The following is a 57,081-nucleotide window of genomic DNA, read 5'->3' as shown; positions in this document are numbered from 1 at the left end:
GACGGCCAGGGTCAGGAAGCCCCACGGCAGGTAGGACGTCAGCAGCAGAATCAGCGTCCGGTTGTGCTTGACGAGGGCGACCGTCGACCTGATGTAGTCCTCACGCATCTTCACATCGCCCGCGAACGCCGTGACCCTGTCACGGCCCCCCAGGAGCGTGCCGCCGCGCAGTTCCTCCTTGTGGATCTCCTCGCCGTAGACGGGCGCGCCGGTCAGGGGCTCGACCCAGAACTTGCGGACCGTCGTGTACCAGCGGGTCGTGCCCGTCTTCGCGACCGACTCGGGCGTGATGCCCTGCACGGGCATGGCCTTGGGGAAGGGGACCTTGGTCCAGGGGATGGTCTGTTCGAAGTAGTAGACCTTCACGCCCCGGAAGGTCTGCGTGCCCTTGTAGTGGATGGGTGCCGTGGTGCGCGTCTGCGCGTCGAAGTACTCGTAGTCCCGCTTCTCCGTCAGGAACGGCCATTTGAACTCGATGCCGTCACGCCGGACGGAGTCGCCGTCGACCATCTCGCCGGTGGCGTGGACGGGTTCCTGGCTGTGCGCGTCGAAGATGTAGCGCTCGGGGATGCTGGAGACCATCTTGCCGTCGGGGCCCTGCACGTAGGAGAGACCGTCCCAGACGACCACGTCCCGGCCGGCCGTCTTCTCGATCTTCTTCGCGGCCTCCACGTTGCCCTTGAGGGTCTGCACGATGGTGACCTGGGGGACCGTGCGGGACTTCATCGTGCCGTAGTCGAGGAGGGTGGCGTTCTTCGCCACCAGGACCATGTCCTGGTACTGGTTCGCGGGGACCTTGGCCAGGCGCGGGAAGGCGTACCAGCGCAACAGCGGGGACAGTGCCGCGAAGAACACGGCGAAGGCGAGCAGGATCAGGCCGGCCTTGCGTCGCATCTCGATCTCCCTCCCGGACGGACGGCTCGTACGGTCACGGATGCGCGGGCACCGTCGTCAGCAGCGGCTTCGGGGACGTCTTGCCGGACGGCGCGCCCATGGCCGTCAGGGTGAACACCAGGGCGAGCGCCGCGGCAAGACCGATCGCGGCTGCGATGAGGGCGCGCATACGGGCCTCCCCAGGGCAGGAGCTGATACATCGTCAGGTCGGGCACCGTAGCAACGGGCGCGCGAGATGAGAACACGTTCAACGCACAACTGCGGCGCCCCTCCGCGAAGGAGGGGCGCCGCAGTCGTACGAGAATCCGGTGGGCCCTTACGCGGTGGGGCTCGGTGACGGACTGGGCGAGGTGGCCGCCGCGACCTTCAGCTCCACCGTCAGGGTCGCGCCGCCCGCGGTGGTGATGCGCAGCAGGAACGTGCCGGTGCTGTCGTCGGCGTACAGCTTCGGCAGCTTCAGCAGGCCGCCTGCGTCGGTCTTCAGGCCTGTGAGGGTGCGTACGGTCTTGCCGTCCGCGTCCTTGAAGTAGGGGCCCTTGTCGTTCTCGGTCGGGTCGTCGGCCGACTTGATGAGGGTTGCGGTGGCGGCGACACCGTCCGCGACGGCGCCCTTGTATGTGGCCTTCACCTCGACCTGGTCCGCGAACTCTCCGCCCGGGGTGCAGGTCAGTTCGGTGTCGCTGGTGCGGGCGAGGGTGTCGGCCTGGCGTTCGGTGACGGTGGCCGTGTAGTCGAGACCGGTGACCGTTCGGCCCACGACGAGGGCGCCGACCGTGAAGTCGCCGGTCTTCTGGCCGGCGACGAGCGCGGGCGCGGTGGCCTTGCCACTGCTGTCGGTGACGACGGTCGCCACGGTCTCGCCACCCATGAAGGTGGCGTCCGTGCCACCGCTGATCGTGAACCGCACGCGGACCTTCGGCACGGCCTTGCCCGCCTTGGTCACGGCCTGCACCACGACCCTCTGGTCGAACGTGTCGCCCGTCCTGGCGGAGAGCGTGCCGGTGTTGCCGTCCGCCAGGTGGTCCACCGTGTCGGTGGGCGTGGGCGGCGTCGGCGTGGTGGTGGGCGGCTTCGGCGTCGGCGGGGTGGGGCTGGGGCTGGTGGTGCCCCCGCCTCCGGGCTTGTGCGTGCCGGGCTTCTTGGTCGTCTTCGGGTTCGTGCTCGCGCCGGAGCTGTCGTCGCTGCGGTGCGTGGGCAGCGTGCCGGTGCCGTCCGGGATCGAGTGGCTGCCCTTGCGGTAGTACTCGTACCAGGACAGGACGGTGTTCAGATAGGCCTGCGAGTTGTTGTAGCCGAGGATCGCCGCGTTCATGTCGGACTGGACCGACAGGTCACGGTCGAAGCGACACAGGTAGTGGGCGGCAGCCAGCGCGGCGTCGTAGACGTTGTTGGGGTCCTTGACGCCGTCGCCGTTGCCGTCACGGCCCGCCCATGCCCAGGTGGAGGGGATGAACTGCATCGGGCCGACCGCACGGTCGTACGTGCTGTCGCCGTCGTACGCGCCGTTGTCGGTGTCCTTGATGCTCGCGAAGCCGTTGCCGTCGAGGACCGGGCCGAGGATCTTCGTGTACGTCGTGCCGTTGGCGTCGACCTGGCCACCGTTGGCCTGGCCTGACTCCACCTTGCCTATCGCGGCGAGGAGCTGCCAGGGCAGGTTGCAGCCCGGCTTGGACTGCCGGAGTTCGGCCTCGGCCTTCTTGTAGGCGTCGAGGACGGTGGCGGGAATGCCGGCCTCCGCGTCGCCGACCGGGACGGTGGTGGGGCCGGTGCTCGGGCTGGGCGACGCGGTCGGGCTGTTGAGCGGCGGGAGGTCGGTGTAGTAACCGCCGTTGCCGGTGGCGGTTTCGTCACTGGTGCCGCTGTTGTCGGCATCGGGCATGGACTGCGCACCGGTGGCCTGTCTGCCCGCGTCGTCCGGCGTCGCTCCCGGAGCCTGGGACGCGGCCAGAGCCGCGACCGCGGCCGCGGCCACAGCGCTGGTTGCCGCCCCCTTGCGCAGCCTCCTGCCGATATGCGCCGCCATTGAGCGAACCCTTCCCGTCGACGACCCTCTGTAGGTGCTGCTGTGGTACTACGCGTGTTCGACCGCGCGCCCGGCACGCGCCCAAGTGACCCTATGACAACTTCCTTCGCACGGGCACGGGTTGGCGCCCGATTTTCACCAGTTGGTCATGTGCGGTTGGGTTGGGAGCAGGAGCCAGGGCGGGTCGCCTCACCTTTTTCATGCGTCCCTCATACTGGACGTCTGTGATCGCCGGGCGGTTGTGCCCGGTCAATGTCTGCCGCGGGGAGCCGACTTGCCGTTCACCCTCAGCCATGCCGCGGCCGTCCTGCCCGCCGTCCGGAGAGACGGTTCCGGCCGCGGACGACTGGTGCCCGCGGTTCTCGTCACGGGATCGTTCGCGCCCGATATGACCTATTACGCGGCCAGTGCGGTTTCCGGGGCGATGGAGTTCGGCGATGTCACGCACTCCTTCGGAGGGGTGTTCACCATCGATGTGCTCATCGCATGGGCGCTGGTGGGGGCGTGGCTGGCGCTTCGGGATCCGCTGGTGGCGCTGCTGCCGCCACCGGTGCAGGGGCGGGTGGCGGCACTGGTGCGCTGTGGCACGCCACGGCGAAGCTTCTCGTTTCGTCTGGCTTTCTGGTGGTACGTCTCCGCCGCGCTGGGTGCGCTGACACATGTCGTCTGGGACGCGTTCACACATCTGGACCGGTGGGGGATGCGGCTGTTCCCCGTGCTGGGACGGCAGATCGCAGGTTGGCCGCTGTACTGGTACCTGCAGTACGGGGGTTCGGCGGTTGCGGCGGTCGTGATCGCGGTGTTCATTGCGGTCACGCTGCGGCGGGTGCCGGCCGGTCCGGACGTGGTTTCGGGAGTGCCCGCGCTGTCATGGGCCGACCGGTGGCTGGCGAGCGCGGTGATCGGCGGGTGTGCGGCGGCGGGAGCGGTGCAGCGGGCGTCGCGCTGGTGGGCCTACTGGGGGGCGACCGCGAGGCCGTGGGAACTGATCCCGACGGTGTGCTTCGGCGCGGGCGCTGGTCTCGTCGTGGGGCTGGCTCTGTACGCGACCGGGGTCAGGGCGTGGCGTCCGGCCGCTGGCGACCCGGCACACGTTCGTAGGGAACCGAGCCGTCCGGCGCCCCGCTGACCGCCTCCGCGTCGCGGGTGAGGAAACGGGGGCGGTGGGACGCGGCGAGTCTGCGCAGCAGTTCCTGGGCTCCGGTGAGGGCGGTCTGAAGCCATGCGGTGGCCCTGACGCCCACGGGGTCGTCCTGTCGGTGGCCGCCCCGGGCATCGGCCGCACGGGAGCCGCGCCGGAGGACCGTCGCCGACGGAAAGGCCCGCAGTCGCGGCAGGAACCGAGGCACGAACCGGGGGACGGACTGTGACACGAACCGGGGGACGCCCACGGCCCGGATGCCCCGGGCCGCCCGGACGGTGACCAGGGAGATACGGGCGGAGAGGGAAGGGGCGGGCAGACGGGCGGTGCTCGCGCCGCGCGCGTGGGCCGGGACGGGAGGCGGCAGAGCGGCGCACAGGACGGCCACGCGGATCGCCGTACGGCGAGAAAGCGGACGTATACCCATGGCCGCATCCTTGCCCCAACCACGACGCAGCGGCGTTTTCGCGGGGGCCGCCCGGGTGACGGTTCCCTCCGGGGGCCGGACCGTGCTCTGGGGTGCCGGAGGGCGCCCCGCCGCACACCGGAGGCCGGATCGCCGCACACCGGAGGGCGCCCCGCCGCTCACCGGAGGCCGGATCGCCGGAGCCCGGCACGCCGGAGGCCGTGCCCTGGTACCGCCGTGCGCCGGAGGCCGGTGCCCTGATACCGCCGTACGCCGGACGCCGGTGCCCCGACACCGCCGTGCGCCGGACGCCGGTGCCCCGGCACGTACGGCATGTTGGGCACCGCCCGACCGCCCCGCCTCGGCTGCCCGCCGCAGAGCTAGTGCGCCGCCGACTCCCAGTCGCCGCCGTCTCCCACCGATACGTCCAGCGGTGCCCGCAGGTTGACCGCGGCCGCCATCTCGCGGCGGACCAGTTCCTCCGTCTTCTCGCGCTCGCCCGGGGCGATTTCCAGGACGATTTCGTCGTGGACCTGCAGGAGCATGCGGGACTTGAGCTCGGCCTCGCGCAGGGCCCGGTCCACGTTCAGCATGGCGATCTTGACGATGTCCGCGGCCGTGCCCTGGATCGGGGCGTTCAGCGCCATGCGTTCCGCCATCTCCCGGCGCTGGCGGTTGTCGCTGTTCAGGTCGGGGAGGTAGCGGCGGCGGCCGAAAAGCGTCTCCGTGTAGCCCGTGGCCCGCGCTTCGTCCACCACGCGGCGCAGATAGTCCCGTACGCCACCGAAGCGCTCGAAGTACGTGTCCATCAGGGCACGGGCCTCCGCCGCCTCGATGTTCAGCTGCTGGGACAGGCCGAACGCCGACAGCCCGTACGCCAGGCCGTACGACATCGCCTTGATCTTGCGCCGCATCTCCGCGTCCACCGCGTCGCGCCCGACCCCGAACACCTGGGAGGCGACCGTGGTGTGCAGGTCCTCACCGGACGTGAACGCCTGGATCAGTCCCTCGTCCTCCGACAGGTGCGCCATCACCCGCAGCTCGATCTGGCTGTAGTCCGCCGTCATGAGCGATTCGAAGCCCTCGCCCACCACGAAGCCGCGGCGGATCGCCCTGCCCTCGTCCGTGCGCACCGGGATGTTCTGCAGGTTCGGGTCCGTGGACGACAGGCGGCCGGTCGCGGCGACCGTCTGGTTGAACGTGGTGTGGATCCGTCCGTCCGCGGCGATCGTCTTGATCAGGCCCTCGACCGTCACCCGGAGCTTCGCCTGCTCACGGTGACGCAGCATGATCACCGGCAGTTCGTTGTCCGTCTGGGTCGCCAGCCACGCCAGCGCGTCCGCGTCTGTCGTGTAGCCCGTCTTGGTCTTCTTGGTCCTGGGCAGGCCCAGCTCACCGAAGAGGACCTCCTGGAGCTGCTTGGGCGAGCCCAGATTGAACTCGTGCCCCGCCGCCGCGTACGCCTCCTTCACCGCCTGCTGGACGGCGCCCGCGAACATCTGCTCCATGGCCTCCAGATGCGTGCGGTCCGCGGCGATACCGTGCCGCTCCATACGGGCCAGCAGCGCGGAGACGGGCAGCTCCATGTCGCGCAGCAGGTCCGCAGCGCCGACCTCCCGCAGCTTCTCCTCGAACGCCTGGCCGAGGTCGAGGATCGCTCGGGCCTGGATCATCAGCGCCTCGGCCTCGGCACCCTCGTCCGTGCCGAACGCCAGCTGCCCGTCGGCCGTGGCCGCCGGCGCCAGCTCCCGTCCCAGGTACTCCAGCGACAGTGCGTCGAGCGCGAAGGAACGGCGGCCCGGCTTGACCAGGTACGCGGCGAGCGCCGTGTCCATGGTCACGCCCTGAAGGGACCAGCCGTGCTCGGGGAGGACGCGCATGGCGCCCTTGGCGTTGTGCAGCACCTTGGGCCTGGCCGGGTCGGCGAGCCACGTCGCGAGCGCCTGCTCGTCCGCCTCGTCCAGCTGCGTCGGGTCGAACCACGCCGCCGCACCGTCGGCCGCGGCGAGCGCGACCTCGGCCACCGCGCCCGCGCCCAGCGCCCACGAGTCGACCGTGGCCACGCCCAGGAGCTGGTCACCGTGCCCGGCGAGCCACGGCTTCAGCTCGCCCGCGCCCAGCACCGCGCCGTCCACCTCGACGCCGTCGGCCGCGACCGGTGTCGTATCGGCCTCCTCTGCGCCGGGGTCGACGGCGAAAAGCCGCTCGCGCAGCGAGGGGTTCCTGATCTCCAGGGTGTCCAGGACCATGGCGACGGCCTTGCGGTCGTACGGCGCCCGCTCCAGGTCGGCGACCGTCTTCGACAGCTCCACCCGCCGCTCCAGCTCCGTGAGCCGGCGGTTCAGCTTCACCGACTCCAGGTGGTCGCGCAGGTTCTGCCCGGCCTTGCCCTTGACCTCGTCGACGCGCTCGACGAGGTCCGCGAACGAACCGAACTGGTTGATCCACTTCGCGGCCGTCTTCTCACCGACGCCCGGGATGCCCGGGAGGTTGTCCGACGGGTCGCCGCGCAGCGCCGCGAAGTCCGGGTACTGCGCCGGCGTCAGCCCGTACTTCTCGACGACCTTCTCCGGAGTGAACCGGGTCAGCTCCGAGACACCCTTCGTCGGGTACAGCACCGTCGTGTGCTCGGTGACCAGCTGGAAGGAGTCACGGTCGCCGGTGACGATCAGCACCTCGAAGCCCTCGGCCTCGGCCTGGGTGGCGAGCGTGGCGATGACGTCGTCCGCCTCGAACCCCTCGACCGCGAAGCGCTGCGCGTGCATCGCGTCCAGCAGCTCGCCGATCAGCTCGACCTGGCCCTTGAACTCGTCCGGGGTCTTCGAACGGTTCGCCTTGTACTCCGTGAACTCCTCGGAGCGCCAGGTCTTGCGGGAGACGTCGAACGCCACCGCGAAGTGCGTGGGCGCCTCGTCGCGCAGCGTGTTCGCCAGCATCGACGCGAAGCCGTAGATCGCGTTCGTCGGCTGGCCCGTCGCGGTGGTGAAGTTCTCCGCGGGCAACGCGAAGAACGCGCGGTACGCCAGTGAGTGCCCGTCCATGAGCATCAGCCGCGGACGGCTGCCGCCGGGGGCGTTGTCGGTCTTCTTCGATGCTGTCTCTGCCACGTCCCCGATCCTGCCACGAGCCACTGACAGTCGGACCCCGCCGTGGGCGCCCCGGCGGACGGGCGGGGCGCTGCGCGAAGCCCCACACAGGGACCGGCGGCGCCCGGCCGTTGCCGGCACTCCCACAGTGTTGCCTATTCCGCAACCATTGCTTCTTCCGCAACCATGGCCTTTGTCCTCCGCAAACCCCGGCTGCCCTCGTTGTCGGCGGTGCGTGCGAGGATCGGAGACGTAGCTCACGGGTGCCGGTGAAGGAGAGCGCAGCGATGGCAACGAAGCCGCCCAAGGGTGACCCGGTTCAGGACGCGCCGCAGGTCGCCGAGCCGAAGCACGCGGCAGCGGGGCTGCCCGCCATCGGCCACACCCTGCGCATCGCACAGCAGCAGATGGGCGTGCGCCGCACCGCACTCACCCTGCTGCGCGTCAACCAGAAGGACGGCTTCGACTGCCCGGGCTGCGCCTGGCCGGAGCCCGACCACCGGCACACGGCGGAGTTCTGCGAGAACGGCGCGAAGGCGGTCGCCGAGGAGGCCACCCTGCGCCGGGTGACCCCGGAGTTCTTCGCCGCGCACTCCGTGGCCGACCTCGCCACCCGCAGCGGTTACTGGCTCGGCCAGCAGGGACGTCTGACGCACCCCGTGTACCTCCCCGAAGGGGGAGACCGCTACGAGCCCGTCACCTGGGAGCGGGCCTTCGACATCATCGCCGAGGAGATCACCGCGCTCGGCTCCCCCGACGAGGCCGTGTTCTACACCTCGGGCCGCACCAGCAACGAGGCCGCGTTCCTCTACCAGCTGTTCGCCCGGGAGCTGGGTACCAACAACCTGCCCGACTGCTCGAACATGTGCCACGAGTCGTCCGGCTCCGCCCTCTCCGAGACGATCGGCATCGGCAAGGGCAGCGTCCTGCTGGACGACCTCCACAAGGCCGACCTGATCATCGTCGCCGGGCAGAACCCCGGCACGAACCACCCGCGCATGCTCTCGGCCCTGGAGAAGGCCAAGACGAACGGCGCGAAGATCATCAGCGTCAACCCGCTGCCCGAGGCGGGCCTGGAGCGCTTCAAGAATCCGCAGACCCCCCAGGGCATGCTCAGGGGCGCGGCGCTGACCGATCTGTTCCTGCAGATCCGCATCGGCGGCGACCAAGCCCTCTTCCGCCTCCTCAACAAGATGGTCCTGGAGACGGAGGGCGCCGTCGACGAGGAGTTCGTCCGCGAACACACCCACGGCTTCGAGGAGTTCGCCGAGGCCGCCCGCGCCGCGGACTGGGACGAGACGCTCACCGCGACCGGTCTGACCCGTGAGGAGATCGAGAAGGCCCTGCGGATGGTCCTCGCCTCCGAGCGCACCATCGTGTGCTGGGCCATGGGCCTCACCCAGCACAAGCACGCCGTCCCCACCATCCGCGAGGTCGTCAACCTCCTCCTGCTGCGCGGCAACATCGGCCGCCCGGGCGCGGGCGTGTGCCCGGTGCGCGGTCACTCGAACGTGCAGGGCGACCGCACGATGGGCATCTTCGAGCGCCCCGCGCCCGCCTTCCTGGACGCCCTGGAGAAGGAGTTCGGCTTCGCGCCGCCGCGCGAGCACGGCTACGACGTCGTACGGGCCATCCGCGCCCTGCGCGACGGCGAGGCGAAGGTCTTCTTCGCCATGGGCGGCAACTTCGTGTCCGCCTCTCCCGACACCGACGTGACCGAGGCGGCCATGCGCCGCGCCCGCCTCACCGTGCACGTGTCGACCAAGCTGAACCGCTCGCACACCGTCACCGGCGCGCGCGCCCTGATCCTGCCCACCCTCGGCCGCACCGAGCGGGACCTCCAGGGCAGCGGCGAGCAGTTCGTGACCGTCGAGGACTCCATGGGCATGGTGCACGCCTCCCGCGGCCGTCTGGAGCCCGCGAGCCCCCACCTGCTGTCCGAGCCGGCGATCGTCTGCCGACTCGCCCGCCGGGTCCTCGGCGAGGACAGCAAGGTCCCCTGGGAGGAGTTCGAGAAGGACTACGCCACCATCCGCGACCGCATCGCGCGCGTGATCCCCGGCTTCGAGGACTTCAACGCGCGCGCGGCCCGCCCCGGCGGCTTCACGCTCCCCCACGCGCCGCGCGACGAGCGCCGCTTCCCCACCGCCACCGGCAAGGCCAACTTCACGGCGGCCCCGGTGGAGTACCCGGAGCTGCCCGAGGGCCGGCTCCTGCTGCAGACCCTGCGCTCGCACGACCAGTACAACACCACGATCTACGGCCTCGACGACCGCTACCGCGGCATCAAGAACGGCCGCCGCGTCGTCCTCGTCCACCCCGAGGACGCCCGCGCGCTGGGCGTGGCGGACGGCGCGTACGTCGACCTGGTCAGCGAGTGGAAGGACGGCGTCGAGCGGCGCGCCCCCGGCTTCCGCGTCGTGCACTACCCCACCGCCCGCGGCTGCGCGGCCGCCTATTACCCGGAGACCAACGTCCTGGTCCCGCTGGACGCCACCGCCGACACCAGCAACACCCCCGCCAGCAAGTCCGTCGTGGTCCGCCTGGAACAATCGGCAACCGACTGAGCGTTTGCTCAGTCACAGCCGAGTGACAGATCACCGACGAACGGAGCCGTACCCCATGGGCGAGCAGCACACCGTGAAGTTCCCGCAAGAGGTCGTCGACGAGTACGCCGCGCTCGGCGTCGACCTGCCCGCCCTCTTCTCCGCCGGCCACCTCGGCACCCGTATGGGCGTCGAGATCGTCGAGGCCTCCGCGGAGCGCGTCGTCGGCACCATGCCCGTGGAGGGCAACACCCAGCCCTACGGGCTCCTCCACGGCGGCGCCTCCGCCGTCCTCGCCGAGACCCTCGGCTCCGTCGGCTCCATGCTCCACGGCGGCAGCTCCAAGATCGCCGTCGGCGTCGACCTGAACTGCACCCACCATCGCGGAGTGCGCTCCGGCCTGGTCACCGGCGTCGCCACCCCTCTCCACCGCGGGCGCTCGACCGCGACGTACGAGATCGTGATCAGCGACGAGGACGGCAATCGCGTATGCACCGCCCGCCTCACCTGCCTGCTGCGCAACGTGCACCGTGGCGACGCGGGCCACATCCCGGCAGCCGGCTGACCCCCGGGGGGTGACCGAAGCCCACGGGCACCCCCTGCCGCACCCCCGCACCCGCCTCCTCAACTCCCCGCCCCGGCAAGGCACATCACCACACCTTCCCGGCCGCGCTCCGCACCCCTACCGTGGCTCCATGAGGCCCCGGCCATGAGCGGCATCGGACCGGTCGAACCCGTGGAACCGGTCGAACCCGAGCCCGTCCACGACGTCATCGGCAGTGACTCGCCTCGCCTGTCCGACCGGTGGACCGGGCTGCCGGCACGTACCCGCGGGGCCGCCCTGGCCGCAGCCGCGGCCCTCGCCGTCACCGGCACCCTCCTGCTCCTGCCCGAACCGCCCTCCGCCGCACCCCCCGAACCGGACCTGCCGCCCTGGCCCGTGAACGTAACGGAGTTCGCCTACGCGGGAGTTGACCACCGCGCCACCCCCGACCACCCCGTCGGCACCTTCCGGTTCGACGTCTCCGTCCGCAGCGGCACACCCGTCACCGTCTACGGCATCAAGGCAGGGTTCACCGGACTCCACGCCCGGACCACACCGAACGCATCCATTACCGTGCGCGCCGGGACAACACGCCGCATTGCACTCGAGATATCCGTATCCGACTGTTCCGGACTGGCACTGAATGCAGATCTACCTTTTCTTGACGTAACACTGCGTAACGCGCGCGCAATGCAGCACCACAGTTTCATCTTCAGCGGTGCCTTCTCCCGCGACCTTTCCGCGCTCCTCCACACGGCCTGCGGTCCCGCCCACAGGCAGGGCCCGCCCACGGCGTAGCGGAAGTGCACATTCTCAAAATGTGGACGATGCGGAAATTCCGCCAAACCGGCCGAGAGCCACCTTCGCCCATGCCCATCAACCAGCACGTCATAACAAGAAAGTCACAAGCCAGCCCACGACGATGCTCAACCTGTCAGACCGGGCTTAGAGTCACGGCCAGTCACCGCTCCATCGGGAGTGCGGTACCAGCGCAGCATTAGCGCCATCCCCACACAGGGCGGCGACGCCTGCGGAAAGGACTGATCGTGCGACAGCGTTCTCTGGTGATTCTCACCTCCGTTCTCACCACCGGAGCTCTGACGCTCACCGCGTGCGGCTCGCGTGACAACAAGGGCAGCGACAACAGCGGCGGCGGCACCACCCTCACCATCGGCGTGGACGCCCCGCTCTCCGGTGAGAACTCCACCACCGGCCTCGGCATCCAGTACGGCGTCCAGATCGCCGTCGACGACGCCAACAAGAAGAACCTCGTTCCCGGCGTGAAGTTCAAGGTCACCGCCCTGGACGACAAGGCCCAGCCCGCCACCGGCCAGCAGAACGCCACGGCCCTTGTCGGCGACAAGAGCGTCGTCGGCGCCGTCGGCCCGCTGAACTCCGGCGTCGCCCAGTCGATGCAGCAGGTCTTCGCCTCCGCCAACATGGTCGAGATCTCCCCCTCGAACACCAACCCGGCGCTCACCCAGGGCAAGGACTGGCAGACCACGAAGACGCGTCCCTACAAGACGTACTTCCGCACTGCCACCACCGACGCCCTCCAGGGTGGCTTCGCCGCCGACTACGCCTACAACGGCCTCAAGAAGAAGAAGGCCTTCGTCGTCGACGACAAGCAGACCTACGGCGCCGGCCTCGCCAAGATCTTCAACGACTCGTTCAAGAAGCTCGGCGGCACCGTGGTCGGCACCGACCACGTCAACACCGGCGACAAGGACTTCGGTTCCCTGGTCACCAAGATCAAGAACGCGAAGGCCGACCTCGTCTACTACGGCGGCCAGTACGACGAGTCCGAGCTGATCACCAAGCAGCTCAAGGACGGCGGCGTCAACATCCCGCTGTTCGGCGGCGACGGTATGTACGCCACCACCTACATCCAGACCGCCGGCAAGGACGCCGAGGGCGACCTCGCCACCGCGGTCGGCGTCCCCGTCGACACCCTGCCCGCCGCCAAGACCTTCGTCGAGACGTACAAGGCCAAGGGCTACAAGGGTGACTACGGCGCCTACGGTGCCTACGCCTACGACGCCGCCACGGCCATCATCAACGCGGTCAAGGCCGCCAAGGACGCCAACGGCGGCAAGCTGCCCACCGGTGACGACCTGCGCTCCAAGGTCGTCGACGGCGTCCAGAAGAGCGACTTCGAAGGCATCTCCGGCCACGTCTCCTTCGACGAGTACGGCGACACCACCAACAAGCAGCTCACCGTTTACCAGGTCGAAAAGGGTGCCTGGAAGGCCGTCAAGACCGGTACGTACAACCCCAGCTGAACCCGTACGTAACCCAAGCCGACCCACCCCAAGCACTGCACCGACGGGCCGCGCGGAAGGAGGACCCCGACCGCGCGGCCCGTTGTCACTCCCCACCCTGCACACGACAGTGCACAACACGACCACCAGCGACATGGAGGCCATGCGGTGAACACCCTGCCGCAGCAGCTGGCCAACGGGCTGCTCCTAGGCTCGATGTACGGGCTGATCGCCATCGGCTACACGATGGTGTACGGCATCGTCCAGCTCATCAACTTCGCACACGGCGAGATCTTCATGACCGGAGCCTTCGGCGCTCTCACGGTCTCCCTGATCCTCCCCTCCGGCACACCGATGTGGGCCCTCGTGCCCCTGATGCTGATCGGCGGCGCAATCGTCGCCGTCCTCATCGCCGTCGGAGCCGAACGGTTCGCCTACCGCCCACTGCGCGGAGCACCACGGCTGGCACCACTCATCACCGCGATCGGCCTCTCCCTGGCACTCCAGGAAGTCGTCCGCAACTTCTACCCCCAGGCCGACCGCGCCCGCGCCTTCCCCGGCCTCGACGCCAAGCACGACATCGGCTCCATCACCATCAAGGACGCCGACATCTTCCTGATCATCGCTGCCGCCGTCTGCATGGCAGCCCTCGCGTTCTTCGTCCGCCGCAGCCGCACCGGCCGCGCCATGCAGGCCACCGCGCAGGACCCCGACACCGCGCAGCTCATGGGCATCGACACCAACCGCATCATCGTCATCGCCTTCGCCATCGGCGGCTTCTTCGCCGCCGTCGCCGCGGTCGCCTACGGCCTCAAGTACGGCAGCATCGACTACCGCATGGGCTTCCTCATGGGCCTCAAGGCGTTCACCGCGGCCGTCCTCGGCGGCATCGGCAACATCTACGGCGCCATGCTCGGCGGCGTCGTCCTCGGCATCGCCGAGACCCTCGCCTCCGCCTACATCAACAACATCCCCGGCATGCAGCAGCTCGGCGGCGCCAGCTGGGCCAACGTCTGGGCCTTCTGCCTCCTCATCCTCGTACTGCTGTTCAGGCCGCAGGGCCTCCTCGGCGAACGCGTCGCGGACAGGGCGTGATCACCATGACCGACACGAAAACCCCCCAGACGCCCACGGCCACCGAGCGCGGTCTCATCCCGCTGCCGGCCGCCGCCGCCCGCGCCCTCACCCTCGTCGGCGGCATAGCCACCGCCGCCACCGCCTTCCTCGCCTGGACCTGGACCGCCGACTTCCCCGGCGACCTCACCGTCTACGGCTACCCCGGCGGCCTCCAGTGGCTCACCTTCGTCGGCGGCATCCTCGTCGCCGTCTTCGCCCTCGCCGGATACGGCATCAAGGGCCTCGGCTGGCTCACCCCGGCCCGCAACAACGCACCCACGGTCCTCGCCGCTCTCGGCGCCTTCGGCACCACCTGGTTCACCGTCATCGCCATCGCCGCCAAACTCGGCGGCCTGGTCAACCTCGAACCGGGCGGCTACATCGCGGCCGTCGCCTCCCTGCTCCCCGTCCTCGGCGCCCTCGCCCTCCCCCAGCCCGGAGCCGGCGAACAGCCCGCCAAGGAAACCCTGCGCGCCTACATCGCCAAGCCCGAGCACATCCCCCCGGCCGGCGCCACCTCCCCCTGGGTCCAGCGCGCCGTCATCACCGTCGTCACCGCCATCGGCCTCTTCGCCTTCGCCTACGGCATCGACACCGAGTACGGCGAACTCTTCATCGGCTACCTCATCGTCGTCGTCTTCGCCGTCTGGGCACTGCACACCGCCGGCCTGCTCGACCGCTTCTCGCACATCATCGCCGGCAACCGCAGCTTCGCCCTCGCCATGGGCTTCGTCGCCGCTATCGGCTTCCCCTTCACCCAGACCGACGACCACTACGCCAACATCGGCGTCAACATCCTCATCTTCGGAACCGTCGCCCTCGGCCTCAACATCGTCGTCGGCCTCGCCGGACTCCTCGACCTCGGATACGTCGCCTTCCTTGGCGTCGGCGCCTACACCGCCGCCCTCGTCTCCGGCTCCGAGTTCTCCAAGTTCTCCGGCGTCCAGTTCCCCTTCTGGGCCGCCGCCCTCACCGGCGCCGCCGCCTCCCTCGTGTTCGGCGTCCTCATCGGCGCCCCCACCCTGCGACTGCGCGGCGACTACCTCGCCATCGTCACCCTCGGCTTCGGAGAAATCTTCCGCATCGCCGTCAACAACATGGACGGCGTCTCCGGCCCCGACATCACCAACGGCCCCAACGGCATCCCGTCCATCCCCGACCTCAAGTTCTTCGGATTCAACTTCGGGGACGCCCACGACCTCGGCGGCTTCACCATCGGCCGCTTCGCCAACTACTACCTCCTGATGGTCCTCATCATGGCCATCGTCGTCACCGTCTACCGCCGCGCCGCCGACTCCCGCATCGGCCGCTCCTGGATCGCCATCCGCGAAGACGAAACCGCCGCCACCGCCATGGGCATCAACGGCTTCCGCGTCAAGCTCATCGCCTTCGCCCTCGGCGCCTCCCTCGCCGGCCTCGCCGGCACCGTCAGCGCCCACGTCACCTACAGCGTGGTCCCGAACCCCTACCAGTTCGCCGGCTCCACGCCCCCCAACTCGGCCTTCCTCCTGGCCGCCGTCGTCCTCGGCGGCATGGGCACGGTCTCAGGCCCCCTCCTCGGCGCGGCACTGCTGTACCTGCTCCCCGAGAAGCTCGTCTTCCTCCAGGACAAGTCGCTCCTCGCCTTCGGTATCGCCCTCATCCTGCTGATGCGCTTCCGCCCCGAGGGCATCATCGCCAACCGGCGCCGCCAGCTCGAATTCCACGAGACCGGCCAACTCGACGTACCACAACAAGCGACGCTGACCGACGAACCGGCCGTCACCAAGGCAGGGGCGTAAGAACCATGACGACACCTGTACTCGAAGCCCGCGACGTCACGATGCGCTTCGGCGGCCTCACCGCCGTCCGCGCCGTCGACTTCACGGTCAACAGCGGCGAAATCGTCGGCCTCATCGGCCCCAACGGCGCCGGCAAAACCACCTTCTTCAACTGCCTCACCGGCCTGTACGTCCCCACCGAGGGCACCGTCTCCTACAAGGGCACCGTCCTGCCGCCCAAACCGCACCTGGTGACACAGGCAGGCATCGCCCGCACCTTCCAGAACATCCGGCTCTTCGCCAACATGACCGTCCTGGAAAACGTCCTCGTCGGCCGCCACACCCGCACCAAGGAAGGCCTCTGGTCCGCCCTGCTGCGCGGCCCCGGCTTCAAGAAAGCCGAAAGGGAATCCGAGGAACGGGCCATGGAACTCCTCGAGTTCGTCGGCCTCGCCCGCAAACGCGACCACCTCGCGAGAAACCTCCCCTACGGCGAACAGCGCAAACTGGAAATCGCCCGAGCACTCGCGAGCGAACCCGGACTGCTGCTCCTCGACGAGCCCACGGCCGGCATGAACCCCCAGGAGACCAGGGCCACCGAAGAACTCGTCTTCGCCATCCGTGACAAGGGCGTCGCCGTCCTCCTCATCGAGCACGACATGCGCTTCGTCTTCAACCTCTGCGACCGCGTCGCCGTCCTCGTCCAGGGCGAAAAACTCGTCGAAGGCACCTCCGACGTCGTCCAGGCCGACGAACGCGTCATCGCCGCCTACCTCGGCACCCCCTTCGAGGGAGAGCCCGGCGAAGTGGAGGCGGCCGAGGTCGAAGCCGCGGAAGCCGACGCGGCAGCCGACGCCTCCGAAGCCGACGCGACCGCAGACAGCACCACCGGCAGCACCAAGGGAGAAACCCAGTGACCGCACTGCTCGAGGTCGAGGACCTCAGGGTCGCCTACGGCAAGATCGAAGCCGTCAAGGGCATCTCCTTCAGCGTCGAAGCCGGCCAGGTCGTCACCCTCATCGGCACCAACGGCGCCGGCAAGACGACCACCCTGCGCACACTGTCCGGACTGCTCAAGCCGACCAGCGGCAAGATCACCTTCGACGGAAAACCGCTCACCAACGTCCCCGCCCACAAGATCGTCTCCCTCGGACTCGCCCACTCCCCCGAGGGCCGGCACATCTTCCCCCGCCTGACGATCGCCGAGAACCTCCAGCTCGGCGCCTTCCTCCGCAAGGACAAAGAAGGCATCGAAAAGGACATCCAGCGCGCCTACGACCTCTTCCCGATCCTGGGCGAGCGCCGCAAGCAGGCCGCAGGCACCCTCTCCGGCGGCGAGCAGCAGATGCTCGCGATGGGCCGCGCCCTCATGTCCCAGCCCAAACTGCTCATGCTCGACGAACCCTCCATGGGCCTCTCGCCGATCATGATGCAGAAGATCATGGCCACCATCGCCGAGCTGAAGTCCGAGGGCACCACCATCCTGCTCGTCGAACAGAACGCCCAGGCGGCACTGTCACTCGCCGACCAGGGCCACGTCATGGAGGTCGGCAACATAGTCCTCTCCGGCACCGGACAGGACCTGCTGCACGACGAGTCCGTACGGAAGGCATACCTCGGCGAGGACTGAGCACGCATTCCAGGGCACACGAAGAGGCCCGCACCCCGTGAAGACGGGGTGCGGGCCTCTCCCGTACGCCGCTACGCCGCCGCAGACGTCAGCCCCTCGAGGCCTTCTTCTCCTCGGCGTCCTGGATCACGGCCTCCGCGACCTGCTGCATGGACATACGACGGTCCATCGACGTCTTCTGGATCCACCGGAACGCGGCAGGCTCCGTCAGCCCGTACTCCGTCTGAAGAATCGACTTCGCCCGGTCGACCAGCTTCCGGGTCTCCAGCCGCAGCGTGAGGTCCGCGACCTCCTTCTCCAGCGTCTTCAGCTCGTTGAACCGCGACACCGCCATCTCGATCGCCGGAACGACATCGCTCTTGCTGAACGGCTTCACCAGGTACGCCATCGCACCCGCGTCCCGCGCCCGCTCGACCAGGTCACGCTGCGAGAACGCGGTCAGCATCAGGACCGGGGCGATGCGCTCCTCCGCGATCTTCTCGGCCGCCGAGATGCCGTCGAGCTTCGGCATCTTCACATCCAGGATGACGAGGTCGGGCTGGTGCTCACGGGCGAGCTCGACGGCCTGCTCACCGTCGCCGGCCTCACCGACGACGCTGTAGCCCTCTTCCTCGAGCATCTCTTTGAGGTCGAGCCGGATGAGAGCCTCGTCCTCGGCGATGACGACACGGGTCGTCAGCGGAGGCACGTGCGACTTGTCGTCGTCGGCGACGGGCTGGGGCGACTCGGGGGCGGTCACTCGGGCTCCTTGTTCCAGGGCAGGCAGGGTACTGCTCCCAAGAGCGTACCTAGCTGCGGTAAGGTGGTCAGGCAGCGGGTCGAGGGTAACCTTCGATTCGTTGGGCCCCGGTAGCCCAATTGGCAGCAGGCAATGGATTCAAAACCCATACAGTGTCGGTTCGAGTCCGACCCGGGGCACTTTTCCTCAGATTCCAAGGTCAGCGACCAGAAGCGGATGTTCACGTTCTCGTGAACATCCGCATTTTGCTGCACTCAGTCACGATCAGTCGCGCAGAGTGTCCACATGTACGACATGGGCACACGCAAGCGAGCTCTGGCTCTCGTCGCTCAGGGGCGCAGCCTGAATTCGGTAAGCAAGGAGACCGGCATCTCTCGCGCGGCGATCCGCTCCTGGCAGACACGCCTCGAACCTCTCGACCGGAACCGCTCAACTCCGTGCCCCCGGTGCAGGGAGAGTCCCGGCGCACCCGACGAGCCCGCCTCCTACGCCTACTTGCTGGGCCTTTACCTTGGAGACGGCTGCGTAAGCCTCCTCCGGAGGCGCGTCTACTTCCTCCGCATAGCCTGCGCCGACGCCTGGCCCGGTCTTATCGACGCATGCGCCGAAGCAATGCAGGCGGTGCGCCCCGCCAACAAGGTTTTCCGTGTCCAGCGGAAGGGCTGTCAGTACGTCACCTGCTACAGCAAGCACTGGCCGTGCCTGTTCCCACAGCACGGCCCCGGCAAGAAGCACGAGCGCCTGATCGCCCTCGAACCCTGGCAGCAAGCCATCGTGGATGCCCACCCCTGGGAATTCATTCGCGGACTCATCCACTCCGACGGCTGTCGCATCACCAACTGGACGACCCGGCTCATCGGCGGTGAGCGCAAGCGCTACGAGTATCCGCGGTACTTCTTCACGAACCTGTCCAGGGACATCGTCCAGCTCTTCACGGACGCACTCGACCACGTCGGCGTCGAATGGAAACTGGCGAACCCTCGCAATGTCTCCATCGCCCGCAAAGCCTCCGTCGCCCTCCTCGACACCCACGTAGGCCCCAAATACTGACCGCATCGCACCAACAAAAAGGGCCCCTCCGAAGGGGCCCTTCATCACTCACCCGGCCTACTTGGGACTGTCGTCCTCCCCGATGTGGTGCACCCGCACCAGGTTCGTCGAGCCCGAAACCCCGGGCGGCGAACCCGCCGTGATCACCACGATGTCGCCCTTCTCGCAGCGGCCGTACTTCAGCAGCAGCTCGTCCACCTGGTCGACCATCGCGTCCGTGGAGTCGACGTGCGGGCCCAGGAACGTCTCCACGCCCCACGTCAGGTTCAGCTGCGAGCGCGTGGCCGGCACGGGGGTGAAGGCCAGCAGGGGGATCGGGGAGCGGTAGCGGGACAAGCGGCGGACGGTGTCTCCGGACTGGGTGAAGGCGACCAGGAACTTGGCGCCGAGGAAGTCGCCGATCTCCGCCGCCGCGCGGGCGACCGCGCCGCCCTGGGTGCGTGGCTTGTTGCTCTCGGTCAGGGGCGGGAGGCCCTTGGCGAGGATGTCCTCCTCCGCCGCCTCGACGATGCGGGCCATCGTCTTGACCGTCTCGACGGCGTACTTTCCGACGCTGGTCTCGCCGGAGAGCATCACGGCGTCCGTGCCGTCGATGACCGCGTTGGCCACGTCCGAGGCCTCTGCCCTCGTGGGGCGTGAGTTGTCGATCATCGAGTCGAGCATCTGGGTGGCGACGATGACGGGCTTGGCGTTGCGCTTGGCGAGTTTGATCGCGCGCTTCTGGACGATCGGGACCTGTTCCAGGGGCATTTCGACGCCCAGGTCGCCGCGGGCGACCATGATGCCGTCGAATGCCGCGACGATCTCGTCGATGTTGTCGACGGCCTGCGGTTTCTCCACCTTGGCGATCACGGGGAGGCGGCGGTTCTCCTCGTCCATGATGCGGTGGACGTCCTTGATGTCCTTGCCGCTGCGGACGAAGGAGAGGGCGATGACGTCGAAGCCGGTGCGCAGGGCCCAGCGGAGGTCGTCCTCGTCCTTCTTGGAGAGGGCGGGGACGGAGACGGCGACGCCGGGAAGGTTGAGGCCTTTGTGGTCGGAGATCATGCCGCCTTCGACGACGACGGTGTGCACGCGGGGGCCGTCGACGGAGGTGACTTCCAGGCAGACCTTTCCGTCGTCGACGAGGATGCGTTCACCGCGGGTCACGTCGGCGGCCAGGCCCGCGTAGGTCGTTCCGCAGGTGTGGCGGTCTCCTTCGGCGCCGTCCTCGACAGTGATGGTGAAGGTGTCTCCGCGTTCAAGGAGTACGGGGCCTTCGGTGAAGCGGCCGAGCCGGATCTTCGGTCCTTGAAGGTCGGCGAGGATTCCGACGCTGCGGCCCGTTTCGTCGGAGGCCTTTCGTACGCGGCGGTAGCGCTCCTCGTGTTCGGCGTAGGTGCCGTGGCTGAGGTTGAAGCGGGCGACGTCCATTCCGGCTTCGACCAGGGCTTTGATCTGGTCGTACGAGTCGGTGGCGGGGCCCAATGTGCAGACGATCTTTGCTCGGCGCATGTTTCGAGCGTAGGCCTTACCGGCGGGTAGAGAATTGGGACGGCGTGACTACTCAACAACCTTTAAGTGAAGCGTTATTTACGAGTGTTGAATTGTGCGGTGGCGCGCTCCGATGAGCATCCCGGATGGAATTTGCCCATTCTTTTGGAACACGCCTCGCATCGTCATGATTACAGACGACTACAGATGACTAAAGCCGCGGCGGCGCCATGGTGAATCGTGCGTTGATCTGGGCGTAGACGTGTTGCCGTTGGGGTTCGAGGTCGATGCGGGCGGCTTCGTCCCCGCCTGCCGTGCCCTCCAGGGAGGATCGGGCCGCGAAGCGGGCTCCGTAGGCGTGCCGTTCTGCGCTCTCGGCGCCGATGTCGGCGAGTTCGACGAGGGCCGTGAGGGTGGTGCCGAGGGCGTCGGCGTATTCGCGGGCGCGCTGTACCGCCTCGTGGACGGCCTGGCGGCGGGCTGTGCGGTGGGCGGGTGAGTCGGGGCGGAGGTTCCACCAGGGGCCGTGGACGCTGGTGAGTTCGAGGTCGGCGAGGCGGGTGGTGAGTTCGCCCAGTGCGGTGAAGTCGGAGAGTTCGGCGCTGATGTGGACGTGGCCGTGGTAGGCCTGGACGCGTTCGCCGTGGCCGTGGCGGGTCAGTTCAGGGCTGATGGAGAGGGTTCCGGTCTCCAGTCGTTCGACGGCTTGTCCGTAGGTTTTGATGAGGTCGAGGGCGGTGGCGTTGCGTCGGGCGAGGTCGTCGAGGGTGGTGCGGCGGTCGGCGCCGCGGGCTCTGACGGTGATGCCGATGCGGGCGATTTCGGGGTCGACTTCGAGGTGGGCCTCTCCGCGGACGGCGATGCGGGGGGCGTCGGGGGTGCCGTAGGGAACGGGGGCCGCTGGGGGGTCCGCTGGGCTGGAAGTCATACGTCCCACTCTGTCACCGATGGCCTGCCGGGCGGCACTTGGACGCGAACGGCCGCCCGGACTACAACTGCGACTATGTGTCGGGGCTGCGGTATGAGATCGACATCGCTCAGGCGGCGGGTTCGCGCATCAAGGACCTGACCTGCAACGGTGCCGCGCTGGATGACGCGCAGCAGTTCGTGTTCGCGGTGAACAATTACCGTGCCAGTGGTGGCGGGGCGTTCGCGTTCGTGGCGTCGGCCAAGGAGCTGTGGTCGGAGTCGGCGGAGATCCGGACCCGGATCGCGGAGTGGGTGACCGCGAAGGGGGTTCTGGATCCGAGGGACTTCGCGTCGGTGGACTGGAAGCTCATGCGGAACGGTACGTCTGTCTTCCAGGGGTCCGGTGTTCTGGTCACAGTTTCAGTAGGGACGTGTCGATGGCGTCGGCGATGGCTTTCGCGCCGGCGTCGTTGACGTGGAGGCCGTCACCGGAGTTGAAGTCGTCGCGGATCCGTTCGGGTTCGGCGGGGTCCGCGACGGCGGCGGCGACGTCGGCGATGCCGTCGAAGGGGTGTTCGTCGCCGAGGAGCCATGCGTTGACCTCGCGGCGTACGGCCTGCCCGGTCTCGGCGTCATAGCCCTCGTACACCGTGCCCCGGTACGGGCCGATGGTGGAGCCGATGACGGTGAGTCCGGCGGTGTGCAGGCGGTCGGCGAGTGCGGTGAGCCCTGCGATGAGGTCTTCGGCGGTGGCTCCTTCGGCGGGCTCGGGGTGGGCGCGGAATCCGGGCATGCCGAGGTCGTTGAGCCCGATGTGGATCAGGACGTGGCTGACGCCGGGCACTGCGAGGACGTCGCGTTCGACACGGGCGAGGAGGCGCTCGCCGATCTCGTCGGTGAGCAGGCGGTTGCCGGAGATGCCTTGGTTGACGATCCAGCCGTGGGTGAGGCGGCGGCTGAGCTGTGCGGGGAAGCTGTTGTCGGTGCCGGGGGTGGTGGCGGTGCCCTCGATCCAGGAGTCGCCGAAGGCGACGGCGATGCGGGTGTCGTCGGGGGCCAGTACGTCGACGCCCGTGAGGAAGTGGCCGCCGGTCAGCTCCTCGGCCTCCTGGAAGGTTTCGGCGTCGAGCTGGTTGCCGGGGACGGCATGTCCGATGTCGTACGGTACGGCGGAGTAGGTGGTCAGTCCTGTGTCGCCGGGCAGGTAGAGGGTGAGCGCGAGTTCCTCTCCCGCGCTCACGGGCCGTTCGACCGGGTCGCTGACGAGTTCTTCGCCGACGGGGATCGTGGCTGCCGGGGAGCCCGAGAAGAACAGCGGGGTGCGGGTGGCGGGGTCGATCCCGCTTCCGCGGGTGCGGGCGGCGACATGGGCGGCGCCGATCTCCAGGGGCTCCTTGCCGTACTTGTTGCTGAGCCTCACCCGCAGTGCTTCACCTCCCCCGGCCAGGCGTAGCGGCTGTCGTATGGTCCGGTCGGTGAAACCGCGGGGTTCGAAGAGCTGGAAGCTCTCGTACGGGCTGATGACGGCGGAGCGGTGGGCGGCGATCCATGTTGTGGTCATGGGGAGCCCAACCGGACTGCCACCCGGATTCTTCCTCTCCTTCCGGTCTTCTTACCGTCCGTCGACCAGCGGGGTGATGGTCCGGTGCTGCCGGGCCGGCGGGATCCGGTCCGGTGGCTGGAGTCCGAAGGTGGTGTAGGCCGTTCGCCGGGGCAGGGGGTAGGGCTCTTTGCCGGTGAGGGAGTTGAGGATGGTGGCGCTGCGCCAGGCGGCGAGTCCGAGGTCGGGGGTGCCGACGCCGTGGGTGTGGAGTTCGGCGTTCTGGACGTAGACGCTTCCGGTGACTGCGGGGTCGAGGACCATGCGGAACTGGTCGTCGATGCGGGGGCGGTCGTGGCTGTCGCGGCGCAGGTAGGGGGCGAGTCCGGCCAGGATGCGGCCCAGGGGACGTTCGCGGTAGCCGGTGGCGAGGACGACGGCGTCGGTGGTGAGCCGGGTGCGGGTGTCCTGCTGCTCGTGTTCGAGGTGGAGTTCGATCCTGGTGGTGGCGATGCGTCCGGCGGTGCGGACGTGGACGCCGGGGGTGAGGACGACGTCGGGCCAGTCGCCGTGGAGGGTGCGGCGGTAGAGCTCGTCGTGGATGGCGGCGATGGTGCCGGCGTCGATGCCTTTGTGGAGCTGCCATTGGGCGGCGACGAGGCGGTCTCGTACGGGTTCGGCGAGGGCGTGGAAGTAGTGGGTGTAGTCGGGGGTGAAGTGTTCCAGGCCGAGCTTGGAGTACTCCATGGGGGCGAAGGCCTCGGTGCGGGCGATCCAGTGGATCTTCTCCCGGCCGACGGGGCGGTGGCGTAGGAGGTCGAGGAAGACCTCGGCGCCCGATTGGCCGGCGCCGATGACGGTGATGTGGCCGACGGCGAGGAACTCCTCGCGGTGCTGGAGGTAGTCGGCGGCGTGGATGACGGGCACGCCGGCGGCGTCGGCGAGGGGTCGCAGTGGTTCGGGCACGTGTGGTTCGGTGCCGACGCCGAGGACGATGTTGCGTGTGTATGTGCGGCCGAGGGTTTCGGTCCCGTCGTCGGTGCCGAGGCGGGTGAAGTCGACTTCGAAGACGTCGCGCTCGGAGTTCCAGCGGACGGCGTCGACCTGGTGGCCGAAGTGGAGTCCGGGGAGGCCCTCGGCGACCCAGCGGCAGTAGGCGTCGTATTCGGCGCGCTGGAGGTGGAAGCGTTCGGCGAAGTAGAAGGGGAAGAGGCGGTCGCAGGTCTTGAGGTAGTTGAGGAAGGACCAGGCGTTGGTGGGGTCGGCGAGGGTCACCAGGTCGGCGAGGAAGGGGACTTGGAGGGTGGTGCCGTCGATGAGGAGGCCGGGGTGCCAGTCGAAGCCGGGGCGTTGTTCGTAGAAGGCGGTGTCGAGTTCGGCGAGGGGGTGGGCGAGGGCGGCGAGGGAGAGGTTGAACGGGCCGATGCCGATGCCGACCAGGTCGCGGTGCGCTTCGGTTTCGTGGTGCGGGAGGTTGGTCATCGGGGGGTGCTTCCTTCCACCAGGTTCAGGAGTGCGGCCAGGTCGGCGGGCCGGGTGTGGGGGTTGAGGAGGGTGGCCTTGAGCCAGAGGCGGCCGTCGAGCCGGGCTCGGCCGAGGACGGTGCGGCCGTCGTTCAGGAGGGTGCGGCGGAGGGCGGCGACGGTGTCGTCGGACGCTTCGGCGGGCCGGAAGAGGACCGTGCTGATCGTGGGCGGGGCGTGGAGCTCGAAGGCGGGGTGTGCGCGGACGAGGTCGGCGAACTCGTGTGCGCGGGCGCAGACGTGGTCGACGAGGGTGCCGAGTCCGGTGCGGCCGAGGGTCTTGAGGGTGACGGCGATCTTGAGCATGTCGGGGCGCCGGGTGGTGCGCAGGGAGCGTCCGAGGAGGTCGGGGAGACCGGCTTCGGTGTCGTCGTCGGCGTTGAGGTAGTCGGCCTGGTGCTGGAGGGCGTCGAGGTCGTGGGGGTCGCGGACGGTGAGGAGGCCGGCTGCGATGGGCTGCCAGCCGAGTTTGTGCAGGTCGAGGGTGACCGTGTGGGCGCGGTCGAGGCCGGTGAGCCTGGGGCGGTGGCGGTCGCTGAAGAGGAGTCCGCCTCCGTAGGCGGCGTCGATGTGGAGGCGGGCGCCGTGGGCGGCGCACAGGTCGGCGATCTCGGGCAGGGGGTCGATGAGGCCGGCGTCGGTGGTGCCGGCGGTGGCGGCGACGAGCAGGGCGCCGGGCCTGTGGTTCTGCCGCCGGGCGCCGGTGAGGGCTTCGTCGAGGGCGGTGGGGTCGAGGGTGCCGTGGGGGGCGGGGACGGCGACGGGTTCGGGCAGGCCGAGGAGCCAGGCTGCGCGCGGGAGGGAGTGGTGGGCGTTCGTGCCGCAGACGAGCTGGATGCTGCCGTGGGCTTCGCGGGCGAGGAGGAGGGCGAGCTGGTTGGACTCGGTGCCGCCGGTGGTGACGAGCGAGTCGGCCGCTCCGGCTTCTTCGGCGAGGGCCCGTGTCACCAGCGTTTCCAGGGCGGAGGCGGCCGGGGCCTGGTCCCAGGAGTCGAGGGAGGGGTTGAGGACGCTGGCGGCGAGGTCGGCGGCGGTGGCGAGGGCGAGGGGCGGGCAGTGCAGGTGGGCGGCGCACAGGGGGTCGGCGGGGTCGGCGGCGCCCTCGGCGAAGGCGTGGACGAGGGCGCGTAGGGCGTCGGGGTCGCCCTGCTGCGGCAGTACGTCGCCGACGGCATCGCGCACCTGGGCGGTCACTGCTTCGGGCCCGCCCGCGGGCAGCGGGCCACCGCGTGCACGCGCGCCCTCGGCCAGGGCACCGAGGACGGTTTCGAGCAACGGCCGTAGCGTACCGGGGCCGTCGGGCCCCGATGCGAGGGGCGGCAAGCTCATGGGACGTCCTCCAGGCGCGCGGCGGGGGAATCAAGCCTGCATGCGAGGTGGTCCGGCCTGCCCGAAGAGGACAACGATCCGACCCGAATGGGGGTATTGCCGTGGGGAGGAAGTGCTGGGGGTGGCATATGCGCGGCCGGCCGGTGCCCCCGTGGCCCGTGAGGGTGGGGCTCCGGCCGGGGCGGAATGCCTGTTACGCCTCCTGGATGCGCAGCGCCCGTGCCAGGTCGTCGAGTTCGTCGACGAGCCTGCGGTGCAGGGCGGGGGTGAGGTCCGCCTCGCGCAGGCACTGTTCGCCCCGCTGGAGGGTGTCCGCCCGGACGGAGTAGCGGGGGAAGGCCCAGCGGCCGGCGGCGGCTGCGATGGCGGGGCCGCGGCGGGCGGCGACGGGGGGTGCGTCGGTCCAGTAGCGGTCGACGTACTCCTCGACCAGTTCGGCCTGTTCGGGTTGCCAGAAGCCCTGTGCGGTGGCGGTGAACAGGTAGTTGGAGAGGTCGTCGGTGGTGAACATCGCCTCCCAGGCGCGCCGCTTGGCGTCGGGGTCGGGCAGGGCGGCGCGGCAGCGGGCGGCTCCTTCCTGGCCGGTGGCGCTGGGGTCGCGTTCGAGTTCCCCGGCGATGGTGGGCTCGTCGACGGCGCCGAGGACGGCGAGACGGCCGAGGATGCGCCAGCGCAGTTCGGGGTCGAGTTCGGGTCCGCCGGGCACGGTGCCGTCGGCGAGCCAGGCGGCGATGGTGTCGGGGTGGGCTGCGGCGTCGATGAAGTGGCGTACGGCGATCAGGCGCAGCCCGGAGTGGGAGCCGTCCTCGGTGCGGCGGATGAGGTCGCGGCACAGGGCGGTGAGGGTGGTGAGCGCGGCGGGCCGGTCGGCGGCCCGCAGGTAGCGGTCGGCGACGTGGGCGGAGGCGAAGGCGAGGACGCCTTCGACGAGGGCCAGGTCGGTCTCGTGCGGGAGGTGGGTGCGGGCGGCTTCCAGGTAGGCGGTGGCGGGGAGGTGGCCGTCGCGTACGGCGTCGCGCAGGGCGTTCCACACGACGGCGCGGGTGAGGGGGTCGGGCAGGCCGGACAGGGCCCCGCGGACGGTCTTGAAGGACTCGGGGTCGAACCGGACCTTGGCGTAGGTGAGGTCGCCGTCGTTGAGCAGGAGCAGGGAGGGGCGTTTGCCGAGGGGCAGTGGTGCGGTCTGCGGGACGTCGAGGTCGAGGCGATCGCGCAGGGTGAGGCCGCCGTCGTCGCCGAGGTCCTGGTCGTAGAGGCCGACGGTGATGCGGTGGGGGCGGCTGCCGTCGCGGCCGACGGTGAGGGCGTAGGTGCCGTCGTCGGCCTGGGTGAGGTGCGCGGTGAGGGTGTCGACGCCGGTGGTGCGCAGCCAGGAGTCGGCCCAGGCGTGCACGTCGCGGTCGGTGGCGCTCGCGAGGGAGTCGATGAAGTCGGCGAGGGCCGCGTTGCCGAAGCGGTGGCGGGCGAAGTGGGTGTTGATGCCGGCGAGGAAGTCCTTGTCGCCGAGCCAGGCCACCAGCTGCCGGAGCGCGGAGGCGCCCTTGGCGTAGGAGATGCCGTCGAAGTTGAGGAGTGCGGAGGCGGTGTCGTCGACGGCTTCGGGGGCCACGGGGTGGGTGGAGGGGCGCTGGTCCGCGTCGTATCCCCAGGCCTTGCGGGCGACGCCGAAGTCGGTCCAGGTGTCGGTGAAGCGGGTGGCTTCGGTGAGGGTCTGGTAGCCCATGTACTCGGCGAAGGACTCGTTCAGCCAGATGTCGTCCCACCAGCGCAGGGTGACGAGGTCGCCGAACCACATGTGGGCCATCTCGTGGGCGATGACCATGGCGCGGGTCTGGCGCTGGGTGTCGGTGACGGCGGAGCGGTAGACGAATTCGTCGCGGAAGGTGACGAGTCCGGGGTTCTCCATGGCTCCGGCGTTGAATTCGGGGACGAACGCCTGGTCGTAGGAGTCGAAGGGGTAGGGCTCCTCGAACTTCTCGTGGTAGCGGTCGTAGCACTGGCGGGTGATCTCGAAGAGTTCGTCCGCGTCGGTGTCGAGGTGGGGTGCGAGGGAGCGGCGGCAGTGGATGCCGAAGGGCAGTCCGCGGTGTTCGGTGCGCACGGAGTGCCAGGGGCCGGCGGCGACGGCGACCAGGTAGGTGGAGATGAGGGGGGTGGTGGCGGCCTGCCAGGTGCCGTCGCTCTGGTGGGTGGTGATGCCGTTGGCGAGGACGCTCCAGCCCTCGGGCGCCTTGACGGTGAGGTCGAAGACGGCCTTGAGGTCGGGCTGGTCGAAGGCAGCGAAGACGCGCTGGACGTCGTCCATGAACAGCTGGGTGTAGACGTAGGTCTCGCCGTCGGTGGGGTCGGTGAAGCGGTGCATGCCCTCGCCGGTGCGCGAGTAGCGCATGGCGGCGTCGATGCGCAGTTCGTGCTCGCCCGCGGTGAGGTCCTTCAGCGGCAGCCGGTTCTCGGTGAGGGTCTTGGGGTCGAGGGGCTGTCCGTCCAGGGTGGCGGAGCGCAGCTCGGCGGGCTTGAGCTCGACGAAGGTGTCCGCGACGGCTTGGTCCCCGCGCACCGTGAAGCGGATGACGGTACGGGAGTCGAAGGTCTCGTCGCCGCGGGTCAGATCGAGGGCGATCTCGTAGCGGTGGACGTCGAGGAGCCGGGCACGGGTCTGCGCTTCGTTGCGCGTCAGTACGGACATGAAGGACATGCTGCCTGATGCCGCTGACAGCGCACAGGGGCGGTCCGTTACACGGCCTATGTCCGTCTGTCGCACCGTGCGGAGGTGCGTTCGCGGGACGGTTCGCCGGTGGGTTCATTGCGCCGGCCCGGTACGCGGGCGTCCGGATGCGGCAGGGCGCGGGCCGGGGGTGCGGTGGGCTCCTGGATCCTGGCGCGCAGGGCGCGGACTTCCTGTTCCAGGGCCTGAAAGCGCCGGTGGGCGTCGTAGAGGTAGCGGACTTTGGTGCGCAGGGTCCAGGGGTCGACGGGTTTCATCACGAGGTCGGCGACGCCGAGTCCGAAGGCGGCGGAGGCAAGTGCGGCGTCGGAGCCGAAGCCGGTGAGCAGGATGATCGGGATGTGCTGGGTCTGTTCCACGCGCCGCATGTAGCGCACGACGTCGAGTCCGCTGACGCCGGGCATGCGCACGTCGAGGAGCAGGAGGCCGACCTGGCCGCGCAGGACCTCCTTGAGGGCGTCGTCGCCGCTGGTGGCGCGGGTCAGCCGGTAGCCCAGCGGGGCCAGGGCGCTCTCCAGTGCGAAGAGTGTGTCCTCATGGTCGTCGACGATGAGAATCCTGGCATCAGACGGCATGGCCCGACGTCCCCTCGCTTGGACAACCAGATGGTGCCCGGACCGTCTTACCGCACTTTCCTTTGATCTGACGTGGAGTCACCCGGTCGGCTGGGCGCCGTGCGCCCGGCCGGTCCGTACGGAGCGTTCAGCGCAGGATGCCCGGCCGGCCGCGGGTTGTCACTCCCCCGGAGCGTCGATGGCGGCCGTGGCGCCGTCGGCGATGCGCTCGTGGTGGCGGATGACCTCGGCGATGATGAAATTGAGCAGTTTTTCCGCGAACGCGGGGTCGAGTCTGGCGTTCTCGGCGAGTCGGCGCAGCCGGGCGATCTGGGCGGCCTCGCGGGCCGGGTCGGCGGGCGGCAGCTGGTGTGCGGCCTTGAGATGGCCGACCTGCTGGGTGCACTTGAAGCGTTCGGCGAGCATGTGGACGACGGCTGCGTCGATGTTGTCGATGCTCTCGCGCAGCCGGGCCAGTTCGGCGCGGACGGCCGGGTCGACGTCTCCGGTGGCGGTGTGGCGGGTGGTCATGGGCGACCAGCCTAGAGGGCGTGCGCGTACGCGATCGTCCCTGTCCGGAGTGCGGATCGTCCTCCGGGGGTTTGTGGCCCGCGACCACGCGCGGCACGGGGGCAAGGGGCGTGCGGGAGAGCGCCCGCGGCCGGGGCGGACCGCGGGCGCTCTCGTACCCATGGGGGGGGTACGCCTGTGCGGGTCGGGTCAGAGGCCGGATGCGGCCCTGGCTATGTCGGCCGCGAAGGTGGAGACCTCGGTGTAGACGCCGGGGTAGCCGGCGCGTGCGCAGCCCTGGCCCCAGCTGACGATGCCGACCTGGAGGTACGCGCCGGTGTTGTCCTTGCGGAACATGGGCCCGCCGGAGTCGCCCTGACAGGTGTCGACGCCACCCTGCGGGAATCCGGCGCAGATCTCCTCGCCGGGCACCAGGTCGCTGCCGTAAGCCTGCTGACAGGTCGCGTCGTCGACGAAGGGGACGGTGGCCTTGAGCAGGTAGCGCTGCTGGCCGCCGCCCTCGCGGGCCGCGCCCCAGCCGGCGATGGTGAAGTTCCCGTTGTTGTACGCGGTGGTGGTGGCGATCTTCAGGGTGGGGAGGTCGATGGGCCGGGCGAGTTTGATCAGCGCCCAGTCCCTGCCCTTGCCGTTGTAGCCGGGGGCCTGCAGCACCTTGGTCGACTTCACCTTGATCGCGCTGCTGCTTTGCAGGTCGACGACGCCGGCGGTGGCGGTGATGGAGGTGTTGGTGCCGGATCCGCTGACGCAGTGCGCGGCGGTCAGGACGATGTTCTTGGCATACAGGGCTCCGCCGCAGCCCATGGAGAGCCGCACCATGAACGGGAACTCGCCCTGCGCGGCACGCGTCCCGCCGACGACGGGCTGGGGAGCCGCCTGCGCGGACAGCGGCTGGAGCGAGAGGGCGGCGAGGGCGACGGCGACGGCCGCGACGGCTCTTTTGAGACCGATGGTCTTCTTCAGAAGCTTCAACGTGCTTCCTTCCGTGGGGGGTTGACCGCATGGCGGAAGCACGCGAGAAGTTCATGTCATGCTCCCGCCAAGTCTTTACGAATTATTTGGACGGACGGCGGGGGCGACAAGAACCGATTTCCGGCCAGAGGGCCGTGCGACGCGAGATCCTCGCACCCGCGCACGCTCCGCCGGGGGGAGGAAGCGCGCATACAGTGGATTCAGTGCTGGCGTCTTTGGGGGTGCGGACGTGGCGAACGACGGACCGGTCGAGCACGGCTATCCGCACCTGGACACGGTGCGGGCGGCCATCACCGCGCTGTACAAAAGGCTCTCCTACGACACCATCCACACCTTCGCGACCAGCGTGCTCCCCGCCGATGTGGCGTTCTCCGACCAGGACGACCTGCATCTGGGGGCGCAGCGCGTGGCGCGCGAGCTGGTACGGCACTACCGGCTGCCCGACGCCCGGATGATCGTCAGCTTCCGCGAGATGACCCACGCAGCGAACGTCGAACTCACCGCGGGCCCCGAGTACTTCATCGAGCTGAACGACCGCTTCCGCACCCACCGCCGGGACATCGGCGCGGCCCTCGCGCACGAGGTGATGCACGTCTATCTGCACCGCCTCGACCTGGCTTTCCCCAGCACACGCGACAACGAGATCCTCACCGACACGGCGACGACGTACCTGGGCGCGGGCTGGCTGCTCCTGGACGCCTACCGCGAGGACGGGGCGTCGTCGCAGAAGCTCGGCTATCTCACCCCGGAGGAGTTCGGCTACGTCCTCGCCAAGCGGGCACTGCTGTTCGGCGAGGACCCGGCGATCTGGTTCACCAGCCCGCAGGCGTACACGGCGTACACGAAGGGCATGGCGCAGGCGCGCCACGACGAGCAGCAGCCACCCCTGACGGCGGCCGGCTGGGCGGGCCGCCGCCGCTACGCCAAGGACCGCCGCTACGCCCAGGACCACGCCTCCCCCGGCCCGCATCCGGGCGTCCCGTACTCCTTCACCCCGGCCGGCCGCGGCCCGCTGCGCGTCTCCTTCCCGTGCCCGACCTGCCAGCAGCGGATCAGGGTGCCCGTGCGGGGGCGGGTACGGGCACGCTGCGGGCTGTGCCGGACCGTACTGGAGTGCGACACATGAGGTGCCGCCGTCGCTTGGCGTGACCTGAGAGGCAGCACAGAGGTGGCACAGAACACCTCATATGTCTTTGCACCCCGAACCCTCGGCGAGCGAGGGTCGAAGCATGAACACGCACGAGCCGCCGGGACTGTTCACGGCGGTGTACGAAGGGGACGAGGACGCGGTCGTACGACTGCTGCGCGCGGGCGCGAGCCCCGAGTCGGTGGACGCGGAGGGTCAGACGGCCCTGTATCTGGCGGCGGTGAGCGACGCGCCGGGCACCGTACGGCTGCTGCTGGCGACCGGCGCCGACCCCGACCGCCTCAGCGCGGGCGCCGACGCACCCCTGTGCGGGGCCGCCTGCGGAGGCCACACCGAGGTCGTACGGGCGCTGCTCGCGGCCGGGGCGACGCCGGATCTGGTGGAGGAGTACGGATTCCGGGCGCTGACCTGGGCGGTGCAACGAGGGCACGCCGACGTCGTACGGGCGCTGCTGGCGGCGGGCGCGGACCCGGATCTGCCCGGTCCCACGGGCGAGCCCCCGCTGGTGGCGGCCGCCCGCCGCGGCTCGCCCGGCTGCGTACGGGCGCTGCTGGAGCACGGCGCGCGAGCGCGACAGGAGGCCCTCGCCGAGGCCCGGCGCTGGCTGGCGCGGGACATTGCGGCGGAACTCCGGGCGGGTCTGGAGGCGACGTACGGCCCGGGGCACGAGTACGTCACGCGCCGCTTCGAGGAGGAGCCCGGCACGGTGACGGTCGAGGTCGCTCTCCTGCGCGACGGCCGGCCGGCGGCGGCGAACGACCAGCAGACCGGACACGGCGTGATAGCGGGCCTGCTGGAGGCCCGCCCCGGCGCGGCGCGGGGGTGAGGCGGACGTGCACGGGGAGCGATTCGGAGCCGCGCAGCCCGGCCGACTCCATGACCTGCAGCGCAATCACTTCACAGGACGGGGCTTCCTGGTGGTGCCGCTGGTGAACGTCGTGCTGTCCGCCGTGCCCGGGTGATCTCGCGGGCACCACGTCCGGGATCTCACCAGCCTCGCAACCAGCTGCCACGCCCCGGCGGGGCGTGCCACCGAAGGGCTACTGCGCCCCGTACACCTCCCCCGGAACCGCCGTCTCCGCCAGCAGTTTCCACGCCGCCTCACCCGCCTCGGCCGGAGACCAGCGCGCCCCCTTGTCGGCGGTCGGGCCCTGCCGCCAGCCCTCCATGACGCTGATCCGTCCGCCCTCCGCCTCGAAGACCCGTCCGCTGACTCCGGCGCTCGCCGTGGAGCCGAGCCAGACGACCAACGGCGAGACGTTCTCGGGGGCCATGGCGTCGAAGCCGGATGCGGGCACCGCCATCGTCCCGGCGAACGTACGCTCGGTCATCCGGGTGCGTGCGGCGGGCGCGATCGCGTTGGCCTGAACGCCGTATCGCGCGAGTTCCGCCGCCGCGACCAGCGTCAGAGCCACGATTCCCGCCTTCGCCGCGCTGTAGTTGCCCTGCCCCACGGACCCCAGCAGACCTGCCCCGCTGCTGGTGTTGACGATACGGGCCCGCGGCGTGCGTCCCGCTTTCGCCTCCGCCCGCCAGTGCGCCGCCGCGTGCTTCAGCGGCAGGAAGTGCCCCTTGAGGTGCACGCGTACGACGGCGTCCCAGTCGTCCTCGTCGAGGTTGACCAGCATCCGGTCACGCAGAAACCCGGCGTTGTTGACCAGGGTGTCGAGCCGCCCGTACGTCTCCAGGGCGGTCGCCACCAGCGATGCGGCCCCGGCGCTCGTCGCGATGTCGCCGCCGTGCGCGACCGCCTCCCCGCCCGCCGCGCGGATCTCCTCGACGACCCGCCCGGCCGGGCTGTCGGCGCCGGGCGTGCCGTCGAGGCCGACCCCGAGGTCGTTGACGACGACCTTCGCGCCCTCCGCGGCGAACGCGAGGGCGTGGGCGCGGCCGAGTCCACGGCCCGCGCCGGTGACGACGACCACCCGACCGTCGGCGATACCTGTCACTTCATGTCCCCTTGTCCGTTTGTCCGTCGGCCGTTCGTATTGCTGGATCGACTTGTCGATTTGCTGTCCTTGCAGCCCCTACAGCCCCTACAGGGGTGGCTCACGAGCCCTTGTTGGCGGTCGCCGCGTCGAGGAATGCCGGCCTTTCCCCTCCCCCGTGGACGAGCAGACTCGCCCCGGTGATGTACGCGGCGGCGTCCGAGGCGAGGAAGACGGCGGCCTCCCCGATGTCGGACGGCTCGGCGAGCCGTCCCAGCGGAACGGTGCGGGAGACGGCCGCGATGCCGTCCTCTCCTCCGTAGTGGATATGAGACAGCTCGGTGCGGACCATCCCGACGACGAGCGTGTTGACCCGCACCTCGGGCGCCCACTCGACGGCCATGGACCGGGCAAGGCTCTCCAGTCCTGCCTTGGCCGCCCCGTAGGCGGCGGTGCCCGGAGAGGGGCGGCTGCCGCTCACGCTGCCGATCATCACGACCGCTCCCCGGGCGTGTCTGAGGTGGTCGTACGCGGCGAGGGAGACGGTCAGCGGTGCGACGAGATTGAGTTCGACGACCCGGGCGTGACGTTCGGGCCCGGCGTCGGCGAGGGGCCGGTAGGGGGCGCCGCCCGCGTTGTTGACCAGTACGTCGACGCGGGGCAGCGCGCCGAAGAAGTCCCGTACGGCGGGCGGGTCGCACACATCGAGCGGGGCGAACTCGGCTCCTTCCAGGGGGACTTCGGGCGGTCGTCGGGCGCACACCACGACATCGGCACCGGCCGCGACGAACGCCCGGGCGATCCCGGCCCCGACGCCGCGGGTGCCGCCGGTGACGACGGCGGTCCGGCCGCGCAGGCTCCGGGCGGTCCGTTCGAAACTCCCGCCCGGTCCGTTCGGAGCCGGGCCGTCCGAGTTGTCCACAGGGCCTCCCGCCGGGATGCGATGCCTGCTAGCTTCGAATCGCACCTAACAAACGTTTGGTGGAAAGGTAGCTGATGTGCCCATGGGTGTCTCCACCTCGTGCCCGGAAAAAGGGGTCGCCGTCGTCACGGTCGACTTCCCGCCGGTGAACGCGCTGCCGGTGACCGGCTGGTTCGGCCTGGCCGACGCGGTGCGGTCGGCGGGCCGTGACCCGGAGGTCCGGTGTGTTGTGCTGGCCGCGGAGGGTCGCGGTTTCAACGCGGGTGTGGACATCAAGGAGATACAGGCGGAGGGCAGCAGTGCGCTGATCGGGGCCAACCGCGGCTGCTTCGAGGCATTCGCGGCGGTGTACGAGTGCGAGGTGCCGGTCGTGGCGGCGGTGCAGGGCTTCTGTCTGGGCGGCGGGATAGGGCTGGTGGGCAACGCGGACGCGATCGTGGCGAGCGAGGACGCCGTCTTCGGGCTGCCCGAGCTGGACCGGGGTGCGCTGGGCGCGGCCACGCATCTGGCCCGGCTGGTTCCGCAGCATCTGATGCGGGCCCTGTACTACACCTCGCGGACGGCGACGGCCGCCGAATTGCACGCGCACGGCTCGGTGTGGCGGGTCGTGCCGCGTGACCGGCTGCGTGCGGCCGCCCTGGAACTGGCTCGGGAGATCGCGGCCAAGGACGGCGAGCTGCTCCGGCTCGCCAAGGCCGCCATCAACGGCATCGACCCGGTCGACGTGCGCCGCAGCTACCGCTTCGAGCAGGGCTTCACCTTCGAGGCAAATCTCAGCGGCGTGGCCGGCCGCGTCCGGGACACCTTCGGGAAGGAGGGTGCGTAGGTGAGCGACAAGACGATGACCGCCGATGAGGTGGTCTCCCGGCTGGAGAGCGGCATGACCCTGGGCATCGGCGGCTGGGGCTCGCGCCGCAAGCCGATGGCCCTGGTGCGGGCGCTGCTGCGCTCCGGGATCACGGATCTCACGGTCGTCTCGTACGGCGGCCCGGATGTCGGCATGCTCGCGGCCGCCGGGCGGATCCGCAGACTCGTCTCCGCGTTCGCCACCCTCGACTCGATCCCGCTCGAACCGCACTATCGAGCGGCGCGCGAGAGCGGTGCCTTCGAGTTGGCGGAGGTCGACGAGGCGATGTTCATGTGGGGGCTGCACGCGGCGGCGAACCGGCTGCCGTTCCTGCCGGTGCGGGCGGGCCTCGGCTCTGACGTGATGCGGGTCAACCCCGGCCTGCGGACGGTCACTTCGCCGTACGGGGAGGGATGGCCGTTCGCCGGTCCGGAGGGGACAGGGTCCCCGGGGGCCAGTGGCACGGGCGGGGGCGGGCCGGGCCTCCGCGAGGAGTTCGTCGCCATGCCCGCGCTGCGGATGGACGCCGCCCTGGTCCACGTCAACCGCGCCGACCGGCTGGGCAACGGCCAGTACCTGGGCCCGGACCCGTACTTCGACGATCTGTTCTGCGAAGCGGCCGACACGGCGTACGTCTCGTGCGAGCGGATCGTGGACACGGCGGAGCTGACGAAGGAGGCCGCGCCGCAGACCCTCCTCATCAAGCGGCAGACCGTGACCGGCGTGGTCGAGGCTCCGAACGGCGCGCACTTCACGTCCTGCGCGCCCGACCACGACCGGGACGAGGCCTTCCAGAAGCACTACGCGACCACGGAGTGGCCCTTGTTCGCCGAGCGGTTTCTGGCCGGGGACGAACACGCGTATCAGTCGGCCGTCCGGGCCTGGCACAAGGAGCGGTCATGAGCGGTGCGACCCGCGCCGAGTACTGCGTGATCGCCTGCGCCGAGGCCTGGCGCGGAGCGGGCGAGATCCTCGCAAGCCCCATGGGCCCGGTGCCGTCCGTCGGGGCACGGCTCGCCAGGCGGACCTTCTCGCCGGACCTGCTGCTCACCGACGGCGAGGCGATGCTCGTGGGTGTCGACGGGACGGTGGAGGGCTGGCTGCCGTACCGACAGCATCTGACGCTGGTCACCAGCGGTCGGCGGCACGTGATGATGGGCGCGAGCCAGATCGACCGCTTCGGCAACCAGAACATCTCGTGCATCGGCGACTGGGAAAGGCCCCTGCGGCAGTTGCTCGGGGTGCGCGGGGCGCCGGTCAACACGCTCAACAATCCGACCAGTTACTGGATACCGCGGCACTCACGGAGGGTGTTCGTCGACGGGGTCGACATGGTGTGCGGGGTGGGGTACGACCGGGCGGCCCGGCATCCGGCCACCGCCCGCTTCCATCGCATCCCGCGCGTGGTGTCCGACCTCGGTGTCTTCGACTTCGCCACCCCGGACCGCTCGATGCGGCTGGCCTCGCTGCATCCGGGGGTGACGGTGGAGGAGGTGCGGGAGGCGACGGGTTTCGAGCTGACGGTCCCGGACGACGTGCCGTACACCCGGGAACCGACGGCGGAGGAGCTGCGGTTGATCCGCGAGTTGATCGATCCGCAGGGGATACGGGAGCGCGAGGTCCCCGATTCCGGCCGTGCGTTCGAGGGCCGCTGATGGAGACCGCGCTGACCCGGCTCGTCGGTGTCCGTCATCCGATCGTTCAGACCGGCATGGGGTGGGTGGCGGGCCCGCGCCTGGTCTCCGCCACGGCGAACGCGGGTGCACTGGGCATCCTGGCCTCCGCGACCATGACACCCGACCGGTTACGGGAGGCGATACGGGAGGTCCGGTCGCGTACGGACGCGCCGTTCGGGGTGAATCTGCGTGCAGACGCCGGGGACGCCCGGGACCGCGTGCGGATCATCGTCGAGGAGGGCGTGCGGGTCGCGTCCTTTGCGCTCGCGCCGTCCAAGGAGCTCATCGCCGGGCTCAAGGACGCCGGCGTGATCGTCATCCCGTCCGTCGGCGCCCGCCGGCACGCCGAGAAGGTGGCCGCCTGGGGCGCGGACGCGGTGATCGTGCAGGGCGGCGAGGGCGGCGGTCACACCGGCGAGGTGGCGACGACGGTGCTGCTGCCGCAGGTGGTGGACGCGGTGGACATCCCGGTGGTGGCGGCGGGCGGTTTCCACGACGGGCGAGGGCTGGTCGCGGCGCTGGCGTACGGGGCGGCGGGCATCGCGATGGGCACCCGGTTCCTGCTGACCTCGCAGTCCACGGTCCCGGACGCGGTGAAGGCGAGATACCTGGCGGCGACTCTCAAGGACATCACCGTGACCACGGCAGTGGACGGCCTGCCGCACCGTATGCTCCGTACACCGCTCGTCGACTCCCTGGAGCGTGCGGGCCGGACGCGCGCGCTGCTGCGGGCCGTGCGCCGGGCGGCGGGCTTCCGGAAGCTGTCGGGCCTGACCTGGTCCCGGATGATCCGCGACGGGCTCGCCATGCGGCACGGCAAGGACCTGACGTGGAGCCAGGTCCTGCTCGCCGCGAACACACCGATGCTGCTGAAGTCGGCGATGGTCGACGGGCGTACGGATCTGGGGGTGATGGCCGCCGGGCAGGTCGCCGGGGTGATCGAGGATCTGCCGTCGTGTGCGGAGCTGGTGGAGCGGGTGATGGCCCAGGCCCGGGAAACCCTGGGCGCGCTGCCCGTGCCCGGTGCTTCAATGCGCGAATGACCGAATCGATCACAGAACCGTGGGGCCTGAGTGTGTTCGGCGCCGGAAGCGTGCGCGTGGAGCCTCAGCTGGTCCGGGTGAAGCCGACGGTGGACGTGCTGGAGCCGTCGGCGGACAAGGCGTTCCAGAGGGCGGGCCTGGCGGTGTCACAGCTGCGCCAGGTACTGCGCGGGCACGGGATACCGGACGCGTCGGTGTCGGGTTCCCGGCTCAGGCTCAGCTCGGAGTACGACGGTTACGGGAGCGGACGGAAGTTCCTGGGCTACCGGTGCCAGGCCTCGTACTCCGTCGAGACCGAGGCATTGGACGATCTTCAGCAGCTCATCGTGGATGTGGTGGTCGCGGGCGCCGAGCGTATCGACAGCGTGGAGTTCGACGTGCACAACAAGCCCGCCCTGCGCGATGAGGCGCGCCGCAAGGCGGTGGCCGCGGCCCGCCGCAAGGCCGAGGTGTACGCGGAGGCCGCGGGTGTGACGCTCGGCACCGTGCTGCACATCCAGGATGTCGACGCCGAGTCCAGGGAGTTCAGCAACTACCGCGGCCACGGCGGCGGGGGCGGCAGTTCGGCGGGCGACCTGGCGCCGGGCATGGTGGAGGTCTCCGCGGGGGTGGTGCTGGGGTTCTCGCTCGGGCGCTGACCCTCTGCCTGCGGGGCGTCACCTTCCGGGTGTCGCCCCGCGGCGGCGGTGGGCCCCTGGCCCTGCGCCTCAGAGCCGTTCGATGATCGTCACGTTCGCCTGGCCGCCGCCCTCGCACATCGTCTGCAGGCCGAAGCGGCCGCCGGTGCGCTCCAGTTCGTGGAGCAGGGTGGTCATCAGCTTGGCGCCCGTGGCGCCCAGGGGGTGGCCGAGGGCGATGGCGCCGCCGTTGACGTTGACCTTCTCCGGGTCGGCGCCGGTCTCCTCGATCCAGGCGAGGACGACCGGGGCGAACGCCTCGTTGATCTCGACGAGGTCGATGTCGTCGATCGTGAGGCCGGTCTTCTTCAGGGCGTGCGCGGTCGCCGGGATCGGGGCCGTCAGCATGCGGATGGGGTCCTCGCCGCGCACCGTGAGGTGGTGGATGCGGGCGCGCGGGGTCAGCCCGTGCTCCCGTACCGCCCGCTCCGAGGCCAGCAGCATGGCCGCCGCGCCGTCGGAGACCTGCGAGGAGCACGCGGCGGTGACGGTACCGCCGTCCAGGACCGGTTTCAGCCCGGCCATCTTCTCCAGCGAGGTGTCCCGGCGCGGGCCCTCGTCGACCGTCACGTCCCCGTAGGCGACGGTCTCCCGGTCGAAGCGGCCCTCGTCGATCGCGTGGATCGCCCGCTGGTGCGAGCGCAGCGCGAACTCCTCCTGGTCGCGCCGCGTGATGCCCCACTTCGCGGCGATCAGCTCGGCGCCGTGGAACTGATTGACGGGCCGGTCGCCGTAGCGGGCCCGCCATCCCTCGCTGCCCGCGAACGGCCCCTGGGTGAGCCCCAGCGGTTCCGCGGCCTGGCGGGAGGCGAAGGCGATCGGGATCTGTGACATGTTCTGGACGCCGCCCGCGACGACCAGGTCCTGGGTGCCGGACAGCACGGCCTGTGCGGCGAAGTGCACGGCCTGCTGCGAGGAGCCGCACTGCCGGTCGACGGTCACGCCCGGCACCTCCTCGGGCAGCCCGGCCGCCAGCCAGCAGGTGCGGGCGATGTCCCCGGCCTGCGGCCCGACCGTGTCCAGGCAGCCGAAGACGACGTCCTCCACGGCGGCCGGGTCCACGCCGGAACGCGACACCAGGGCCCCTAGCACATGCGCGCCCAGGTCGGCCGGATGGACCCCGCTCAGCCCGCCCCGGCGCCGCCCGACGGGCGTGCGGACCGCTTCGACGATGTAGGCCTCGGTCATGGCGAACCCCCTGTGGGTCAGATACGTACGGCGATCCCGTCCAGCACCATCGACAGGTACTGCCGGGCGATCTCCTCCGGGCTGTGGTGCCCGCCGGGCCGGTACCAGGACGCGGCGACCCACACCGTGTCGCGCACGAACCGGTAGGTGAGCCGGACGTCGAGGTCGGCCCGGAAGACCCGGGCGGCGACCCCGCGCTCCAGCGTGGACAGCCACGCCTTCTCGAACTTGCGCTGCGACTCGGCGAGGAACGCGAACCGTTCCTGCGCCACGAGCTGTTTGGACTCCTTCTGGTAGATCGCGACGGCCGCACGGTGCCGGTCGATCTCCCGGAAGGACTCGGTGACCAGCGCCTCCAGGGTTTCGCGCGGGCCGAGTTCCGCGTCCAGGACGGTGTCGTAGCCGTCCCAGAGCTCGTCGAGGAACGTGCGCAGGATCTCCTCCAGCATCGACTCCTTGGAGTCGAAGTGGTAGTAGAGGCTGCCCGCGAGCATCCCGGCGTGGTCCGCGATCTTGCGTACGGTGGTGGCGTTGTAGCCCTGCTCGGCGAAGACCTCGGCGGCGGTGTCGAGGAGTTCGCGGCGACGGGCGGGGGCGGCGGTCACCTGGGGCTTCTTCTTCGTCGGCACAGATCCATTGTGGTCCTAGGCGTGCTGACTGCTGACGGCTACGACCTCGCCGGTCATGTACGAGGAGTAGCCGGACGCCAGGAACACGATCACGTTGGCCACCTCCCACGGCTCGGCGTACCGCCCGAAGGCCTCCCGCTCGGTCAGCTCCGCCAGCAGCTCGGGCGAGGTCACCTTCACCAGGTGCGGATGCATGGCGAGGCTCGGCGAGACCGCGTTGACCCGCACCCCGTACTCGGCCGCCTCGATCGCCGCGCACCGGGTCAGGGCCATCACGCCCGCCTTCGCGGCGGCGTAGTGCGCCTGTCCGGCCTGGGCGCGCCAGCCGACGACGGAGGCGTTGTTGACGATCACGCCGCCGCCCGTCTCCTTCATCGAAAGCAGGGCGGCCCGCGTACACCGGAACGTACCGTTCAGTGTCACGTCCAGCACCTTCGACCACTGCTCGTCGGTCATGTCGACGAGCAGTGAGGTCCCGCCGAGGCCCGCGTTGTTGACCACGATGTCGAGCCGGCCGTGCTCCCGCACCGCGGTGTCGAAGAGGCCGCGCACCTGCGTCTCGTCGGTCACATCGCAGGGCATGGCGGCCACGGACTCCGGGCCGAACTCCCCGGCCAGCACGGCCTCGTACTCCTTCAGCCGTCGTGCGTGCGCGTCGCTGATCAGGACGCGCGCTCCCTCCTCAAGGAACCGGCGCGCGGTCGCCCCGCCGATTCCTGCGCCGGCGGCCGCGGTGATGACGGCCGAACGCCCGCTGAGCAGCCCGTGCCCGGGTACGTAGGCCGGGCCCTCGACGTCTGTCATACCGCCACGCTAACCTACCAAACACTTGTTAGGGAAGGATGGCGACCGTGGACCTCACCCACTCCCCCGCCGACGAGGCCTTCCGCGCCGAGGCGCGGGCCTGGCTGGAGGCGCACGTACCCGCGGTTCCGCTCCCCTCCCTGGACACCGAGGAGGGATTCGCGGCGCACCGCGCCTGGGAGGCGGAACTCGCCGCGGACCGCTGGTCGGTGGTGTCCTGGCCGGCCGCTCACGGCGGACGGGACGCGGGGCTCGTACGCTGGCTGATCTTCGAGGAGGAGTACTACGCGGCAGGCGCGCCCGGCCGGGTAGGTCAGAACGGCATCAACCTGCTGGCACCGACCCTGTTCGACCATGGGACGGAGGAGCAACGGGCGCGCGTGCTCCCGCCGATGGCCTCCGGCGAGGTGATCTGGGCGCAGGCGTGGTCCGAGCCGGAGGCGGGCTCGGACCTGGCGTCACTCACCTCGAAGGCGATCCGCACCGATGGCGGCTGGCTGCTCAGGGGCCAGAAGACCTGGTCGTCGCGGGCGGCCTTCGCGGACCGCGCGTTCGGACTGTTCCGCAGCGCGCCGGACGCTCCCAAGCGCCACCAAGGGCTGACCTATCTGATGTTCGACCTGCGGGCGCCCGGTGTCACGGTGCGCCCGATCGGCCGCCTCGACGGAAAGCCCGCCTTCGCCGAGCTGTTCCTGGACGATGTCTTCGTCCCCGACGAGGACGTGATCGGTGAGCCGGGCCAGGGCTGGCGGGTCGCGATGGCGACCGCGGGCAACGAGCGCGGGCTCACCCTCCGCTCCCCCGGCCGCTTCCTCGCCGCCGCCGGCCGGCTGCTGAGACTGTGGCAGGCGCAGGGCCGCCCGGCGTCGGCGAGCGACCGGGTGGCCGACGCCCTGATCGGCGCCCGCGCCTACCAGCTCTTCACCTACGCGGGTGCCTCCCGCTACCTGGACGGCGAGCCGCCCGGTCCGGAGTCCAGCCTGAACAAGGTCTTCTGGTCCGAGTACGACATCGCGCTGCACGAGACGGCGCTCGATCTGCTCGGCGCCGAGGGCGAGTCGGCGGACACCGACTGGGCGGAGGGCTATGTCTTCTCCCTGGCGGGCCCTGTCTACGCCGGCACCAACGAGATCCAGCGCGACATCATCGCCGAGCGTCTGCTCGGCCTGCCGAAGGGCCGCCGCTGATGCGTTTTCTGCTCACCGACGAACAGCGCGCGTTCGCCCGCTCGCTGGACGCCCTGCTCACCGCCGCCGGAACACCTTCGGTCATACGGTCCTGGGGTGCGGGCGACCACAGGGCAGGGCGCGCGCTGTGGTCGCGGATCGCGGAGGCGGGCGTCTTCGCGCTGGCGGTCCCGGAGGCGTACGAGGGGGTGGGCCCGCTGCCCGTCGAGCTGGCCGTGGCCTTCGTGGAGCTGGGGCGCCATGCGGTGCCGGGCCCGGTGGTGGAGACGGTGCTCGCAGCCGCCCTGCTCTCGGGGTTGCCCGGGCCGGCCGAACGGCTGCTGCCCCAGCTGGCCTCCGGCAAGGCGCTTGCCACGGTGGGCGCGCCGTATGCGCTGGACGGCGACGCGGCCGATGTCGTCCTCGTGCTCAGGGACGGGGAGTTGTGGCTGTCCCCCGGCTGCCGTCCGGAGACACGGCCATCCCTGGATCCCGCCCGCCGGCTCGCGACCCCGCTCCCCGGCGGCGAACTCCTCTCCCCCGGCTTCCCCCCGGACGCCGTCACCTGGGCCCGTCTGGCGACGGCCGCGCAGGCCCTCGGCGTCGGTTGCGCACTCCTCGACCGAACCGTGGCGTACGTCAAGCAGCGGGTCCAGTTCGGTGTGCCCATAGGCTCGTTCCAGGCCGTCAAGCACCGCCTGGCCGATGCGAAGATCGCCCTGGAGTTCGCGCGGCCGCTGCTCTTCGGGGCTGCCCTGTCGATGAGCCCCGCGGACGTCGCCGCCGCCAAGGTCGCGGCCTGCGAGGCGGCGTACACGACCGCCCGGACGGCACTCCAGCTGCACGGCGCGATCGGCTACACCGCCGAGTACGGCCTCTCCCTCTGGCTGACCAAGGCCCGGGCGCTGCGCACGGCTTGGGGCGCGCCGGCCGAGTGCCGGGCCGCCGTCCTCAACGGTGTTCGCCCTCCCCGGTGAGAGCGCGGTGCTCCTCCACCGTCGGCTTGGGGATCCGCGCGCCGGTCCCGTACATCGCCCGGGAGAGCCGGGCACGCAGCCTGCGTCCCGGTCCGACACGGCGGGCGACGCCGTTGGCGTCCACGAGCGGCCCGATCTCGTACGGCGGTGTCTGCTCGTGCTGGGTGAGGGTGAACAGCTGCGCCTGCGGGAGAGGCTCATGGACCTCGATGTACCCGCCGTTCGGGAGCCGTTTGATGAGTCCCGTCTCCCGCCCGTGCAGCACCTTGTCGCGGTCACGGCGCTGCAGTCCCAGGCAGATGCGTTTGGTGACGACGAACGCCACGACCGGGGCGACGAAGAACCCGATCCGCACGAACCAGGTGATCGCGTTGATGGACAGATGGAAGTGGGTGGCCCACAGATCGTTGCCGCCGCCGATCAGCAGCACCCCGTACAGCGCGAGCCAGGCAGCGCCGAGGGCGGTACGCACGGGGACGTTGCGCGGCCGGTCCAGGATGTGGTGTTCGCGTCTGTCGCCGGTCACCCATGCCTCGACGAACGGGTAGAGCGCGATGGCCAGCATGATGAGCGGGAAGAGGGTGAAGGGGATGAAGACACCCAACTGCAGTGTGTGGCCCCAGGCGTTGATCTCCCATCCCGGCATCACCCGGATCAGGCCCTCGGAGAAGCCGAGGTACCAGTCGGGCTGCGCGCCCGTGGTGACCAGGTCGGGCCGGTAGGGCCCGAAGGCCCACACGGGGTTGATGGTGGCGATCCCGCCGAGCAGCGCCAGCACGCCGAAGACGAGGAAGAAGAACCCGCCGGCCTTCGCCATGTAGACGGGCAGGAACGGCATGCCGAGCACGCTCTTGTTGTCCCGGCCGGGCCCGGGGTACTGCGTGTGCTTGTGGTAGAAGACCAGGATCAGATGGGCGACGACCAGGCCCAGCATGATCCCCGGCAGCAGGAGCACATGGACCGGGAAGAGGCGCGAGATGATGGCGTGGCCGGGGAACTCGCCGCCGAAGAGGAAGAACGAGAGATACGTTCCCACGACCGGCACGGACAGGATGGCGCCCTGGGCGAAGCGGATGCCCGTGCCGGAGAGCAGGTCGTCGGGGAGCGAGTAGCCGGTCAGGCCGGTGATCAGGCCGAGCATCAACAGGGTCCAGCCGAACAGCCAGTTCAGCTCGCGGGGCTTGCGGAAGGCGCCGGTGAAGAACACCCGCATCATGTGGACGAGCATCCCGGCCACGAAGACGAGGGCCGCCCAGTGGTGGATCTGCCGGATGAGCAGCCCGCCGCGCACGTCGAAGCTGATGTGGAGGGTCGACTCGTACGCCTTCGTCATGACGATGCCGCTGAGCGGGCCGTACGAGCCGTGGTAGACGACCTCGGCCCCGCTGGGCTCGAAGAAGAGCGTGAGGTAGATGCCGGTGAGGATCAGGATGAGGAAGCTGTAGAGGCAGATCTCGCCCAGCATGAAGGACCAGTGGTCCGGGAAGACCTTGCGCATCTGGGCCTTGGCGAGGGTGTACACCCCGAGCCGTCCGTCGGCCCAGTCGGCCAGCCGTTCCCCGCCGCCCGCCCGTCCCCGTCGCGAACTCCTGCCGTCCGCTGCCTCGTTCACCGTTCGTGCGCCGTCCATGGACCGCCTCCCCCACGGTTCACCTCAGAGTGGCACGGCCGGCGGGCCGGACCAAGGGGGCGAACGGCGCGATCAGGCCACGATCCCCCGCGCCCGCGCGGCCGCCAGCCACTGCGGGAACTCGCCCACCAGACTGTCGTACAGCTCGGCGTCGGACACCTTCCGCGGATCCGGACCGGCGTGGAAGAACCCGGCGTTGTCGACGACCCGCTTGTGCGGCACCGGGAGCTCGTCGAGCCTCCGCAGGAACTCGAACTGTTTGCTGCCCGGATCCCCGAACCCTATGAACTGCCAGAACATCGGCAGCTTGGCGGCTTTGCACAGATAGCGTTCCGCGGCCGGCTTGTTGATGGGGCCGCCGTCGGTCTGGAAGACGACGAGGGCGGGGTCCACGCAACCGCTGTCGAGGTAGTGGTCGATGACGGCGTCCATCGCCAGGTGGTAGCTGGTCTTGCCCATGTGTCCGAGCCCGGCCACGATCCGGTCGATCCGCCCCTGGTGGTCGGTCAGCGAGATGTCGGTGACGGCGTCGATGTCCGTCGAGAAGAAGACGACCGGCACGCTCCCGTCGTCGTCGAGGTGCGCGGACAGCCCGAGCACCCGGTCGGCGAGCGCCTGCACGCTGCCGTCCTTGTAGTACGGCTTCATGGACCCGGAGTGGTCGACCACCAGATAGACGGCGGCCCGCTGCCCGCCCAGCCCGTGCTTGGTGAGAGACACCCCGGCGGTCTTGTACAGGCTGACCAGCGCGGGAGCGGTCTCCTCCACCTTGCGGAGGCTGATCGCGGTCATGCGTGGCTCCCTTCGGTTCCGGTACGGGAAGGCCGAGGCTACGCCACAGTAGCCCGGCCTTTCTGACTGTATGCGCGGAGGCGGCCGTCGGGCCCAGTGTGTGAGGGGGGTCCCCCGCCCGCGATCGTGGACCGGTTCGCGATGCTCGGGGCCGGTCTTCGGGGGCCGGGGGGCGGGCACTACCTGTGGGAGTACCCGTATCCCTCGGAACTGTATGCGGAGGGTGTCGTCGGCGGGCAGTGGGAGCAGCTGCTGACCGGCGCGTTCCTGCATCTGCCGCCCACCAGGGGGCGTTCGGGTCCGCCGTCTCGGCGCCGGCATGAGCACCGTCAACCGTTTCATGGCGGGCCTGCCGGTGTGGCTGCTGATCTCCGCCGGGCTCATTTCCTGGCAGGCGCACCTCGGCAGCCTGCCGGCGTGCGGAGTGGTGACATCGGCGTACGCCTGCGTACCCCGGGGCCCGCGCCGAGGCATGATCCAGGCGGCCGCCTGCCTCGGACTCCTGGTCCTGCTGGTGCTGCTCACGGTGGGCAAGGTGACGGAACTGACGGGCTGAGCGGAACGGCACATGCGGCGGCGCCTGCCCCATCGTCCGGTCGGGGACTGGTAGGCAGGCGCCGTCTACGGGGCCTGGGGGAATCCCCCGGGCGGCCCGCCCGTACACCTTTGTACGGGACGTATGTGAGTGACCGTCAGGTCACTTTCTGTCCGGTCCGTCAGACCATCAGCGCGCGGTCCGTCGGGCGGATCGGGGCCGGCAGGTCGCTGGCGCCCGTGAGGAAGCGGTCGACGCCGCGGGCCGCCGAGCGGCCCTCGGCGATCGCCCACACGATCAGGGACTGGCCGCGGCCGGCGTCGCCCGCCACGAACACACCCGGGACGTTCGTCTGGAAGGCGGCGTCGCGGGCGATGTTGCCGCGCTCGTCCAGCGCCAGGCCGAACTGCTCGACCAGACCGTTCTCCTGGTCCGTGCCGGTGAAACCCATCGCCAGCGTCACCAGCTGGGCCGGGATCTTGCGTTCCGTGCCCGGCTTCTGGGTCAGCTTGCCGTCGACGAACTCGACCTCGATGAGGTGCAGCCACTGCACATTGCCGTCCTCGTCACCCTCGAAGTGGGTCGTCGAGACGGAGTAGACGCGCTCGCCACCCTCTTCGTGGGCCGAGGTGACCTTGTAGAGCATCGGGAAGGTCGGCCAGGGCTGGGCGACCGGGTTCCGCTCGTCGCCCGGCTTCGGCATGATCTCCAGCTGCGTGACGGAGGCCGCGCCCTGGCGGTGGGCGGTGCCCACGCAGTCCGCGCCCGTGTCGCCGCCGCCGATGACCACGACGTGCTTGCCCTCGGCCGAGATCGGGGCGGTGACGTAGTCGCCCTCCTGGACCTTGTTGGCCAGCGGCAGGTACTCCATCGCCTGGTAGACGCCCTTGAGCTCGCGGCCGGGGACCGGCAGATCGCGGGCCGTGGTGGCACCGGCGGCGATGACCACGGCGTCGTACCGCTTGCGCAGGTCCGTCGCCTTGAGGTCGCGGCCGATCTCGATGCCGGTACGGAAGCGGGTGCCCTCCGCGCGCATCTGCTCGATACGGCGGTTGATGTGCCGCTTCTCCATCTTGAACTCGGGGATGCCGTAGCGGAGCAGACCGCCGATGCGGTCCGCGCGCTCGTACACCGCGACCGTGTGGCCCGCCCGCGTGAGCTGCTGGGCGGCGGCCAGGCCGGCCGGGCCCGAGCCGATGACCGCGACCGTCTTGCCCGACAGACGCTCGGGGGCCTGCGGCTTGACGTCACCGCTGTCCCACGCCTTGTCGATGATCGAAACCTCGACGTTCTTGATGGTGACCGGCGGCTGGTTGATGCCGAGCACGCACGCCGACTCGCACGGAGCGGGGCACAGACGGCCCGTGAACTCCGGGAAGTTGTTGGTGGCGTGCAGGCGCTCGGACGCCTCGGTCCAGTGCTCGCGGTAGGCGTAGTCGTTCCACTCGGGGATCAGGTTCCCCAGCGGACAGCCGTTGTGGCAGAACGGGATGCCGCAGTCCATGCACCGGCTGGCCTGCTTGCTGATGATCGGGAGCAGCGAGCCGGGAACGTAGACCTCGTTCCAGTCCTTGACGCGCTCGCCCACCGGGCGGGACTTGGCGACCTCGCGGCCGTGCGTCAGGAAGCCCTTGGGGTCAGCCATTGGTCGCCGCCTCCATCATCTTCTCGTGGGTCTCGGTCTCGGAGAGACCGGCTCGCTCGGCGGCGTCCTTGGCGGCGAGCACTGCCTTGTACGTGCTGGGGATGATCTTGCTGAAGCGGTCCACGGCGACGGACCACTCGGCAAGGAGCTTCTCGGCGACCGTGGACCCGGTCTCCTCGGCGTGGCGGCGCACCACGTCGTGCAGCCACTGCTTGTCCGCGTCGTCCAGGGCCTCGATGGCACCGAGGTTGCCCGCGTTGACGTTTTCGCGGTTCAGGTCGATGACGTACGCGATGCCGCCCGACATACCGGCCGCGAAGTTGCGGCCCGTCTCGCCGAGCACGACCGCGTGGCCGCCGGTCATGTACTCGCAGCCGTGGTCGCCCACGCCCTCCGACACCACGAGCGCACCGGAGTTGCGGACGCAGAACCGCTCACCCGTACGACCGCGCAGGAACAGCTCGCCGCCGGTCGCGCCGTACGCGATGGTGTTGCCCGCGATCGTCGAGTACTCGGCGAGGTGGTCGGCGCCCCGGTCCGGGCGGACGATGACGCGTCCACCGGACAGGCCCTTGCCGACGTAGTCGTTGGCGTCGCCCTCCAGGCGCAGCGTGACACCGCGCGGCAGGAAGGCGCCGAAGGACTGGCCCGCCGAACCCGTGAAGGTGATGTCGATCGTGTCGTCGGGCAGACCCGCGCCGCCGAACTTCTTCGTCACCTCGTGGCCGAGCATCGTGCCGACCGTGCGGTTGATGTTGCGGATCTCGACCTGGGCGCGCACCGGCTGGGCTTCGGCCTGGGAGTTCGCGGCCAGGGCGTCGGCGGCGAGCTTGATCAGCTCGTTGTCGAGCGCCTTCTCCAGGCCGTGGTCCTGGGCGACGATCCGGTGGCGCACCGCGCTCTCGGGCAGCTCGGGCACGTGGAACAGCGGCTCCAGGTCCAGGCCCTGCGCCTTCCAGTGGTCGACGGCCCGGGTGACGTCGAGCGTCTCGGCGTGGCCGACGGCCTCCTCGATGGAGCGGAAGCCCAGCTCCGCGAGCAGCTCGCGGACCTCCTCGGCGATGAACTCGAAGAAGTTCACGACGAACTCCGGCTTGCCGGAGAAGCGCTCGCGCAGCACCGGGTTCTGGGTGGCGACGCCGACCGGGCAGGTGTCCAGGTGGCAGACGCGCATCATGATGCAGCCGGAGACGACGAGCGGCGCGGTCGCGAAACCGAACTCCTCGGCGCCGAGCAGCGCGGCGATGACCACGTCACGGCCGGTCTTGAGCTGACCGTCGGTCTGCACGACGATGCGGTCGCGCAGGCCGTTGAGCAGCAGCGTCTGCTGGGTCTCGGCGAGACCCAGCTCCCAGGGACCGCCGGCGTGCTTCAGCGAGGTCAGCGGGGACGCGCCCGTACCGCCGTCGTGGCCGGAGATGAGGACGACGTCCGCGTGCGCCTTCGACACACCCGCGGCAACCGTGCCTACGCCGACCTCCGACACCAGCTTCACGTGGATACGTGCCGCGGGGTTGGCGTTCTTGAGGTCGTGGATCAGCTGGGCCAGGTCCTCGATCGAGTAGATGTCGTGGTGCGGCGGCGGGGAGATCAGGCCGACACCAGGCGTCGAGTGACGGGTCTTGGCCACCCACGGGTAGACCTTGTGGCCGGGCAGCTGGCCGCCCTCGCCGGGCTTGGCGCCCTGGGCCATCTTGATCTGGATGTCGTCCGCGTTGACCAGGTACTCGGAGGTCACGCCGAAGCGGCCGGAGGCCACCTGCTTGATCGCCGAACGGCGCGCCGGGTCGTACAGGCGCTCCGGGTCCTCGCCGCCCTCACCGGTGTTGGACTTGCCGCCCAGCTGGTTCATGGCGATGGCGAGCGTCTCGTGCGCCTCGCGGGAGATCGAGCCGTACGACATGGCGCCCGTCGAGAAGCGCTTGACGATCTCGGAGACCGGCTCGACCTCGTCGATGGAGATCGAGGGTCGGTCGGACTTGAAGCCGAACAGGCCGCGCAGCGTCATCAGGCGCTCGGACTGCTCGTTCACCCGGTCGGTGTACTTCTTGAAGATGTCGTAGCGCTTGGTGCGGGTCGAGTGCTGGAGGCGGAAGACCGTCTCCGGGTCGAACAGGTGCGGCTCGCCCTCGCGGCGCCACTGGTACTCGCCGCCGATCTCCAGCGCGCGGTGCGCGGGAGCGATGCCGGAGGCCGGGTACGCCTTGGCGTGGCGGGCGGCGACCTCCTTGGCGATGACGTCGATGCCGACGCCGCCGATCTTGGTGGCCGTGCCGTTGAAGTACTTCTCGACGAAGGCCTCGTCGAGACCGACGGCCTCGAAGACCTGGGCGCCGCGGTAGGAGGCGACGGTCGAGATGCCCATCTTGGACATGACCTTCAGGACGCCCTTGCCGAGGGCATAGATCAGGTTGCGGATGGCCTTCTCGGGCTCGATGCCCGGCAGGAACGTCCCTGCGCGGACGAGGTCCTCGACGGACTCCATCGCCAGGTACGGGTTCACGGCCGCGGCGCCGTAGCCGATGAGCAGGGCGACGTGGTGGACCTCGCGGACGTCACCGGCCTCGACGAGCAGGCCCACCTCGGTCCGCTGCTTGGTGCGGATGAGGTGGTGGTGGACGGCCGCAGTGAGCAGCAGCGACGGGATCGGGGCGTGCTCGGCGTCCGAGTGGCGGTCCGAGAGGACGATCAGGCGGGCGCCGTTGTCGATGGCGGCGTCGGCCTCGGCGCAGATCTCCGCGATACGGGCGGCGAGGGCGTCACCGCCGCCGGAGACCCGGTACAGACCGGAGAGCGTCGCGGCCTTCATGCCCGGCATGTCGCCGTCGGCGTTGATGTGGATGAGCTTGGCCAGCTCGTCGTTGTCGATCACCGGGAAGGGCAGGGTGACGCTGCGGCAGGAGGCGGCCGTCGGCTCGAGGATGTTGCCCTCAGGTCCCAGCGACGAGCGCAGGGAGGTGACCAGCTCCTCGCGGATCGCGTCCAGCGGCGGGTTGGTGACCTGGGCGAACAGCTGGGTGAAGTAGTCGAAGAGCAGACGCGGGCGCTCGCTCAGCGCGGCGATCGGCGAGTCGGTGCCCATCGAGCCGATCGGCTCGGCGCCGGTCTTGGCCATCGGCGCAAGGATGACGCGCAGCTCCTCCTCGGTGTAACCGAAGGTCTGCTGGCGGCGGGTGACCGAGGCGTGGGTGTGCACGATGTGCTCGCGCTCCGGCAGGTCGCCCAGCTCGATCTCGCCGGCCTCCAGCCACTCCGCGTAGGGCTGCTCGGCGGCGAGGGTCGCCTTGATCTCGTCGTCCTCGATGATGCGGTGCTCGGCGGTGTCGACGAGGAACATCCTGCCGGGCTGGAGACGGCCCTTGCGGACGACCTTGGAGGGCTCGATGTCGAGGACACCGACCTCGGAACCGAGGACGACGAGGCCCTCGTCGGTGACCCAGTAGCGGCCGGGGCGCAGACCGTTGCGGTCGAGCACGGCGCCGACCTGGGTGCCGTCGGTGAAGGTGACGCAGGCCGGGCCGTCCCAGGGCTCCATCATCGTGGAGTGGTACTGGTAGAAGGCGCGCCGGGCCGGGTCCATGGAGTCGTGGTTCTCCCAGGCCTCCGGGATCATCATCAGCACGGAGTGCGGCAGGGAGCGTCCGCCGAGGTGCAGGAGTTCGAGCACCTCGTCGAAGGAGGCGGAGTCGGACGCCTCGGGCGTACAGATCGGGAAGATCCGCTCCAGCTTCTCCTGCGGGCCGAAGAGGTCGGAGACCAGCTGGGACTCGCGGGCGCGCATCCAGTTGCGGTTGCCCTTGACCGTGTTGATCTCGCCGTTGTGCGCGACGAAGCGGTACGGGTGGGCGAGCGGCCAGCTCGGGAAGGTGTTCGTGGAGAAGCGCGAGTGGACGAGCGCGATGGCCGTGGCGAAGCGGCGGTCGGACAGGTCCGGGAAGAAGGGCTCCAGCTGACCGGTGGTCAGCATGCCCTTGTAGACGATCGTGCGCGCGGACAGCGACGGGAAGTAGACGCCGGCCTCGCGCTCGGCGCGCTTGCGCAGCACGAAGGCCCTGCGGTCGAGGTCGATGCCCTTCGACTCGCCGTCGGTCACGAAGACCTGACGGAAGGCGGGCATCGTCGAGCGGGCGGTGGCGCCGAGCAGTTCGGGGGCGACCGGGACCTCGCGCCAGCCGAGGACGGTCAGGCCCTCGTCCGCGGCGATCGTCTCGATCTGCGAGATGGCCTCGGCGGTGCCGTCCTCGGGCAGGAAGGCGATACCGACGGCGTACGCGCCCGCCTCGGGCAGTTCGAATCCGGCCACCTCGCGGAAGAAGGCGTCGGGAACCTGGGAGAGAATGCCCGCGCCGTCACCCGAGTCGGGCTCGGAGCCGGTGGCACCGCGGTGCTCCAGGTTGCGCAGAACCGTGAGCGCCTGCTCGACCAGCGCATGGCTCGCCTCGCCGGTGAGGGTGGCCACAAAGCCGACGCCACAGGCGTCGTGCTCGTTGCGGGGGTCGTACATACCCTGCGCAGCAGGGCGAGCATCCATGAACGACCAGTTCTGGCCATTCTTGGAGTGCTGGGACGGCTGGCGCGGCGTACGCATCGGCTCTCCCGTCGTCGTCATGTGGCATGTGCAAGTGCCGAGGGACGACGTTGGCCCTCTGCGTATGGTGGCGAAATTTCGTGCAGGTTACATGATGGAGCGGTTCTCGGGAACCGGATAGGCCGTTCCAACATGCGGACATCGCCGGGGCGTGGCGCGGGTTCCACGTACGGCGATGGAGTCAGGGGGCACATCCGGACAGATCGGTGTCCGTCGACCCGGGGTGCGGCAGGCTTCGTCGCCCACCGCGATGTGTGCGGTGCAGGCGTCATTGCCCGCGGCGCTTACGGCTCATGCCCGGTGGTTAAGCAATCGAAACCGCCGAGTAACGACTACTTATGCGGTCCCTCGCATAAGTAGCGCACTTGTCATCCTACGGCGGTACCGAACAGGCTGCCCAGGACGTACGTCACACCCGCCGCGGCACCGCCCAGGACGAGCTGGCGCAGCCCGCTGTACCACCAGGATCGCGCCGTCACCTTTGCCACGACCGCGCCGCACGCGAAGAGCCCGATGAGTGCGAGCAGCACGGCGGGCCACAGGGCGTGGGCGCCGAGCAGATACGGCAGGACCGGCAGAAGCGCGCCGAGCGCGAACGATCCGAAGCTGGAGACGGCGGCGACCAGCGGAGAGGGCAGATCGCCCGGGTCGATGCCGAGTTCTTCGCGCGCGTGTATCTCCAGGGCCTGCTCGGGGTCGCGGGAGAGCTGCCTGGCGACCTCGCGGGCGAGCGCGGGCTCGACGCCCCGCGCCTCGTACAGCGCGGCCAGCTCCTCCTGCTCGTCCTCCGGGTGCTTCCTCAACTCGCGTCGCTCGACGTCGAGTTCGGCCTCGACGAGCTCCCGCTGCGAGGCGACGGAGGTGTACTCGCCGGCGGCCATGGAGAAGGCCCCGGCGGCCAGGCCCGCGAGCCCGGTGATGATGATGGTCTGCTGACTGACGGATCCGCCCGCGACACCCGTCATCAGGGCCAGATTGGACACCAGGCCGTCCATCGCGCCGAAGACGGCCGGGCGCAGCCAGCCACCGTTCACATCGCGGTGGGTGTGGTTGTCGCGGTGCGCCTCGTGCAGCGTCGCTTCGGTGTCAATGATGGCCATGCGGGCCCCCCAGGGAAGCTTAGGCAAAACTAAGTTTGGACACGTTCTATCTTTCGACAACACAGAACCTACGCCTTGCATTTCCCTTCCGCCAGCAAGGAAAGGCTGGGCTAACCTGCACCTTTTCCTAGGGCGCTCATCCGTGATGATCACTGCACATATGTCGGACGGGTGATGCTGAGGCGTCCGAGGCTCCGGGAGGCCGCTCCGGTGGGACAGATCCGCAAAGGGGTCCGCGCCCGGAGAGGCAGAGGGTCCGTTCCCCGAGAAAAAAGGGGGGTGCCCTGAGAGGAGAGGCACCGTATGGCTTCCATCGCCTGCAGTCCCCCGGCCCCGGCGCCCGGGGACGCCGCCGGTGTCCGCGAACGGGCGCGCGGCGCGCTGCTCGGCCTCGCCGTGGGGGACGCGCTGGGCGCGCCCGCCGAGAACATGAAGCCGTCCGAGATCCGCGCTCGCTGGGGCCGCATCACGGGGTACGTCGCCGAGCCGCCCTCCGGCACGGACGACACCGAGTACGCGATCTTCTCCGGACTGCTGCTGGCCCGGCACGGCTCGGCGCTCACCGTGGCGCACGTCGAGTCGGCCTGGCACCAGTGGATCGCGGACCGCGACGAGGGGCCCTTCCGTGGGGCGGGGTTCAGCGAACGCGGCACGCTGGAGAACCTCCGGAGGGGGCTTGCGGCCCCCATCTCGGCACAGCACCGGCACGCCTGGAGCGACGGTCTCGCCATGCGGGCGGCACCCTTCGGCGTCTTCGCCGCGGGCCGCCCCGCGGAGGCGGCCCGGCTGGTGGCGATCGACGGCTCGGTGAGCCATGAAGGGGAGGGCATCTACGGCGGCCAGGCGGTCGCGGCGGGGGTCGCGGCGGCGATGGCGGGGGCACCGGTGACCGCCGTGGTGGCCTCGGCCCTCGCGGTCGTGCCGGACGACTCGTGGACGGCCCGCTCCCTGCGCCGCGCGGTCACCGTGGCCCACCGGGGCGCACGCGCGGTCCGCTCCGCGGTGGTGATCGGCGGCTACCCCTGGACGGACCTCGCACCCGAGGCGGTGGCCCTGGCCTTCGGCGCGTACGCGGCGGCGGACGGCGACTTCACCGAGTCGGTGCTCACCGCGGTCAACATGGGCCGGGACGCCGACACCACGGCGGCGGTCGCGGGCGCCCTGGCGGGTGCGACCCAAGGTGTCTCGGCGATCCCGGCCGAATGGGCCGCGGCGATCGGCCCGGCACGCGGCCGTTGCCTGCCGTCCATGGAGGGCCATCACGTACTGGACGTGGCGGAACTGCTGACGCCGGGGGACGGGGGGAAGTGGGGGGGCGGGCATCGCGGGGGTGTGGGGGGCAGGGGTTGGCGTACGCGGGTGGGGGCGCGTCGGGGGTGGCGATGCGGTAGGGGGCGGTGGTCCCCTGCGGGGTGATGTTCCGGTACGGGGTGGGGGTCCCTTTCTGGGGGACGGCCCCGTACACAGTCGTGATCCGGTACGGGGTGGTGATCCGGTGCCGGAGAGCGGTCCCGTACGGCACGGCAACCCCGCGCGCTCCGAAGATCCCGTAAGGCACAACGGTCCCGCGCGGCACGACGACCCGGTACGGCACGACCATCCCACACGGCCTCACGAGCCCACGCGGCACGACGACCCGGTACGGCACGACCATCCCGCACGGGCCGACGAGTCAGCGCGGTCCGATGATCCCGTAGGGCCCCAAGATCCCGCACACGCCGACAATCCCGTACGGCACAACGGTGCCGCGTTGTGCGGTGATCCGGCAGGGCAGGACGATCCCGTAAAAACAGGCGAGCCCGTACAGCCCCAAAATCCCGGAAGCCCCGACCATCCCGTACGGCACAACAAGCCTGCAGGGCATGACCAGCCCGGACACCTCACCAATCCCGCACGGCCCCACGAATCCGCGCCGCGCGATGGTCCGGCACGGCACGACCATCCCGTAAGGACAGGCGAGCCCGTACAGCCCCAAGATCCCGGAAGCCCCGACCATCCCGTACGGCACAACAGACCCCCACGGCGTGACGCGTGGGCGCCGCGCGGGCCGGCGGGCTATGCCGAGGCGGCGTACGTGGACGTGGTGGACGAGGGCGAGGTGGAGTCGTGACCTCGGAGGCGGGCGCCCGTCGTGTCGAAGGACTCCTGCTCGGGCTCGCCGCGGGCGATGCCGCCGGGTGGCCCGCCGCCCGGCACCGGGCCGCCCGGATGCCCGAGTGGACCCGGCGGCTGACCCGGGAGCTGGACACCTTCGCCGAGCAGAACGCGACCACCACCCTGCCCGTGCCGATCGCCCTCAACCAGCCGCCGGAGCCGCTGCGGCTCGGGCCGTCGGACGACGCCGAGTGGGCGGCGTTCGCGGCGGAGGCCGTGCTGCGCGCCGGGGACGACAGTGCGCTCGGCGACCTCGACCGGCAGCGCAGGATGCGCGCGGCCATCGACCTGTCCTGGAACGCGGTGGCCGCCGAGGTCGCCGCCGCGGCCGACCGTGCCCCCGAGGTCGAGTCGGCGGTGCTGCCGTTGCGCGCCCGCATCTCCGTACGCGCGGGTCTCGGCAACCTCGCCACCGGTCTGCGCCCGCCCGCCACCGGTCACGACAACCCGCACTACTTCGACGACGCGGCCTGCGTACGGGCCTGCGTCCTTGCCGTGGCACATCCGGGCGATCCCCGACTCGCCGCGGAACTGGCCGAGTTCGACGCCCGCTACACCCAGGACGGCGACGGGGTGCACGGCGCCCGCGCCATGGCCGCGGCCGTGTCACTCGCGCTGACCGGGGCGGCGGTCGACGCATGCGTGACGGCCGCGCTGGCCGAGCTTCCCGAGTCCACCGAGATCGGCCGCAACGCCCGGCACGCGCTCAAACTGGCGCACGACGGCGACGGGGCCTTCGGCGTCGTGCCCCTGCTGGAGCACCAGATCGTCGACCACGTCTACAGCTACGGCATCGCGGCCGCCGAAACCGTCCCGGTCGCGCTCGCCCTGGCGACTGCGGCCCGCGGCCGGATCGCGGAGGCCGTGCCCGCCGCCGCCTGTCT

At 70.2% G+C, this 57,081-nt stretch carries 48 protein-coding genes, 1 tRNA gene and 1 pseudogene (1 of these 50 only partly in view); 25 read left to right on the top strand and 25 right to left on the bottom strand.

Going from position 1 to position 57,081, the window contains the following annotated elements; translation table 11 throughout:
• From pgfA to ABT186_RS33245, 3 genes are all read right to left on the bottom strand, one after another.
• On the bottom strand, positions 1 to 894 hold the 5' portion of the coding sequence (gene pgfA, locus ABT186_RS33255; RefSeq protein WP_351237899.1) for a cell envelope lipid trafficking protein PgfA. The gene continues 99 nt to the left of window position 1, outside the view; the window shows 894 of its 993 coding nt (coding positions 1-894); it begins with the start codon at positions 892 to 894; the stop codon falls past the left edge of the window.
• A gap of 34 nt (positions 895 to 928) precedes the next feature.
• Complete coding sequence (locus tag ABT186_RS33250) at positions 929 to 1,063, bottom strand: SPW_0924 family protein (protein WP_351237898.1); 135 nt, start codon at positions 1,061 to 1,063, stop codon at positions 929 to 931.
• A gap of 147 nt (positions 1,064 to 1,210) precedes the next feature.
• Positions 1,211 to 2,917, bottom strand: coding sequence for a lytic transglycosylase domain-containing protein (locus tag ABT186_RS33245; protein ID WP_351928232.1), 1,707 nt, complete (start codon positions 2,915 to 2,917; stop codon positions 1,211 to 1,213).
• A 274-nt stretch (positions 2,918 to 3,191) separates the two neighbouring features.
• On the opposite strand from ABT186_RS33245, the gene ABT186_RS33240 reads away from it, so the two are divergent.
• A complete protein-coding gene (locus ABT186_RS33240; protein WP_351928230.1) occupies positions 3,192 to 4,046 on the top strand; it encodes a DUF4184 family protein in 855 nt (284 codons plus the stop codon).
• On the opposite strand, the gene ABT186_RS33235 is transcribed toward ABT186_RS33240, so the two are convergent.
• Entirely contained in the window at positions 3,973 to 4,485 is a 513-nt protein-coding gene (locus ABT186_RS33235) for a hypothetical protein (protein ID WP_351928228.1), read from the bottom strand. The two genes, ABT186_RS33240 and ABT186_RS33235, sit on opposite strands and share 74 nt — an antisense overlap.
• Before the next feature lie 359 nt (positions 4,486 to 4,844).
• On the bottom strand, positions 4,845 to 7,571 hold the full coding sequence (gene polA, locus ABT186_RS33230) for a DNA polymerase I (RefSeq protein WP_351234914.1): 2,727 nt from the start codon (positions 7,569 to 7,571) through the stop codon (positions 4,845 to 4,847).
• Positions 7,572 to 7,837: 266 nt separating this feature from the next.
• Here polA and ABT186_RS33225 point away from each other — a divergent pair, with 266 nt between their 5' ends.
• The 8 genes from ABT186_RS33225 to ABT186_RS33190 all read left to right on the top strand — a co-directional run bounded on the left by ABT186_RS33225 (position 7,838) and on the right by ABT186_RS33190 (position 17,407).
• Entirely contained in the window at positions 7,838 to 10,117 is a 2,280-nt protein-coding gene (locus tag ABT186_RS33225; RefSeq protein WP_351928226.1) for an FdhF/YdeP family oxidoreductase, read from the top strand.
• Between the two features lie 55 nt (positions 10,118 to 10,172).
• A complete protein-coding gene (locus tag ABT186_RS33220) occupies positions 10,173 to 10,661 on the top strand; it encodes a hotdog fold thioesterase (protein WP_351234918.1) in 489 nt (162 codons plus the stop codon).
• Positions 10,662 to 10,805: 144 nt separating this feature from the next.
• Positions 10,806 to 11,438 (top strand): hypothetical protein, encoded by a 633-nt coding sequence (locus ABT186_RS33215; RefSeq protein WP_351234920.1) that lies wholly within the window; start codon positions 10,806 to 10,808, stop codon positions 11,436 to 11,438.
• A 263-nt stretch (positions 11,439 to 11,701) separates the two neighbouring features.
• Positions 11,702 to 12,922, top strand: coding sequence for a branched-chain amino acid ABC transporter substrate-binding protein (locus tag ABT186_RS33210; RefSeq protein WP_351234929.1), 1,221 nt, complete (start codon positions 11,702 to 11,704; stop codon positions 12,920 to 12,922).
• Between the two features lie 147 nt (positions 12,923 to 13,069).
• The gene (locus tag ABT186_RS33205; RefSeq protein ID WP_351234922.1) at positions 13,070 to 13,996 is read left to right on the top strand and encodes a branched-chain amino acid ABC transporter permease; all 927 of its coding nucleotides are present in this window, start codon (positions 13,070 to 13,072) and stop codon (positions 13,994 to 13,996) included.
• A 5-nt stretch (positions 13,997 to 14,001) separates the two neighbouring features.
• Positions 14,002 to 15,798: a branched-chain amino acid ABC transporter permease gene (locus ABT186_RS33200; protein WP_351234924.1), complete on the top strand. Its 1,797-nt coding sequence runs from the start codon at positions 14,002 to 14,004 to the stop codon at positions 15,796 to 15,798.
• A gap of 5 nt (positions 15,799 to 15,803) precedes the next feature.
• Entirely contained in the window at positions 15,804 to 16,694 is an 891-nt protein-coding gene (locus ABT186_RS33195; protein ID WP_351234926.1) for an ABC transporter ATP-binding protein, read from the top strand.
• Positions 16,691 to 17,407 carry an ABC transporter ATP-binding protein gene (locus ABT186_RS33190; protein WP_351234928.1) on the top strand — a complete coding sequence of 239 codons (717 nt, stop codon included), beginning with the start codon at positions 16,691 to 16,693 and terminating at the stop codon, positions 17,405 to 17,407. Before ABT186_RS33195 ends, ABT186_RS33190 begins: the two co-directional genes overlap by 4 nt.
• Positions 17,408 to 17,495: 88 nt before the next feature.
• Here the strand turns inward: ABT186_RS33190 and ABT186_RS33185 are convergent, their stop codons facing one another.
• Entirely contained in the window at positions 17,496 to 18,146 is a 651-nt protein-coding gene (locus ABT186_RS33185) for an ANTAR domain-containing response regulator (RefSeq protein ID WP_351236046.1), read from the bottom strand.
• 104 nt (positions 18,147 to 18,250) lie between these two features.
• On the opposite strand from ABT186_RS33185, the gene ABT186_RS33180 reads away from it, so the two are divergent.
• Together ABT186_RS33180 and ABT186_RS33175 are read left to right on the top strand one after the other, a co-directional pair.
• A tRNA-Leu gene (locus ABT186_RS33180) sits at positions 18,251 to 18,325 on the top strand.
• Between the two features lie 106 nt (positions 18,326 to 18,431).
• Complete coding sequence (locus ABT186_RS33175) at positions 18,432 to 19,196, top strand: helix-turn-helix domain-containing protein (protein WP_351236048.1); 765 nt, start codon at positions 18,432 to 18,434, stop codon at positions 19,194 to 19,196.
• 57 nt (positions 19,197 to 19,253) lie between these two features.
• On the opposite strand, the gene pyk is transcribed toward ABT186_RS33175, so the two are convergent.
• Together pyk and ABT186_RS33165 are read right to left on the bottom strand one after the other, a co-directional pair.
• On the bottom strand, positions 19,254 to 20,690 hold the full coding sequence (pyk, locus tag ABT186_RS33170) for a pyruvate kinase (RefSeq protein WP_351236050.1): 1,437 nt from the start codon (positions 20,688 to 20,690) through the stop codon (positions 19,254 to 19,256).
• Between the two features lie 190 nt (positions 20,691 to 20,880).
• Entirely contained in the window at positions 20,881 to 21,597 is a 717-nt protein-coding gene (locus ABT186_RS33165; RefSeq protein WP_351236052.1) for an SIMPL domain-containing protein, read from the bottom strand.
• Between the two features lie 41 nt (positions 21,598 to 21,638).
• Here ABT186_RS33165 and ABT186_RS33160 point away from each other — a divergent pair.
• Positions 21,639 to 21,971: pseudogene (locus ABT186_RS33160) on the top strand (5'-nucleotidase C-terminal domain-containing protein); the annotation flags it as partial.
• Between the two features lie 19 nt (positions 21,972 to 21,990).
• Here ABT186_RS33160 and ABT186_RS33155 read toward each other — a convergent pair.
• The 7 genes from ABT186_RS33155 to ABT186_RS33125 form a co-directional block, all read right to left on the bottom strand.
• Entirely contained in the window at positions 21,991 to 23,139 is a 1,149-nt protein-coding gene (locus tag ABT186_RS33155; RefSeq protein ID WP_351236054.1) for a GDSL-type esterase/lipase family protein, read from the bottom strand.
• 51 nt (positions 23,140 to 23,190) lie between these two features.
• The gene (locus ABT186_RS33150) at positions 23,191 to 24,600 is read right to left on the bottom strand and encodes a lysine N(6)-hydroxylase/L-ornithine N(5)-oxygenase family protein (protein WP_351928224.1); all 1,410 of its coding nucleotides are present in this window, start codon (positions 24,598 to 24,600) and stop codon (positions 23,191 to 23,193) included.
• Positions 24,597 to 25,970, bottom strand: coding sequence for a pyridoxal phosphate-dependent decarboxylase family protein (locus ABT186_RS33145; RefSeq protein WP_351236058.1), 1,374 nt, complete (start codon positions 25,968 to 25,970; stop codon positions 24,597 to 24,599). Before ABT186_RS33145 ends, ABT186_RS33150 begins: the two co-directional genes overlap by 4 nt.
• Before the next feature lie 193 nt (positions 25,971 to 26,163).
• Positions 26,164 to 28,665 (bottom strand): aminopeptidase N, encoded by a 2,502-nt coding sequence (gene pepN / locus ABT186_RS33140; protein ID WP_351236060.1) that lies wholly within the window; start codon positions 28,663 to 28,665, stop codon positions 26,164 to 26,166.
• 47 nt (positions 28,666 to 28,712) lie between these two features.
• A complete protein-coding gene (locus tag ABT186_RS33135) occupies positions 28,713 to 29,270 on the bottom strand; it encodes a response regulator (protein ID WP_351236062.1) in 558 nt (185 codons plus the stop codon).
• Between the two features lie 159 nt (positions 29,271 to 29,429).
• Positions 29,430 to 29,780 (bottom strand): chorismate mutase, encoded by a 351-nt coding sequence (locus tag ABT186_RS33130; RefSeq protein ID WP_351236064.1) that lies wholly within the window; start codon positions 29,778 to 29,780, stop codon positions 29,430 to 29,432.
• Positions 29,781 to 29,969: 189 nt separating this feature from the next.
• Complete coding sequence (locus ABT186_RS33125; protein WP_351928238.1) at positions 29,970 to 30,740, bottom strand: S1 family peptidase; 771 nt, start codon at positions 30,738 to 30,740, stop codon at positions 29,970 to 29,972.
• A gap of 238 nt (positions 30,741 to 30,978) precedes the next feature.
• Here ABT186_RS33125 and ABT186_RS33120 point away from each other — a divergent pair, with 238 nt between their 5' ends.
• The 3 genes from ABT186_RS33120 (at position 30,979) to ABT186_RS33110 (ending at position 32,858) form a co-directional block, all read left to right on the top strand.
• Positions 30,979 to 31,875, top strand: coding sequence for a hypothetical protein (locus tag ABT186_RS33120; protein ID WP_351236066.1), 897 nt, complete (start codon positions 30,979 to 30,981; stop codon positions 31,873 to 31,875).
• 103 nt (positions 31,876 to 31,978) lie between these two features.
• Complete coding sequence (locus ABT186_RS33115) at positions 31,979 to 32,722, top strand: ankyrin repeat domain-containing protein (protein ID WP_351928222.1); 744 nt, start codon at positions 31,979 to 31,981, stop codon at positions 32,720 to 32,722.
• A gap of 7 nt (positions 32,723 to 32,729) precedes the next feature.
• On the top strand, positions 32,730 to 32,858 hold the full coding sequence (locus ABT186_RS33110; protein ID WP_351236069.1) for a hypothetical protein: 129 nt from the start codon (positions 32,730 to 32,732) through the stop codon (positions 32,856 to 32,858).
• Positions 32,859 to 32,936: 78 nt separating this feature from the next.
• On the opposite strand, the gene ABT186_RS33105 is transcribed toward ABT186_RS33110, so the two are convergent.
• Together ABT186_RS33105 and ABT186_RS33100 are read right to left on the bottom strand one after the other, a co-directional pair.
• Complete coding sequence (locus ABT186_RS33105; protein WP_351928220.1) at positions 32,937 to 33,845, bottom strand: SDR family oxidoreductase; 909 nt, start codon at positions 33,843 to 33,845, stop codon at positions 32,937 to 32,939.
• A 100-nt stretch (positions 33,846 to 33,945) separates the two neighbouring features.
• A complete protein-coding gene (locus tag ABT186_RS33100; protein ID WP_351928236.1) occupies positions 33,946 to 34,680 on the bottom strand; it encodes an SDR family oxidoreductase in 735 nt (244 codons plus the stop codon).
• A gap of 148 nt (positions 34,681 to 34,828) precedes the next feature.
• On the opposite strand from ABT186_RS33100, the gene ABT186_RS33095 reads away from it, so the two are divergent.
• The 5 genes from ABT186_RS33095 to ABT186_RS33075 are packed head-to-tail and all read left to right on the top strand — an operon-like array spanning position 34,829 to position 38,950.
• Positions 34,829 to 35,572, top strand: a complete 744-nt coding sequence (locus ABT186_RS33095; RefSeq protein WP_351928218.1) for an enoyl-CoA hydratase family protein — start codon at positions 34,829 to 34,831, stop codon at positions 35,570 to 35,572.
• A complete protein-coding gene (locus tag ABT186_RS33090; protein WP_351236074.1) occupies positions 35,573 to 36,496 on the top strand; it encodes a CoA transferase subunit A in 924 nt (307 codons plus the stop codon).
• Positions 36,493 to 37,248 carry a CoA-transferase subunit beta gene (locus tag ABT186_RS33085; RefSeq protein ID WP_351236076.1) on the top strand — a complete coding sequence of 252 codons (756 nt, stop codon included), beginning with the start codon at positions 36,493 to 36,495 and terminating at the stop codon, positions 37,246 to 37,248. The genes ABT186_RS33090 and ABT186_RS33085 overlap by 4 nt, the downstream gene beginning before the upstream one ends.
• Positions 37,248 to 38,312: an NAD(P)H-dependent flavin oxidoreductase gene (locus ABT186_RS33080; RefSeq protein WP_351236078.1), complete on the top strand. Its 1,065-nt coding sequence runs from the start codon at positions 37,248 to 37,250 to the stop codon at positions 38,310 to 38,312. Before ABT186_RS33085 ends, ABT186_RS33080 begins: the two co-directional genes overlap by 1 nt.
• A complete protein-coding gene (locus ABT186_RS33075) occupies positions 38,309 to 38,950 on the top strand; it encodes an SIMPL domain-containing protein (protein ID WP_351928216.1) in 642 nt (213 codons plus the stop codon). The genes ABT186_RS33080 and ABT186_RS33075 overlap by 4 nt, the downstream gene beginning before the upstream one ends.
• Before the next feature lie 69 nt (positions 38,951 to 39,019).
• On the opposite strand, the gene ABT186_RS33070 is transcribed toward ABT186_RS33075, so the two are convergent.
• The 3 genes from ABT186_RS33070 to ABT186_RS33060 are packed head-to-tail and all read right to left on the bottom strand — an operon-like array spanning position 39,020 to position 41,610.
• A complete protein-coding gene (locus ABT186_RS33070; RefSeq protein ID WP_351236081.1) occupies positions 39,020 to 40,177 on the bottom strand; it encodes an acetyl-CoA C-acetyltransferase in 1,158 nt (385 codons plus the stop codon).
• 17 nt (positions 40,178 to 40,194) lie between these two features.
• Positions 40,195 to 40,806 (bottom strand): TetR/AcrR family transcriptional regulator, encoded by a 612-nt coding sequence (locus tag ABT186_RS33065; protein ID WP_351236083.1) that lies wholly within the window; start codon positions 40,804 to 40,806, stop codon positions 40,195 to 40,197.
• A 15-nt stretch (positions 40,807 to 40,821) separates the two neighbouring features.
• Positions 40,822 to 41,610, bottom strand: a complete 789-nt coding sequence (locus tag ABT186_RS33060; protein ID WP_351928214.1) for an SDR family oxidoreductase — start codon at positions 41,608 to 41,610, stop codon at positions 40,822 to 40,824.
• 47 nt (positions 41,611 to 41,657) lie between these two features.
• On the opposite strand from ABT186_RS33060, the gene ABT186_RS33055 reads away from it, so the two are divergent.
• Together ABT186_RS33055 and ABT186_RS33050 are read left to right on the top strand one after the other, a co-directional pair.
• Complete coding sequence (locus ABT186_RS33055) at positions 41,658 to 42,797, top strand: acyl-CoA dehydrogenase family protein (RefSeq protein WP_351928212.1); 1,140 nt, start codon at positions 41,658 to 41,660, stop codon at positions 42,795 to 42,797.
• Positions 42,797 to 43,753 (top strand): acyl-CoA dehydrogenase family protein, encoded by a 957-nt coding sequence (locus ABT186_RS33050; protein WP_351234127.1) that lies wholly within the window; start codon positions 42,797 to 42,799, stop codon positions 43,751 to 43,753. The genes ABT186_RS33055 and ABT186_RS33050 overlap by 1 nt, the downstream gene beginning before the upstream one ends.
• On the opposite strand, the gene qcrB is transcribed toward ABT186_RS33050, so the two are convergent.
• A complete protein-coding gene (gene qcrB, locus ABT186_RS33045; RefSeq protein ID WP_351234128.1) occupies positions 43,728 to 45,383 on the bottom strand; it encodes a cytochrome bc1 complex cytochrome b subunit in 1,656 nt (551 codons plus the stop codon). The two genes, ABT186_RS33050 and qcrB, sit on opposite strands and share 26 nt — an antisense overlap.
• 72 nt (positions 45,384 to 45,455) lie before the next feature.
• Entirely contained in the window at positions 45,456 to 46,175 is a 720-nt protein-coding gene (locus tag ABT186_RS33040) for a vWA domain-containing protein (RefSeq protein WP_351928210.1), read from the bottom strand.
• Positions 46,176 to 46,494: 319 nt separating this feature from the next.
• Here ABT186_RS33040 and ABT186_RS33035 point away from each other — a divergent pair, with 319 nt between their 5' ends.
• Entirely contained in the window at positions 46,495 to 46,731 is a 237-nt protein-coding gene (locus tag ABT186_RS33035; protein WP_351928208.1) for a hypothetical protein, read from the top strand.
• Between the two features lie 160 nt (positions 46,732 to 46,891).
• On the opposite strand, the gene ABT186_RS33030 is transcribed toward ABT186_RS33035, so the two are convergent.
• From ABT186_RS33030 to ABT186_RS33020, 3 genes are all read right to left on the bottom strand, one after another.
• Positions 46,892 to 48,355, bottom strand: coding sequence for a glutamate synthase subunit beta (locus ABT186_RS33030; RefSeq protein WP_351928206.1), 1,464 nt, complete (start codon positions 48,353 to 48,355; stop codon positions 46,892 to 46,894).
• Positions 48,348 to 52,943 carry a glutamate synthase large subunit gene (gene gltB, locus ABT186_RS33025; RefSeq protein ID WP_351234147.1) on the bottom strand — a complete coding sequence of 1,532 codons (4,596 nt, stop codon included), beginning with the start codon at positions 52,941 to 52,943 and terminating at the stop codon, positions 48,348 to 48,350. The genes ABT186_RS33030 and gltB overlap by 8 nt, the downstream gene beginning before the upstream one ends.
• Positions 52,944 to 53,311: 368 nt before the next feature.
• The gene (locus tag ABT186_RS33020) at positions 53,312 to 54,043 is read right to left on the bottom strand and encodes a VIT1/CCC1 transporter family protein (protein ID WP_351234134.1); all 732 of its coding nucleotides are present in this window, start codon (positions 54,041 to 54,043) and stop codon (positions 53,312 to 53,314) included.
• Positions 54,044 to 54,346: 303 nt separating this feature from the next.
• Here ABT186_RS33020 and ABT186_RS33015 point away from each other — a divergent pair, with 303 nt between their 5' ends.
• Together ABT186_RS33015 and ABT186_RS33010 are read left to right on the top strand one after the other, a co-directional pair.
• On the top strand, positions 54,347 to 55,459 hold the full coding sequence (locus tag ABT186_RS33015; RefSeq protein WP_351928204.1) for an ADP-ribosylglycohydrolase family protein: 1,113 nt from the start codon (positions 54,347 to 54,349) through the stop codon (positions 55,457 to 55,459).
• A 690-nt stretch (positions 55,460 to 56,149) separates the two neighbouring features.
• Positions 56,150 to 57,081, top strand: a 932-nt coding sequence (locus ABT186_RS33010; protein WP_351928202.1) for an ADP-ribosylglycohydrolase family protein, incomplete at its 3' end; no start/stop codon positions are given.

Origin of the sequence: Streptomyces sp. NPDC001634, from assembly GCF_040298185.1 — a bacterium.
GTDB lineage: Bacteria > Actinomycetota > Actinomycetes > Streptomycetales > Streptomycetaceae > Streptomyces.
This window is presented reverse-complemented; position numbering and strand designations above follow the sequence as displayed.

What these genes read in the sequence shown, in the direction of transcription:
- pepN (WP_351236060.1), bottom strand. Translation starts at nt 28,665, where the DNA reads ATGTCCTTCATGTCCGTACTGACGCGCAACGAAGCGCAGACCCGTGCC.
- ABT186_RS33250 (WP_351237898.1), bottom strand. Translation starts at nt 1,063, where the DNA reads ATGCGCGCCCTCATCGCAGCCGCGATCGGTCTTGCCGCGGCGCTCGCC.
- ABT186_RS33245 (WP_351928232.1), bottom strand. Translation starts at nt 2,917, where the DNA reads ATGGCGGCGCATATCGGCAGGAGGCTGCGCAAGGGGGCGGCAACCAGC.
- ABT186_RS33165 (WP_351236052.1), bottom strand. Translation starts at nt 21,597, where the DNA reads ATGACTTCCAGCCCAGCGGACCCCCCAGCGGCCCCCGTTCCCTACGGC.
- ABT186_RS33150 (WP_351928224.1), bottom strand. Translation starts at nt 24,600, where the DNA reads ATGACCAACCTCCCGCACCACGAAACCGAAGCGCACCGCGACCTGGTC.
- ABT186_RS33050 (WP_351234127.1), top strand. Translation starts at nt 42,797, where the DNA reads ATGCGTTTTCTGCTCACCGACGAACAGCGCGCGTTCGCCCGCTCGCTG.
- ABT186_RS33235 (WP_351928228.1), bottom strand. Translation starts at nt 4,485, where the DNA reads ATGGGTATACGTCCGCTTTCTCGCCGTACGGCGATCCGCGTGGCCGTC.
- ABT186_RS33015 (WP_351928204.1), top strand. Translation starts at nt 54,347, where the DNA reads ATGGCTTCCATCGCCTGCAGTCCCCCGGCCCCGGCGCCCGGGGACGCC.
- ABT186_RS33030 (WP_351928206.1), bottom strand. Translation starts at nt 48,355, where the DNA reads ATGGCTGACCCCAAGGGCTTCCTGACGCACGGCCGCGAGGTCGCCAAG.
- ABT186_RS33040 (WP_351928210.1), bottom strand. Translation starts at nt 46,175, where the DNA reads ATGACCGCGATCAGCCTCCGCAAGGTGGAGGAGACCGCTCCCGCGCTG.
- ABT186_RS33145 (WP_351236058.1), bottom strand. Translation starts at nt 25,970, where the DNA reads ATGAGCTTGCCGCCCCTCGCATCGGGGCCCGACGGCCCCGGTACGCTA.
- ABT186_RS33070 (WP_351236081.1), bottom strand. Translation starts at nt 40,177, where the DNA reads ATGACCGAGGCCTACATCGTCGAAGCGGTCCGCACGCCCGTCGGGCGG.
- qcrB (WP_351234128.1), bottom strand. Translation starts at nt 45,383, where the DNA reads ATGGACGGCGCACGAACGGTGAACGAGGCAGCGGACGGCAGGAGTTCG.
- ABT186_RS33060 (WP_351928214.1), bottom strand. Translation starts at nt 41,610, where the DNA reads ATGACAGACGTCGAGGGCCCGGCCTACGTACCCGGGCACGGGCTGCTC.
- ABT186_RS33200 (WP_351234924.1), top strand. Translation starts at nt 14,002, where the DNA reads ATGACCGACACGAAAACCCCCCAGACGCCCACGGCCACCGAGCGCGGT.
- ABT186_RS33080 (WP_351236078.1), top strand. Translation starts at nt 37,248, where the DNA reads ATGGAGACCGCGCTGACCCGGCTCGTCGGTGTCCGTCATCCGATCGTT.
- ABT186_RS33115 (WP_351928222.1), top strand. Translation starts at nt 31,979, where the DNA reads ATGAACACGCACGAGCCGCCGGGACTGTTCACGGCGGTGTACGAAGGG.
- ABT186_RS33220 (WP_351234918.1), top strand. Translation starts at nt 10,173, where the DNA reads ATGGGCGAGCAGCACACCGTGAAGTTCCCGCAAGAGGTCGTCGACGAG.
- gltB (WP_351234147.1), bottom strand. Translation starts at nt 52,943, where the DNA reads ATGCGTACGCCGCGCCAGCCGTCCCAGCACTCCAAGAATGGCCAGAAC.
- ABT186_RS33035 (WP_351928208.1), top strand. Translation starts at nt 46,495, where the DNA reads ATGAGCACCGTCAACCGTTTCATGGCGGGCCTGCCGGTGTGGCTGCTG.
- ABT186_RS33020 (WP_351234134.1), bottom strand. Translation starts at nt 54,043, where the DNA reads ATGGCCATCATTGACACCGAAGCGACGCTGCACGAGGCGCACCGCGAC.
- ABT186_RS33095 (WP_351928218.1), top strand. Translation starts at nt 34,829, where the DNA reads ATGGGTGTCTCCACCTCGTGCCCGGAAAAAGGGGTCGCCGTCGTCACG.
- ABT186_RS33085 (WP_351236076.1), top strand. Translation starts at nt 36,493, where the DNA reads ATGAGCGGTGCGACCCGCGCCGAGTACTGCGTGATCGCCTGCGCCGAG.
- ABT186_RS33135 (WP_351236062.1), bottom strand. Translation starts at nt 29,270, where the DNA reads ATGCCGTCTGATGCCAGGATTCTCATCGTCGACGACCATGAGGACACA.
- ABT186_RS33195 (WP_351234926.1), top strand. Translation starts at nt 15,804, where the DNA reads ATGACGACACCTGTACTCGAAGCCCGCGACGTCACGATGCGCTTCGGC.
- ABT186_RS33155 (WP_351236054.1), bottom strand. Translation starts at nt 23,139, where the DNA reads ATGACCACAACATGGATCGCCGCCCACCGCTCCGCCGTCATCAGCCCG.
- ABT186_RS33225 (WP_351928226.1), top strand. Translation starts at nt 7,838, where the DNA reads ATGGCAACGAAGCCGCCCAAGGGTGACCCGGTTCAGGACGCGCCGCAG.
- ABT186_RS33075 (WP_351928216.1), top strand. Translation starts at nt 38,309, where the DNA reads ATGACCGAATCGATCACAGAACCGTGGGGCCTGAGTGTGTTCGGCGCC.
- ABT186_RS33215 (WP_351234920.1), top strand. Translation starts at nt 10,806, where the DNA reads ATGAGCGGCATCGGACCGGTCGAACCCGTGGAACCGGTCGAACCCGAG.
- pyk (WP_351236050.1), bottom strand. Translation starts at nt 20,690, where the DNA reads ATGCGCCGAGCAAAGATCGTCTGCACATTGGGCCCCGCCACCGACTCG.
- ABT186_RS33130 (WP_351236064.1), bottom strand. Translation starts at nt 29,780, where the DNA reads ATGACCACCCGCCACACCGCCACCGGAGACGTCGACCCGGCCGTCCGC.
- ABT186_RS33175 (WP_351236048.1), top strand. Translation starts at nt 18,432, where the DNA reads ATGTACGACATGGGCACACGCAAGCGAGCTCTGGCTCTCGTCGCTCAG.